42 protein-coding genes (2 of these 42 cut by a window edge) are annotated in these 57,671 nt (G+C 42.9%); 18 read left to right on the top strand and 24 right to left on the bottom strand.

What is annotated here, in order from left to right:
* From FQ083_RS00425 to recD, 3 genes are all read left to right on the top strand, one after another.
* A protein-coding gene (locus tag FQ083_RS00425; RefSeq protein ID WP_149408290.1) for an exodeoxyribonuclease V subunit gamma crosses the window boundary here: on the top strand, positions 1 to 508 show its final stretch. 3,959 nt of this gene lie to the left of the window's left edge; only the last 508 of its 4,467 coding nucleotides appear in the window; its start codon lies beyond the left edge, outside the window; it ends in the stop codon at positions 506 to 508.
* A gap of 64 nt (positions 509 to 572) precedes the next feature.
* Positions 573 to 5,030 (top strand): UvrD-helicase domain-containing protein, encoded by a 4,458-nt coding sequence (locus FQ083_RS00420; RefSeq protein ID WP_149408289.1) that lies wholly within the window; start codon positions 573 to 575, stop codon positions 5,028 to 5,030.
* 76 nt (positions 5,031 to 5,106) lie between these two features.
* Positions 5,107 to 7,302, top strand: a complete 2,196-nt coding sequence (gene recD / locus FQ083_RS00415) for an exodeoxyribonuclease V subunit alpha (protein ID WP_149408288.1) — start codon at positions 5,107 to 5,109, stop codon at positions 7,300 to 7,302.
* Positions 7,303 to 7,420: 118 nt separating this feature from the next.
* Here recD and FQ083_RS00410 read toward each other — a convergent pair whose 3' ends face one another.
* Both FQ083_RS00410 and FQ083_RS00405 read right to left on the bottom strand, forming a co-directional pair.
* Positions 7,421 to 7,984, bottom strand: coding sequence for a hypoxanthine-guanine phosphoribosyltransferase (locus FQ083_RS00410; RefSeq protein WP_011513626.1), 564 nt, complete (start codon positions 7,982 to 7,984; stop codon positions 7,421 to 7,423).
* 102 nt (positions 7,985 to 8,086) lie between these two features.
* Entirely contained in the window at positions 8,087 to 8,755 is a 669-nt protein-coding gene (locus FQ083_RS00405) for a hypothetical protein (protein ID WP_133104339.1), read from the bottom strand.
* 308 nt (positions 8,756 to 9,063) lie between these two features.
* Here FQ083_RS00405 and FQ083_RS00400 point away from each other — a divergent pair, with 308 nt between their 5' ends.
* The 3 genes from FQ083_RS00400 (at position 9,064) to FQ083_RS00390 (ending at position 12,198) form a co-directional block, all read left to right on the top strand.
* Positions 9,064 to 10,743, top strand: a complete 1,680-nt coding sequence (locus FQ083_RS00400; protein WP_011513628.1) for a carbon starvation protein A — start codon at positions 9,064 to 9,066, stop codon at positions 10,741 to 10,743.
* 111 nt (positions 10,744 to 10,854) lie between these two features.
* Positions 10,855 to 11,148, top strand: a complete 294-nt coding sequence (locus FQ083_RS00395) for a cory-CC-star protein (RefSeq protein ID WP_011513629.1) — start codon at positions 10,855 to 10,857, stop codon at positions 11,146 to 11,148.
* A 33-nt stretch (positions 11,149 to 11,181) separates the two neighbouring features.
* Entirely contained in the window at positions 11,182 to 12,198 is a 1,017-nt protein-coding gene (locus tag FQ083_RS00390) for an ArsA family ATPase (protein WP_149408287.1), read from the top strand.
* Positions 12,199 to 12,239: 41 nt separating this feature from the next.
* Here the strand turns inward: FQ083_RS00390 and FQ083_RS00385 are convergent, their stop codons facing one another.
* Both FQ083_RS00385 and FQ083_RS00380 read right to left on the bottom strand, forming a co-directional pair.
* The gene (locus tag FQ083_RS00385; protein ID WP_149408286.1) at positions 12,240 to 13,802 is read right to left on the bottom strand and encodes a DUF3482 domain-containing protein; all 1,563 of its coding nucleotides are present in this window, start codon (positions 13,800 to 13,802) and stop codon (positions 12,240 to 12,242) included.
* Between the two features lie 113 nt (positions 13,803 to 13,915).
* Positions 13,916 to 15,322, bottom strand: coding sequence for a DUF2868 domain-containing protein (locus tag FQ083_RS00380; RefSeq protein WP_149408285.1), 1,407 nt, complete (start codon positions 15,320 to 15,322; stop codon positions 13,916 to 13,918).
* A gap of 487 nt (positions 15,323 to 15,809) precedes the next feature.
* Here FQ083_RS00380 and FQ083_RS00375 point away from each other — a divergent pair, with 487 nt between their 5' ends.
* The gene (locus tag FQ083_RS00375; protein WP_149408284.1) at positions 15,810 to 17,291 is read left to right on the top strand and encodes a nucleobase:cation symporter-2 family protein; all 1,482 of its coding nucleotides are present in this window, start codon (positions 15,810 to 15,812) and stop codon (positions 17,289 to 17,291) included.
* Positions 17,292 to 17,546: 255 nt separating this feature from the next.
* Positions 17,547 to 18,338 (top strand): SDR family oxidoreductase, encoded by a 792-nt coding sequence (locus FQ083_RS00370; protein WP_149408283.1) that lies wholly within the window; start codon positions 17,547 to 17,549, stop codon positions 18,336 to 18,338.
* A 47-nt stretch (positions 18,339 to 18,385) separates the two neighbouring features.
* Here FQ083_RS00370 and FQ083_RS00365 read toward each other — a convergent pair whose 3' ends face one another.
* The 12 genes from FQ083_RS00365 to FQ083_RS00310 form a co-directional block, all read right to left on the bottom strand.
* On the bottom strand, positions 18,386 to 19,888 hold the full coding sequence (locus FQ083_RS00365; protein ID WP_149408282.1) for a bifunctional 2-methylcitrate dehydratase/aconitate hydratase: 1,503 nt from the start codon (positions 19,886 to 19,888) through the stop codon (positions 18,386 to 18,388).
* Between the two features lie 141 nt (positions 19,889 to 20,029).
* On the bottom strand, positions 20,030 to 20,620 hold the full coding sequence (locus tag FQ083_RS00360) for a GNAT family N-acetyltransferase (protein ID WP_011513636.1): 591 nt from the start codon (positions 20,618 to 20,620) through the stop codon (positions 20,030 to 20,032).
* Positions 20,621 to 20,703: 83 nt separating this feature from the next.
* The gene (locus tag FQ083_RS00355; RefSeq protein WP_149408281.1) at positions 20,704 to 22,557 is read right to left on the bottom strand and encodes an ABC transporter ATP-binding protein; all 1,854 of its coding nucleotides are present in this window, start codon (positions 22,555 to 22,557) and stop codon (positions 20,704 to 20,706) included.
* Between the two features lie 17 nt (positions 22,558 to 22,574).
* Positions 22,575 to 23,816 carry a 2-methylaconitate cis-trans isomerase PrpF gene (gene prpF / locus FQ083_RS00350; protein WP_149408280.1) on the bottom strand — a complete coding sequence of 414 codons (1,242 nt, stop codon included), beginning with the start codon at positions 23,814 to 23,816 and terminating at the stop codon, positions 22,575 to 22,577.
* 111 nt (positions 23,817 to 23,927) lie between these two features.
* Positions 23,928 to 25,721 carry a hypothetical protein gene (locus FQ083_RS00345; protein WP_149408279.1) on the bottom strand — a complete coding sequence of 598 codons (1,794 nt, stop codon included), beginning with the start codon at positions 25,719 to 25,721 and terminating at the stop codon, positions 23,928 to 23,930.
* Positions 25,722 to 25,781: 60 nt separating this feature from the next.
* Positions 25,782 to 26,021: a type II toxin-antitoxin system Phd/YefM family antitoxin gene (locus FQ083_RS00340; RefSeq protein ID WP_149408278.1), complete on the bottom strand. Its 240-nt coding sequence runs from the start codon at positions 26,019 to 26,021 to the stop codon at positions 25,782 to 25,784.
* Between the two features lie 122 nt (positions 26,022 to 26,143).
* Positions 26,144 to 28,777: a Fe/S-dependent 2-methylisocitrate dehydratase AcnD gene (gene acnD / locus FQ083_RS00335; RefSeq protein ID WP_223145214.1), complete on the bottom strand. Its 2,634-nt coding sequence runs from the start codon at positions 28,775 to 28,777 to the stop codon at positions 26,144 to 26,146.
* Between the two features lie 83 nt (positions 28,778 to 28,860).
* A complete protein-coding gene (locus FQ083_RS00330) occupies positions 28,861 to 29,592 on the bottom strand; it encodes a hypothetical protein (RefSeq protein ID WP_149408276.1) in 732 nt (243 codons plus the stop codon).
* 110 nt (positions 29,593 to 29,702) lie between these two features.
* A complete protein-coding gene (prpC, locus tag FQ083_RS00325; RefSeq protein WP_011513643.1) occupies positions 29,703 to 30,830 on the bottom strand; it encodes a 2-methylcitrate synthase in 1,128 nt (375 codons plus the stop codon).
* Positions 30,831 to 30,945: 115 nt separating this feature from the next.
* Complete coding sequence (gene prpB / locus FQ083_RS00320) at positions 30,946 to 31,836, bottom strand: methylisocitrate lyase (protein WP_149408275.1); 891 nt, start codon at positions 31,834 to 31,836, stop codon at positions 30,946 to 30,948.
* Positions 31,837 to 32,208: 372 nt separating this feature from the next.
* Positions 32,209 to 33,495, bottom strand: coding sequence for an NRAMP family divalent metal transporter (locus FQ083_RS00315; protein ID WP_149408274.1), 1,287 nt, complete (start codon positions 33,493 to 33,495; stop codon positions 32,209 to 32,211).
* Between the two features lie 294 nt (positions 33,496 to 33,789).
* Positions 33,790 to 34,815 carry a LysR family transcriptional regulator gene (locus FQ083_RS00310; RefSeq protein ID WP_149408273.1) on the bottom strand — a complete coding sequence of 342 codons (1,026 nt, stop codon included), beginning with the start codon at positions 34,813 to 34,815 and terminating at the stop codon, positions 33,790 to 33,792.
* Positions 34,816 to 35,040: 225 nt separating this feature from the next.
* Here FQ083_RS00310 and FQ083_RS00305 point away from each other — a divergent pair, with 225 nt between their 5' ends.
* A complete protein-coding gene (locus FQ083_RS00305; protein WP_149408272.1) occupies positions 35,041 to 36,078 on the top strand; it encodes a hypothetical protein in 1,038 nt (345 codons plus the stop codon).
* Between the two features lie 19 nt (positions 36,079 to 36,097).
* Here FQ083_RS00305 and FQ083_RS00300 read toward each other — a convergent pair whose 3' ends face one another.
* From FQ083_RS00300 to nirB, 5 genes are all read right to left on the bottom strand, one after another.
* Positions 36,098 to 36,439, bottom strand: coding sequence for a DUF3817 domain-containing protein (locus FQ083_RS00300; protein ID WP_149408271.1), 342 nt, complete (start codon positions 36,437 to 36,439; stop codon positions 36,098 to 36,100).
* Between the two features lie 175 nt (positions 36,440 to 36,614).
* Entirely contained in the window at positions 36,615 to 37,577 is a 963-nt protein-coding gene (locus FQ083_RS00295) for an acyltransferase (RefSeq protein ID WP_149408270.1), read from the bottom strand.
* A gap of 319 nt (positions 37,578 to 37,896) precedes the next feature.
* Complete coding sequence (locus tag FQ083_RS00290) at positions 37,897 to 38,559, bottom strand: hypothetical protein (RefSeq protein ID WP_149408269.1); 663 nt, start codon at positions 38,557 to 38,559, stop codon at positions 37,897 to 37,899.
* A 126-nt stretch (positions 38,560 to 38,685) separates the two neighbouring features.
* Positions 38,686 to 39,093, bottom strand: a complete 408-nt coding sequence (gene nirD, locus FQ083_RS00285; RefSeq protein WP_149408268.1) for a nitrite reductase small subunit NirD — start codon at positions 39,091 to 39,093, stop codon at positions 38,686 to 38,688.
* A 45-nt stretch (positions 39,094 to 39,138) separates the two neighbouring features.
* Positions 39,139 to 41,748: a nitrite reductase large subunit NirB gene (nirB, locus tag FQ083_RS00280; RefSeq protein ID WP_149408267.1), complete on the bottom strand. Its 2,610-nt coding sequence runs from the start codon at positions 41,746 to 41,748 to the stop codon at positions 39,139 to 39,141.
* Positions 41,749 to 42,307: 559 nt separating this feature from the next.
* Here nirB and FQ083_RS00275 point away from each other — a divergent pair.
* The 5 genes from FQ083_RS00275 (at position 42,308) to cobA (ending at position 51,749) form a co-directional block, all read left to right on the top strand.
* Positions 42,308 to 43,819 (top strand): NarK family nitrate/nitrite MFS transporter, encoded by a 1,512-nt coding sequence (locus FQ083_RS00275; protein ID WP_149408266.1) that lies wholly within the window; start codon positions 42,308 to 42,310, stop codon positions 43,817 to 43,819.
* 2 nt (positions 43,820 to 43,821) lie between these two features.
* Complete coding sequence (locus FQ083_RS00270; RefSeq protein ID WP_149408265.1) at positions 43,822 to 45,915, top strand: bifunctional protein-serine/threonine kinase/phosphatase; 2,094 nt, start codon at positions 43,822 to 43,824, stop codon at positions 45,913 to 45,915.
* Between the two features lie 76 nt (positions 45,916 to 45,991).
* Positions 45,992 to 47,452, top strand: a complete 1,461-nt coding sequence (locus FQ083_RS00265) for an NAD(P)/FAD-dependent oxidoreductase (protein ID WP_262880806.1) — start codon at positions 45,992 to 45,994, stop codon at positions 47,450 to 47,452.
* Positions 47,449 to 50,721 (top strand): molybdopterin-dependent oxidoreductase, encoded by a 3,273-nt coding sequence (locus FQ083_RS00260; RefSeq protein ID WP_149408264.1) that lies wholly within the window; start codon positions 47,449 to 47,451, stop codon positions 50,719 to 50,721. Before FQ083_RS00265 ends, FQ083_RS00260 begins: the two co-directional genes overlap by 4 nt.
* A 98-nt stretch (positions 50,722 to 50,819) precedes the next feature.
* Complete coding sequence (cobA, locus tag FQ083_RS00255; RefSeq protein ID WP_149408263.1) at positions 50,820 to 51,749, top strand: uroporphyrinogen-III C-methyltransferase; 930 nt, start codon at positions 50,820 to 50,822, stop codon at positions 51,747 to 51,749.
* A 58-nt stretch (positions 51,750 to 51,807) separates the two neighbouring features.
* Here the strand turns inward: cobA and FQ083_RS00250 are convergent, their stop codons facing one another.
* Positions 51,808 to 52,692 carry a LysR family transcriptional regulator gene (locus FQ083_RS00250; RefSeq protein WP_133104365.1) on the bottom strand — a complete coding sequence of 295 codons (885 nt, stop codon included), beginning with the start codon at positions 52,690 to 52,692 and terminating at the stop codon, positions 51,808 to 51,810.
* A 173-nt stretch (positions 52,693 to 52,865) separates the two neighbouring features.
* Between FQ083_RS00250 and FQ083_RS00245 the strand changes: the two genes are divergently transcribed.
* A complete protein-coding gene (locus FQ083_RS00245) occupies positions 52,866 to 54,005 on the top strand; it encodes an alkene reductase (RefSeq protein ID WP_149408262.1) in 1,140 nt (379 codons plus the stop codon).
* A 171-nt stretch (positions 54,006 to 54,176) separates the two neighbouring features.
* Positions 54,177 to 54,392, top strand: a complete 216-nt coding sequence (locus tag FQ083_RS00240; protein ID WP_083759467.1) for a hypothetical protein — start codon at positions 54,177 to 54,179, stop codon at positions 54,390 to 54,392.
* Between the two features lie 647 nt (positions 54,393 to 55,039).
* Here the strand turns inward: FQ083_RS00240 and FQ083_RS00235 are convergent.
* Entirely contained in the window at positions 55,040 to 55,975 is a 936-nt protein-coding gene (locus FQ083_RS00235) for a LysR family transcriptional regulator (RefSeq protein ID WP_149408261.1), read from the bottom strand.
* A gap of 98 nt (positions 55,976 to 56,073) precedes the next feature.
* On the opposite strand from FQ083_RS00235, the gene FQ083_RS00230 reads away from it, so the two are divergent.
* A complete protein-coding gene (locus FQ083_RS00230; protein ID WP_149408260.1) occupies positions 56,074 to 56,508 on the top strand; it encodes a DMT family transporter in 435 nt (144 codons plus the stop codon).
* Between the two features lie 8 nt (positions 56,509 to 56,516).
* Complete coding sequence (locus FQ083_RS00225) at positions 56,517 to 56,978, top strand: DMT family transporter (protein WP_149408782.1); 462 nt, start codon at positions 56,517 to 56,519, stop codon at positions 56,976 to 56,978.
* Between the two features lie 578 nt (positions 56,979 to 57,556).
* Here FQ083_RS00225 and FQ083_RS00220 read toward each other — a convergent pair.
* A protein-coding gene (locus FQ083_RS00220; protein WP_011513663.1) for a glutaminase crosses the window boundary here: on the bottom strand, positions 57,557 to 57,671 show its end. 806 nt of this gene lie beyond the right edge of the window; only the last 115 of its 921 coding nucleotides appear in the window; its start codon lies beyond the right edge, outside the window — the gene reads right to left on this strand; it ends in the stop codon at positions 57,557 to 57,559.

Below are 57,671 nucleotides of genomic sequence, written 5' to 3'. Positions count from 1 at the left end.
CAAATTTTGGTTGTCGCATTTGTATTGGCAAGTAGCCAGACGCACCACTACCGAACAAGTGGTATTAGATGATGGTGTGAGCATTTGGCGCTTTAATAAGCCTAATTCGCAAGTCAAAAAATATGACAAAGTAATGGCATTTAAACTAAGCCCGATTGTGTATGAAGATGCGGCGGCCGAGCTGATAAAATGGGCAATTTTTGCCAAGCTATCAGGTCAAGTACCTATTACACTCTTGCCAGAATATGCACTCAGTTATCTTGATAAGTGCCTAAAATCTGAAGAGAGTGAGAACGGTAGCTATTGGCCAAAACGAGCAGACTTCTCGGATTGGTTAAGACCTAGCTATCACACAGATACGATATATGATACTTGCTCGCAGCACGCCATTTGGCAGTACGTACTGCGTGACCAAGATGCGTTTAAAGCGCTATCAGCAGCGTTAACTACCTTAGCGAAGCCGCTATATGAGCCAATGTTTGCTGCACTAGATAGTCTAGATGGCTAGCTATTCCGAATGGTTGGTTTTTGCCCTTTGGTTTAATTGATAATAATAAAAAGTATAGGCTCCTATGACTAATTTTACCGATATAAGCGATATAGCTGATATATCTATACAGCCTTACTTATCCAATGAGTACCTAGATGAGTCACGTAACCGATTCGATACGCCTGAGAATGACGCTATGAGTGGATTTATAAATGAGCAGAAGGTGGATGTGATACCGGCGGTAGATGTTGCATTGATGGGTCGGCATCTTATTGAAGCCTCAGCTGGTACAGGCAAGACTTGGACACTCACAGGCATTATGCTACGACTGCTCATTGAAGCGCGCCGTGCGCCAGAGCAGATCATTGCCACTACCTTTACTCGAGCCGCTGCCGCTGAGATGCGTCAGCGTATTCATGATCGTTTGGTGGATTTTTATCAATTATTGCAGTGGGTCAATAGTTTAAGTGCTGACACCAGTAATAAGGAGGCTTTGTATCCTGAGGTGCTACAGGTAACACCTGAAAGTAATAAGGATAAACAAGCAGGTAAAGGTTCAAGCGTTGATTCAAATGCTGGGACAGGGACGGATGAGTTCAATCAAGACATTGCTGCTGATAAGCAAGCGGAGGCTGAGAAACGTAAACAAGTAAAAAAAGATCGTGAAAACTGGCTAGTTAATCAGGCTAAATATGCACGCTTAGACGCCGTTATGGACGATCCCATTAATCTGCATTTGACTGGGTTTTTACTTGATCATGTCCACAGCTATCCAATGGCGGAGGCCATTCGACGCACTGCGCTAGTACTAACCACGTTGGATAAGCTGTTTGTAGGCACACTCGACAGTTTGGCGCAAAAGTGGTTGATTGAATACAGTAGCGAGACCGGTCATCAGCAAGGTATGGCTATTATTGAAGACAGCAGTATTGAGCAGGTTACTGACAGCGTTATTCATGATGAGCTGAGGCAGTTCCAAAGCAGACTGTATCACGAGGAGCCTAAACTATATGCGCTAATGGATCAGCAAGGCAAGCTGACTGCAGTTAGCGATCATAAAAAATATGTGACTCGTTCGCTTAACTTTATTTCAGCGCCGATTGATGACGTTGTAGTAAAGAGTTTTTCTTTTGAGGGCTATGAGCTGCTTATAAATACTATCATTGAGCGCAGCGATGAGCTTGATGTTTTTTTTAAGCCTGACGGCGAGTATTATGAAGTTCCGAAAGGTCAGTTATTAAACAACAGAGACTCTTGGCCAAAAATCATCCAAACATTAGAGGATTCTGGCCCAACTGCTTATAAGTCTATATCAGACTCCAAAACTTATACAGGAAAGTTGATTGAGGCTTTTCAGAAAACGGATAATATAGGCAAGCAGTTCTATAAGCCAAAAGATGGTGAAAGAGTTAATTTAATATTTAACGAGTTGCAGGTCGTTCGTGATTTTAAACGGTATATCGAAGAAAGTAAAAAGCTAGATGAGTATATCACGGCTATCTTAGCCAACCTTAATCGCCATATCGTGCTTGCGGTACGTGACAGGCTACCAGTTATCTTAGAGGAGCGCGGTGAGACGACCTTTAGTTTACAAATGGTGCGCTTAAATCAAGCGTTAACGGGTCGGCAAGGAGAGAAACTGGCACGTTATATTCGTCACCATTATCCGGTTGCTCTGATTGATGAGTCGCAAGATATCAATGGTGAGCAAGCCATTATGATTGAAAGTATCTATCTGCCTAAAAGCAAGACTAAACAGTCAAATACTAGTAAAACCAGTCATGAGTTTCTGTTATTAGTGGGTGACCCAAAGCAGGCCATTTACGGGTTTCGTGGCGGTGATGTGGCCAACTACAACTATATGAAAGCCCAGTTTGAGAAAAGTAGCCTTTGGACGCTCGATATTAACCGCCGTTCAAATGCTGGTGTGATTGATGCACTAAATTGCTGGTTTGGCATGCCAACGGAAATGACTGCTGAGAATAAATTAGCACAGCTAGGTAGCAGTATTTATTATCAGCATATCAAAGCTTCTAAACCAGAAAACCAACTGTCTTGGTTTAATGAGCCGACTACTCAAAACAGTGCTTTAGTGACAGAAGTGCTTTCTGCTCAACCAGTGAGCTTGTTGCATCTACCTTATGATAAAGATAAAGAGCTTGAGTATGATGAGTTTGAAATCACCGCGCGTCATATTGCGACCTTGCTCATTAGTGGTCAGACCTTAAAAGGCAAACCGATTCAGCCTAGTGATATCGGTGTGCTGGCACGTACCAAAAAAGACTTAAAACGGGTTGAGGATGAGCTGGTTAAGCTTAATGTACCGACCTTGACTACTAGTGATGTCAGTATCTTTGAAACCATCATGGCGGAAGATGTGGCAGCATTGCTGAGTGCCATGCTATATCCATATCGTCATGACATGATCAATCGGGTGCTGACTAGCCATCTGTATGGCCTGAGTATCAAAGAAGTCAAAGCCATGATGACTGACCATGAGTCAGGAGTAACAGAGGGTAGTCACTTAAGTAGCGCTAGTACGAAAGCAGTTAACAATAAAAAAAGCTATCAAGATTTTATTACTTACCTAAAACAAGCGGCTCAAAACTGGCAGCACTTTGGTGTTTTGTCAGCATTACATTACTTATTAGATAAAAACCCCGTGCAGCCGCAAGGCGTTTGGCAAGCTCTGGCAACTCATCCAGAAGGTGATCGTCACATTATGGATTTGCGTCATATGATGGATGTCTTGGCGCAGTATGGTATCGGCATGGGTGAGCACGAACTATTGGCTTGGTTTAGACAAAATATATATGCTGCTCCCAATAGCGATTGGGCTAAGCAATACCCGTTACCGACAGAGTCTGGCGTGCAGCTTATGACCATTCACAAGTCCAAAGGGCTCGAATTCCCCATTGTCTATGTATTGGGCATGGGCGACGCTAGTCGGAAGGCGGGCAATAATGAAAAGTTTGGGCTGTATCTATACAACGCCCAGCAAGCTCCGTCGATTTTAATGCAGCAATCGGCAGAGAATCAATCAACAGGCAACCAGCGTCGTTTCTCACCCGTACAAGGCTCTGTGACCACAGAAAGTCACTACACTGATATTGAGACACAAGAGGGGTTTGATGAGCTGCGACGGCTTGGTTATGTGGCATTTACGCGTGCCAGTGAGCAGCTTTACGTGGTGTTGCGAGATCCTAACAACAAAACAGGTTTTGAATTAAAGCCAGCGTTCTATTGGTTGGAATCGCCAGAGGCAAAGTTTAATTTGCCTGATAGACTCAAAGGCAACATAGGCATAATTAGAGGGCATAATGTCAATGAGTTCTATAACAATGATAGTAATGGTGCTAATGCATTGGGCTTAGCAGGTAACGCAACGCTTGCCACTGCTAAATCTATAACTGAGACTATTGAGTACGCGCCTTTTGCAGAAGTTATGAAAACCAATTATTTTTATGGTTGGGCCAAGACCAGTTTTACAGCTTTAGCCCGTCAGCTAGATGAATCTACGCAGGCGCTGGCTGTGGTAGATGAACGTATGGATGATGCCATAGACATTGATATGACAGAGTCGGTAGTATCGTCCAGTAATAGTGATTTTTTTAAACCAATCAGTGAGTTGAGCCTCAAATCAGAGGATAACATCCGTTTTACTTTTGTCAAAGGCGCCAATGCCGGTACGTTTTTGCATGAAATATTTGAAAAAATTGATTTCAATAATAAATCGCAGTGGTCTCAGGTGATCGATAGAGCCGTTAGTAGTTATCAGCTACCTTTGGTTTATAGTAGTGCTGAACAGCAAAGTCGACTATTACAAGCAAAGAATAAAGAAGATGGTCGTATACCTGACTTAGATTCAATAGATGCTACAAAGCATGAGGCATTACTTAACTGGATTGAAGAGGTGCTACAGGCGCCGTTATTAGCGTCTAATCAACCGTTATGCTCTATTGATGCAAGTCAGCGGTTTGCTGAATTAGAGTTTAATATGGGGCTATCAGAGCGTTTTAAGGCGCAAGATATTAATAGCCTATTTCAGCAGTATCTCCCGAATGAAGCGGACAAACACGTCAATCTTATTCCACAAAACAAAGCGCATTTGTATCGTTATCTGCGGGGTGAAATCGATTTGGTGTATGAGCATGCTGGCAAGTATTACGTTGTCGATTACAAAAGTAATTTTTTAGGAAATAGCCTAAGCGATTATGACGAAAGCACACTCAAGCAAGCAATGTCAAAGGCAGGATATTGGTTACAGGCAGCAATTTATCAAGTCGCGTTACATCGTTTCCTTGCAATGAGAATTAGTGATTATGCAGGTAATGAAGATAAGTATCTTGGCGCTGTTGAATATGTCTTTTTACGGGGCGTATATGATTCAAATTCTCAAATAACTGCTGATCTATCGCAAGATGTCAGAGAAGCTGATAATAGTCACTCAATGCCCAACGACCGCTATGGATTAGTCACGTGGGATATTCCAATTGAGTTCATTAAGGCCCTAGATGCATTGTTTGGCCTGCCAGATTAGTGGGCCATAAATAGCGAATTAAATAAAAAACAACCATGATAGCGATTAACTGGATAAAAATAGAGACAAGCATACTATGAGTAATAATAACAATAAGAGCAGAGCGGGCGTTAGCTTACAAGAAAGCTGGGCTAGTAACATCAGTGATTATATATTGATGCGCCGTCAGCAAACGCACTTAGCGTATAACGTCACTGAGGCAAAGGCTAATGCTGATAGTAAGCAAATCGATAAGACGGAACAAAATGGCTTATTTACTGCTTTATTCGTTATGTTGGCCACTCATTTAGAAGAGGGACATACTGTACTCACCATTGAGGAAACTGAGCATGAAGTGCCGCTTAGCGGTCAAATCAATGGCGAGCTAATCACCCTATATGCCTGGCAGCAGCAACTATTAGAGATGCTAGCAACGCCAATTCTAGCACTGATTGACATTCAAACAGTTACTCAGCAAGAGGATGATTCTACAGCTGAGTTATCATTATTTATCCTGCTAGACATCATGTTTGGTAAGCGAGCTCAGCTATGGGCGCAGCTGGCACTCACCAATCGTGAAAAAGAGATACTCAGCAAACGCTTTGATGCGGTTGCTGCACTTTATCAGCTAGTGAAAAACACGAATCTAAATTCCTTCATTCAGCCCATTCATGAGCATACTTTGTTCGCTGACGCTAATTCTAACGTGAATAGTAAAAATAGCCTAAGCAAGAGTAATCAACCTATTGTGTATCAGCATATTAATAAACCAGAGGCTGATACACAAAATATTAAGATCACTTTTTGGTTACATCGAGCTTGGCAAGCAGAATTCAACTTAGCACAGCACATTAATACTATTTTGAACCAACAGATAACCCCTTTAGAGATAGCGATACCGGAAAACCTACATGAGCAGCAGGTAATGGCTATTAATGTCGCTAATAACAATGCCTTTAGCATTATTACTGGTGGTCCCGGTACAGGGAAGACCTATACGGTTGCTCAGTTAGTAATTGCTCTGCAACAAGCTACAGAGAGTGGGGGTGATGAGTATGGAAAAATTCGGTTCAGTACGGACAGTGCCAGCCTAGCCTTAGCAGCACCGACTGGTAAGGCTGCCCAGCGAATGCAAGAGTCTTTGCAAGCGGCTCTAGATGGAGCGAATGTAGAGCTACAACTGCAAGAAGCCAAGACCATTCATCGCTTATTAGGCATTGGTCGAACAGGTAGACCTCGTTACAATGCAAATCATCCACTCGGCGAAGATATTATCATTGTCGATGAGGCATCTATGTTGGGGGTGGAACTGGCTAATTACCTTGTGAGTGCGGTGAAACCAGGCGCAAGGCTTATATTGTTAGGAGATGCGAACCAGCTAGCCGCAGTAGATGCTGGGGCAGTATTGGCTGACTTATGCCGCATTCCATTGCTACAACCTATACATGCAAAGCTAACAGAGAGTCGCCGATTTAGCGCAGACTCAGGGATTGGGAAGCTTGCCAATCAAATTAATAAGACAGAGGCAGATACTCAAGCTATTTGGCAGTTGTTAAGGCAGGACAAGGCACTGAGTTTTCAATATGTAAATACGTTGCAAACAGAGACAGTTATAGATAATAAGATACAAAATAGCCTAAGCAATTATAAAATTATTTCAAACCTCACTCTAAATTATCATCAATACCTAAATAAAATTGGATCACTACTAAAGAATCCAATAGAAAAATCCGTGCCAGAATTAGTAAAAAGTACAATTACTTCATTAATGCAAACGTTTAATCAGTTTAGAGTCCTAAGTGCTGGTCATAATGGCGAGTGGGGTGATCACTACATTAATAATCATATCACTCAATGGCATCTTACTGAGCTAAAGCTACCTCTAGGTCAAAATACATGGTTTCATGGTCGTCCCGTTATGGTTTTACAAAACAACTATGAACTTGGATTGTTTAATGGCGATATCGGCTTTTGCTTGCATACAGGAGATGAGAAAAGCCGACTTGAGGTGTTCTTTGAGAATAAAGCACAGGGAATTGCTGTCAATCTGCTAAATGAAGACGTTATAGCCACAGCATATGCAATGACCATTCATAAATCGCAGGGGTCTGAGTTTGATCATGTGGCCATTACTTTTGATAATAGTCATGCAAGGCTTTTGAGCAAAGAGCTTATTTATACGGCGGTAACCCGTGCTAAAAAACAGGTGACCATATATAGTACAAAACATGCTTTCGAAAAAGCCGTTCAGACACCGACTGAGCGCCATACGGGTTTGGCACTGCAGTTTTAGTTAGTATTTATCGCATATATTATCAAAAAACACTCAAATACATATACTTATCAATAAGCAATAAAAAAGCACCCATTGGGCGCTTTTTTACTATGCTATCAAGTCAACCAAAAACTGATTAAATCTTGTCTTCTTTAATAGCGTAGATACCAGGCAGATGACGTAAGTAACCATGGAAATCCATACCACAGCCATAAACATAGCGATCTGCAACATTAATACCAACGAAATCAACATCGAAACCTTTAACTTTACGATCATGCTCTTTATTAAGGAGAACACATGATTCAATCGATAAAGGTTTTTCCTTGCTCAATTCTTCAACCACTGCTTTTAAGGTGATGCCTTCATCAAAAATATCATCGATCAATAAGACATGCTCGCCTTCAATGTTAACATCAGGCTTAAATTTCCAATCAAGCTCATTGGTTCCTTCGTTATCACGATAGCGCGATGCATGGATATAATGCATACGATGATAAAAAGTAAGGTGAGTCAGTAATTGACCGGCTGGGATAAGCCCGCCATTCATAACGACCATAACAATCGGATTTAGACCAGCATAGTGCAGATTAAGCTGTGCAGCTAAACGCTCATAAGCGGCAGCAACTTCTATACTGCTGATTAGGCATTCTGAGTTACGTAATGTTTTTTCAATTTCTTGATTGCTGATTTGGGTCATCGGACGTGCCTTTGGTAAAAAGTGCCGCTTATTTTAGCAAATTTTAGTGAATATGCCCAATGCCAACTGGCTTTTGAGGCAAAATTAATCAAATATTGGCACTTATTCTGGCTTTTCTACGATAAAAGGGCGGTAATAGTTCGCCAAGCGATTCAATGAGCTGTCTGGCAAATCAGGTAACAACTTATTAAGTGCCATATTCATGCCTTTATCGATAGCTGCTTTGGCAACAGGTACAGATTTGCGTTTAATCATACCCAATTTTAAGGTTTCAGCAAAACGGCTAATAAAGTGAGTTAAAGTTTCTTCGTTCATGGTTTCAAGTGCGGTTTTAAATGTCTTGGTATCCACATGTTCAGGAGTAATGGCTGCAAAACCTTTTTGAATGATGGCAGTATGTTGTTCTGTGAGCTTAAAACCCACACGTTTTAGACCGTCATTATCGATAAAGGTTGCTCGATCTCTTAGAAAATGGAAGCTTGGCAATACTTCCTCGTTATTTTCTTTACCCAGTAAAATATTAAGCAAGGTATCGGTCGCACGTTCAACAGTGACAACCACTTTACGCATGGACGCTTGACGTTCAGGATTTGGGATAATGTCAACCAGACCAACCAATAAATTATCAATAAGATCACGCGCAGTCTGATGCGTTAAAGCATCGCGATATGGGTAGTATGGTACTTCCTCATTCGATGCAACGATTTGCTCAGCTTCAACGATTAATGCTTTTAATTTATCTGAAGGTACAAATCCAAAATAATGCGCCATTGTGCTTCCTTTATTTGTTGTTTTCGAGGTTTAACTAGCGTTACATTCTTCGTTAAATCGGTTAGTATTTAAATGGGTTGCCAACCAAATATTCACCATATCATATACTGACTGATGACGTCTGCTAACTATAAAGTTCAGCCGTATTAATGGATGATGATATGACAAAATTTCTATCAACTGCTTAATTGCGTATGGTCAGGTGCTCTGAGTCACCTGCCGAAGACTAATTTAACATATTTTTTATATTCTAAATTAAAAAGCTTGAACTTATAAGGCTACCCATTACTTGTCTAAGGAGAGATAAGATGAATAGTGCAATCGTGCTATTGTTTGCTGTTGCCGCTATGCTTTGCGGTTATCTGTTTTACTCAAAATTTATCGCCACTAAAATTTTGGCATTGGATAATAGTATCCCCACGCCAGCACATACCATGAAGGATGGGGTAGATTATATTCCCACCAATAAATATGTGTTATGGGGACACCATTTTACTTCAGTCGCAGGGGCAGCACCGATTATTGGTCCTGCCATTGCGGTTATTTGGGGCTGGGTACCTGCTATCATTTGGGTGGTATTAGGTACTATTTTTATGGCGGGTGTCCACGACATGTCTGCCATTTGGGCTAGCATGCGCAATCGAGGTCAATCGATTGGCTCGATTGCCGGTACGGTCATGGGTACACGTGTACGCAGCTTGATGATGATTGTCATCTTTTTATTATTACTCATGGTAAATGCGGTATTCGGCGTCGCTATTGCTAATATGATGATAAAAACCCCATCCGCTGTGCTGCCTGTTTGGGGCGCTTTGATAGTCGCGTTTATCATCGGTCAGTGCATTTATCGCTATAAGATGAATCTGGTTTGGGTATCAATCATTGGGGTTACGGCTTTATATGGGCTTATCTATCTCGGTCCTATGTTCCCCATTGTGTTACCTGAGACATTCTTAGGCTTACCTGACAATGCTGTTTGGATTATTATTTTGTTTGTCTATGCGGCAATCGCGTCTTTGTTACCAGTCTGGATGCTGTTGCAGCCGCGCGATTACATCAATGGCTTGCAATTATTTGTCGGTCTGATTTTATTATATGCCGCCATCTTTATTGCGACTCCTAATATTGTCGCGCCAGCGATCAACACAGCATTGCCAATCGGCACACCATCTATGTTGCCTTTATTATTTGTGACCATTGCTTGTGGTGCAATCTCGGGCTTTCATGGTTTGGTAGCGACGGGTACGACGTCTAAGCAAATTGATAAAGAAGAAGATGTACGATTCGTTGGTTACTTCGGTGCTATGGGTGAGGGTATGCTAGCACTTGGCGCGATACTCGCGGCAACAGCAGGCTTTGCAACCCTTGGCGACTGGCAAGCCGTTTATCAAAAATTTGGCGACGGCTCTATTGGTGCCTTTATTGATGGCGGTGCGACTATCTTGAATGCTGGCGTCGGCATTGATATGGTTTTATCGCAGACGATGCTAACGGTAATGGCAGCCTTGTTCGCTGGTACCACGATGGATACTGGAGTACGTTTGCAACGTTATATCTTCCAAGAATTTGGTGAGATTTATAAACTGCCTGTTCTAAATAAAAGTGTGGTGGCCACATTGCTTGCCGTTGGTAGCTGTCTATTATTAGCATTCGGTGCTGGTGGCATCGATGGTGCTGGTGGTATGATTATTTGGCCGTTATTTGGCACGACAAATCAGCTCATGGCTGCACTAACCTTGATGATTGTAACCGTTATCTTATTACGTAAAGGCAGACCAGTATGGTATACCTTAGGACCATTGTCGTTCTTACTGGTCATGACGGTTTTTGCATTATTGATTCAGCTAAAAACCTTTTTCAATGACGGTAATTGGCTGCTTATTATTATGGATATCATTATCTTGATAGCCACAATCTTAGTGACGTTTGAGAGTTTATCAGTACTCCGTAAAGAATGGTCGATACACAGAGGCAAAAGCAACCTCTAAGCCATGTTAAATACTTACTGAATTACGATAAAAACGCTAGCAGCAATTGCTGGCGTTTTTTATCTCATATAGGCATGATAGATAATAAGCATACGCAAAATAAGGGTCATTATGGAAAAGGCAGATATCACAAAACCTATAAAAAATATTGAGCCATGGTGGCAACGGTTTGCGGCTGGGTTAAACGAGTTTTATCATGCGCCGTATCGCCAGACGATGGCACGCGCCGCGCGTGATGAGGAAGATTTTTTTATGCTACTCATGTTTGCGGAAAGCTTAGGCATCGATAATCCTGCTAGCTTTTATACATTAGAGTTGCAGCCTTTGTTTTTAGAAAACTTCCATGAATGGCATACACGCATGGGCATGGATAGATGCCCTTTTGACCATGTAGGTTGCTGCTAGTTTCCTTTGAATTAATTAAAACGAGATAAAAGTATGGCATTACATCCATTGCCTGCATTGCTAGAGCAATTAATGACACAGCCGATTATATTTATCGGTGGAAAGGGCGGTGTCGGTAAAACTACCACTGCCGCTGCACTTGCCAGCTATTATGCCAATCAAGGCAAAAAGACACTGATTGTCTCGACCGATCCAGCACACAGCTTGGGCGATGTGTTAAACGTCGCGCTAAAAAATCAAAAAACAGTTGTAACCCCTTATTTGGACGCTATTGAACTAAACCCTGACATCATCGTTGATGAGCATTTTGCCCAAGTTGAACGCACCATTACTTCCTATGCAAACCCAGACATGATGCCAAAAATTCGCGAGCATCTACGGCTATCAAAATCAGCACCTGGTGCACAAGAAGCCGCGATGCTCGAATCCATGTGTCACCATCTAGTCGAAGCAGCAGATGCCGGCTATGAGCACGTTATTTTTGATACCGCACCGACGGGACATACACTGCGTTTATTAATGCTGCCTGAGATGATGGGGGCATGGACGGATGGATTGCTAGCGCAGCAGCGAAGGCAAGCAAAACTGCGCTCAGTGGCAAATCATTTGGGCAGTCATGAACAAGACAATAATAAAAACGACTTAGCCAATCCGTTTGCCGAAAAAAAGAGTGATCGCTGGGAGCAAGCAGTATCCGTACTAGAAAAACGCAAACAGCTGTTTCGTCAGGCAGGGTTGCTGCTTCATGACCGTACACAAACCGCCATTGTATTAGTGATGACGGCTGACGTATTGCCACTGGCTGAAACAAAGCGAGCGATAGAGCAGTTAGAAGACAGTAAGCTTATGCCAGCCGCAATCGTTATCAATCAGTTGATAGCTCTGACCCAGTCCGATACGTTTTGGCGTCGTCGTGCTGAGCGCCAACAGCAATTAATGCAAGATATTGAGCAAAGCTTTCCCAATTATCCGCTATACCCAATATATCTACAGCAAACCGACGTACGCGGTACTGATGCCTTAAGTGCATTAGTAATCCCAGCATCATAAAGCCCGTCAGTAAGAGATATTATCTTTAACATGTTTATGCATTATGGCTGACCCTGATACGACGACAGCTTACTTGCCAGCGACCATGCCATATCTGCGCGTAATAACTGCGCCTGCTCAGACTTGCCACTACTGAGTGATGACCACTGCGGTTTGCCACGAGCTTTTTTTAGCTCACTGGGCAGTTTGTGCGTTGCCCATGGCGTTATAGCATTATTATTCCCAGCGTCAGTATCGCCAATTGACGCCTCACCCTTATATATCAGCTGCGTAGCATCTGTTGCTGCATGCCCACGGTGACGTAGGGCAGTGAGCAAATCTATCGCTCGCGTTGCCAACAAGGTCAATGTTGCAGGGTCGATATATAACCGCTTAACCCCTGATATTTTATCGGCGATACTGCCAGTATTGGATAGCAATCCACCTGCGATGCCACCGATGGCAGCACCCAACCCCAAGGTTGTACCAAGAGCCGCCGCATCAATACCCAATCCTAGTAACGCACCTGCAGCCGCGCCTGATGTGGTGCGAATGCCATAACTTTTGAGAAGCTCGGGGTCGAACGGGTCTTGCTGATAGGCCTGTAGCTCAAGTGGCGTTGCCGCTACCTCATTGTCATAAAATTTATATAAACTCAGCAAATTATGCTGCATTGCGCGTTCGCTCTGTCTAACCGCTTCTTGCATTTGCTGTAATACTGGCATGGGATCATCATCTTCGCCAATCTCTCGTACAAATGCTGCGACGTTTAACAAGAAATCTGCAATGATAATATTGGCTTCATCATATAACTGTGCCCAGTTTTCAGTGCGGCGCGCCATTAACTGCTCAAGCATTTCAGAATGGGTAAGCATAGTCGCAAGATTCTGCCATAAACGCATCTCATCGTTAAATTCAAATGCCACTGAATCAAAGCGCGTCGAGATATGTAAGTTACGTCTTGCCAGCATAGTCTGCCAGTCATCAATATTGGCATCCTGAGCATCAGTGAAATTAAATACCGGCATAACAGGAATCGCGGCCCAAGATAAAATAGCCAGCTCATCTCTATATTTACCGAGTACCGGCTCACGTGCATCGACGACATAAATGGCCATATCACTTGCCAGCAGCTGCCGAATCACTTTGGCTTCTTGGCTATAGTCCTCATTGCTACTTAGCGCATCACTACTTTGAGCAATATCAGCTGCCAAAAACTGTTGCAGGCGCTCAATACCATCACGGCGACTGGCAGTATTATCTTCAAGCCAATCCATCAGCCCTGATGCGTCCTCCAAACCTGGCGTGTCATATAGAGCCACCAATATTTCACCCGTTTGACTATCCGTCAGTTGGGCACGCTCTACATGACGGGTAGTTGCGGCTTCATTTTTTACTTCACCGAAGTAAACGTCACGCAATAGAGTACGTAATATAGAAGTCTTACCCGTATTGGTATGACCAACGACCGCAAGCTTTAATGCCTCACCACTAGCGATGGTTTTTTTAGCTGTCCTGTAGCTAGTCTCTGGTTCACTTGATGACTGTGTGGCTAATCCAGACGATGATGCTTGAGGATTGACCTCATGCGCATTATTTCCTTGATTATTATTGTCATTATTCATAATAGAATCTTATATTGATTGGTAGTATCCAAAAACATCATAGCTTTTATTGTAGAACAAATTGATCTATCTTTCGGTATGAGTTCAATAATCCATCGTCTAAAAAAAGATTTTCAGTTATTGATCAAACCGATTTTTCGAGCAGATAGGGCGGTTTGCCATTGCTGATAACGAACATGTTGCTTTTCTAAATTCGAGTCTGAACCAGCATTTAAAACATCATTGCCCGTATTATGGTGCTCTGTCAGACTCAGGCTATTGTCCTCTAACAGTTGTACAATCAGTCCATGTTTGGCGTGATTGGCGATCTGATCAAGTTTACGCAAGGTACCACGGTCAGGCAGCGCTTTAAAATGAATACCAAGCAATACCTGTACCGGATTTGCATCTAGGTAAGCCTTTAGCCGTGCCATATCTTCACGGTCATCAAGAATACCAAAATTCTCAATATCAGTCGTATCAGTAATGCCTGTATCGAAACCCGACTGCCACCATTGGTTTTGCTCCGCTGGATACTCTAATAGCGCAACCAGTTTTTTGCCAGCACTGACTTGGGCTTTTGGGGCGATAGGCGCGGGGGCTTCTTTAAAGTCATCAGCATCCACCACATGACGCTGCCAAAAGTTCAAAATCTTTTGATAATAGGGCAGCTTGATATCCAAACGCATCTTTTTACAACGGAACATCAAGGCACAAAATGCCCATGCAATTGCGCGTGGGACAATCCCGTACATCAGTAAACTACCAACCAACAAGCCTGCCCATTGCCGTGCGACAGACAAAGGCATAGCATCAGTCACTAATCGGCTCTGTACGATAGCCGTACTGTCCGGAACATCGAATCCAACCATACTTGGTAACCATCCAAGTACTTGCGTCAAAGTAATTAGCGCCTGATCTGACAGCAGCGTTGACTCCCAGCTAAAGCTGTATTGACGCACAATCAACAGAAAAATAATCGCAAGCAGCATACCAGTCAGTGTGGCAAGCCATAACTGATGACTAAATCTGCCCAAATACCAACGCATACCGCTGTGTTGCAGCTGCCGCTCATATAAATTCACCGCTGCCTGAGTTACATCATCTTTACCACGTATCAAATAACTGGGGCTGACAAAGCTGGCAAACCAGTTTGAAGACTGCTTGCCTTGATTGATAAGCGTCATGACTAGCCAGCCCAGAAGCATAAGACTATGAAAACCCAATAAGCATACCAAGACGTAAAAGAAGTTCACTACATTGGTCTGTAGTAAAGTGAATAAGCCCAAAAATCCTGAGAGACACCAAATCACGCTCATAACAACCATGATGCCTTTGATGCGACCATCAATCTTACCAAGCACGCCTGCCAGCGCGCCATTGCTGTCTATTCGTGACGCTCGTCGATGCAGTTTTTGCAGTGGCGAGCCTTCTTCATTTTGCAGCTTTTCAGTAATGAGTAGCGGGTCAGTGGCAAAGACATGCTGCTGCGTCTCAAGAGTACGTACCAGCTCAGTCAATTGGTCTTGGGGCGATAGCATGGTCTGATGTCCGTATAATCAATGGTGAAATGAAATATCAAAATGTAATGTGTTGAAAATTATAATCGTTAAAGCGTATTTGTTGATGCAATTATTACTTTATTTCTGAAGGGTATAGATGTCAATTTTAACGATATTTATGTTGCTAACAAAAAACCTGACCATATGGTCAATAATAACTGGCAGTTATTATAAATAAGCGGTATGCTAAAAACACATTAGAATCCTGATTTAAATGTTTTATCAAATATTCATCCCTATTCTAATGTCAAATTCAGATTATACACAGCGCTATCTTCCACTATAAACAAAAGTGGCGTTATAGCTGACCAATAATAAAGATTGATGAATAAAAGGGCGATACGCCTTTTTAGCAATGATAGGTAGAGTATTTGGTTTTATAACAATCTTGAGTCCCACTCTAGGAGTTGTCGAAGAACAAGCCTAGAACATATCAACAACAGAACACGAAGGACGGCTATTTAATATGGATATTAAATCTACTTCTCAATCGGCAGTTGCCCGCCCAGAAGATGAAAACTTGGGTATTGGTGCCAATATTGCTTATGGCTTTCAACACGTACTGACCATGTACGGTGGTATTATTGCGGTTCCATTAATTGTGGGACAGGCAGCTGGATTATTACCCGCTGAAATTGGCTTATTAATTGCCGCCTCATTATTTATCGGTGGTCTTGCGACTTTATTGCAAACGATTGGTGTGCCATTCTTTGGCTGTCAGCTGCCACTCGTACAAGGTGTATCGTTTGCGAGTGTGGCAACCGTGGTTGCGATTGTGACAACGGGGGGCGGACTACCTTCTGTGTTTGGTGCTGTCATTGCCGCCTCTGCTTTGGGCTTTTTGATCACGCCTATTTTCTCCCAAATTATCAAATTCTTCCCGCCATTAGTGACTGGCACCGTCATTACTACTATTGGTTTGACCTTGATGCCAGTCGCTGCCCGCTGGGCAATGGGCGGCAACAGCAACTTACCTACCTTTGGTAGTATGACCAATATTGGTCTTGCTGGCTTCACGCTAGCGATGGTGTTATTACTAAGCAAGCTTGGTAATGCTGCGATCAGTCGCCTATCGATTCTACTGGCGATGGTCATTGGTACTTTTGCTGCTTGGGCATTAGGCTTGGTTGATTTCTCTGGTATTACGACAGGCTCTATTTTTGCTTTCCCATCGCCGTTCCATTTTGGTATGCCGACTTTTGAGATTGCGGCAATTATCTCTATGTTTATCGTGGTATTGGTTATTTTGGTTGAAACGTCAGCAGATATTTTGGCAGTTGGTGATATTATTGAGACAGATATCGATTCAAAACGTTTGGGTAATGGACTACGAGCTGATATGGCAGCCAGTATGATTGCCCCTATATTTGGCTCATTTACTCAAAGTGCTTTCGCACAAAACGTAGGTCTAGTTGCCGTAACGGGTGTTAAAAGCCGTTTTGTAGTCGCTTATGCCGGTATTATTCTGGTTATTTTGGGCTTGATGCCGATTATGGGTCGTGTTATCGCTACCGTTCCTACCGCCGTACTTGGCGGCGCCGGTATCGTATTGTTTGGTACGGTTGCAGCCAGTGGTATTCGTACGCTTGCGCAGGTCAGTTACACCAATAATATGAATCTAATCATCGTTGCGACCTCCATCGGTTTTGGTATGCTACCGATTGCCGCTCCAGCGTTTTATGATCAATTTCCAGACTGGTTTGCCACAATTTTCCATTCAGGTATCAGCTCTGCTGCCATCATGGCCATTGCCCTAAACTTGTTGTTTAACCACTTAAAAATAGGAAATTCAGATCAACAGTCCGTATTTGTTGCTGGTACAGAAGACCGCTCGGTACGTCCTGTGGTGATGATTGATCTATATGAAGGTGATTATTTTACTGAAGGAAAATTGTTTGATTGCGACGGTAAAGAGATACCTATATCAAAAGAACCAGCGCATCACTAGAAGCTACAATCAGAGGCTAGAAAAAGCTGGACAATTAAAGCAAACGTATAAAAAGCTGCCATAACAGGTAGCTTTTTTTGTGTATAACCTGTTTTATCAAAATAATAAGGCTGCAAAAATTCATCACATGATCAGCGCTCAAGATACGTGACACACTCCCCCTATGGTAAATAGGTTTACATTGAATCAATATAGTAGAAGTAGTTTTAATATTGCGTTATAACCCCTATAAATACTCACAAGGATGAACGCCTTATGAATACTAAAAATTATTTTATCATCGGTGGTACAGGCGGTATCGGTAAAGCCATGGTTGAACAATTGGTACACACTGCAGCCAATGAACACGCCAGCACCCTTACGAATAACGATATGCACACCGATACTGACATCCGTGTCTTTGCCACATACCATAAAAGCGTGCCTGATTTTGAAGCAGAAAATCTGTATTGGATAGCGATGGATATCTGTGACGAGCAAAGTATCAAACAAGCAGCTGATGCGATTAAGCAGCAAACCACACATATAGATTGGGTGATTAACTGTGCTGGATTGCTGCATACCAAAATGCGTCAGCCAGAAAAATCACTACAACAGATTGAAAGTGAGTTTTTTTTACAGAATATGCAGGTTAATGCTTTGGCAAGCTTGCTCATTGCCAAGCACATCAAGCCGCTATTGGCGAAAGCTGAACGAAGCGCAGATAAGCCGGCGATTTTTGCGACGATATCGGCAAGGGTAGGTAGTATCAGTGACAATCAACTCGGCGGTTGGTACAGCTACCGCATGAGTAAGGCGGCGCTTAATATGGGTATGAAAAACCTGAGTATTGAATGGAGTCGATCGCTTAAAAACGTCTGCGTGGTAGTGATGCAGCCCGGCACTGTTAACACCCAGCTATCAGCTCCGTTTCAGGGCAACGTAGCTGACGGGCAGTTATTTTCGCCAGCCTATAGTGCTGAATGCTTGCTTGAGGTACTCAGTAAGATGGGTGCTGCCCAATCAGGGAGTTTTGTGGATTGGGCAGGGGAATCTATACCGTGGTAGGTTTTAGAATGAGCCTTATTTCATTAGAAATTGACGAATTAAAGCGATCAATAGGCGACAAATAAATCCATAAATTCGTTTACTGGCGTCTGCTCTAACCGTTGTTGGTCGCTACACAATGCAAAAATCTCTGTACAGCGACTGTCGATAAACCGTGTCGCAAGACTGGCACGGAACTTAGCTTCCAGTATTGGTAAGCCTTCAGTACGGCGGCGTTTATGACCGATAGGGTATTCAATCGCTACCTTATCGGTACTACTGCCATCTTTAAAGAATACCTGTATCGCATTGGCAATCGAGCGCTTGCTTGGATCATGATAGTCTTTTGAATAACCGGCATCTTCTTCAACGACCATCTTATGACGCAGACCATCAATCAAAATATGATGCTCGGCATGATAATCATCTTCATAGTTTTCAGCCATCAAATCACCAGTGAGTAAAGCCACGGCAACCATATATTGCAAACAATGATCGCGATCAGCAGGATTGGCCAGCGTCCCTTCCTTTGAGATGATCCGAATAGCAGACTCATGAGTCGTTAAGATGATTTTTTCAATGTCTTCCATGCGGTCATCAATACGTGGATGCAAGATAACGGCCGCCTCACAAGCCGTTTGCGCATGGAACTCGGCAGGGAAGCTTATCTTAAATAAGACATTCTCCATCACATAGCTGCCAAACTCGCGCTGGAAGGTAAAGCACCGCTCGTTTTCAGGCTTAAGCGCCAAATCCTTATTAGTATGACTAAAGAGCACATCATAAAAGCCCCATTGCGGCGCTGTCAATGCAGATGGAATGCCCATCTCGCCGCGGCGCGTGATATCAACCAAACGTACGGCTCGACTGGTCGCATCCCCTGCAGCCCATGACTTGCGACTACCAGCATTGGGTGCATGACGATAGGTACGTAGCGCTTGACCATCGACGATAGCTTGAGAGATGGCAGCCATGATACGCTCATGTGGCAGTTTATAAAGTTTGGCAACAACAGCGGTCGACGCCAACTTCACTAAAAATACATGATCAAGACCCACACGATTAAAGGAATTGTCTAATGCCAACACCCCTTGAATCTCGTGCGCCATAATCATGGCTTCTAGCACTTCTTTCATAATAAGAGGTGCATGCCCCTGACTGACGTTTTGCTGGCTGATATAATCTGCTACTGCCAAAATCGCCCCTAAATTGTCAGAGGGGTGACCCCATTCGGCAGCGAGCCATGTATCATTATAATCAAGCCAGCGCACGATACAGCCAATGTCAAAAGCAGCTTTAATAGGGTCTAGTCGATAGGAGGTGCCGGGGACACGCGCGCCATTAGGAGTAATTTGATCGGCGCAATCAGAACCTAAATGCTTGGTACATTCAGGGAAACGTAATGCCAGTAGTCCGCAGCCAAGCGTATCCATCAGGCAGTAGCGAGCAGTATTCCAAGCATCAGCGCTATTGGGTGAGTCGTTATCTATAGAGTAATTGAGTACATAATCGGCGATTTTTTCAATCTCGCTATCATACGCCGGTCGTACATTGCTTTCCACAGTGGACATAATCGTTACCTCTTCCTTGAGTCAGATATATAAGTGACTTATCAATCCTATTACGAATCAATAAACCTGCTATCAAAAATAGCATACTCACAATCGAACCACAGTGAAGTAGTGTAAGACTTGCCTTGAGTGGAAAAAACTTTAGACCATCAAATACAGTAAACCAATAATAAATAACACTGCTAATATCAATAGCAAAAAGCTAAGAATACTGCTTGTTGTACCTGAGCTTTCTCTTTTTACTTTGACCTTTTTAATAATAGGTAGCACCATGATGACATGCTCAATACCGTCTTCAAGATAATGCTCGCCTTCAGGGATAAACCCAAGAGATTGGTAAAAGTTTAGTAGATAAGTCTGGGCTGAGATGATGATAGGTTTTTTACCGTATTTTTTACGGCAATATTTGATAGCCTCTAGCATCATTTGACGGGCGACACCATCACCGCGATGTGCTGCTAAAACCAGCACTCTACCAATCGATGGGATAGGGCCTGATGGGGTGACGGCAGATTTTTTGGTATTAAAAACAGGCGGGATGATGCGGCAATAGCCAATCAGCTGCTCGTTTTGGTGCGCGACCAGATGTAAGCAATCAAAATCGACCTCATCCATATCTTGATAGGGACAGTTTTGCTCTACCACAAACACTTGCGAGCGCGCTTTTAAAATATGATACAGATCAACGGAGGTTAATTCATCAAAGGTTTTTATCGAAATTTCACAAGTCATAATCACACAGCTTCTAACGATTTAAAGGATGATCAAAAATAGGATGCAGCAAAGAGTGAGCATTATAACGATTTCGTACCGCATTAACTATTCAAGGTTTGACTGATTTTATCTAAGTTCAGACTATCTGACATGGCGCTGAATATTTCAAAATACTTGCCGCCTTTATGGTAAAGCTCTTCATGAGTGCCGGTCTCGACCACGCGCCCGTCTTCTATCACTACTAAGTCATCAGCATCAATGATTTGGGCAATATTGTGCGACACCATAATCACAGTACGGTCTTTCTTAATAAGATCTAAGCTTTTTTTGACCTGTTGACTGGCAATAGCGTCTAGGCTGGCCGTTGGTTCATCCAAAAACACAATAGGCGGATCCTTTAAGAACATCCTTGCCAGCGCAATACGTTGCTGCTGTCCACCTGATAGGGATTTTGCGGTACTCTCATAGCCTTTGGATAACGACATGATTTGCTCATGAATAGAGGCTTTTTTTGCTGCAATCACAATATCATCGTCACTAGCACTCATATCACCATAACGGATATTTTCGCCAATCGTACCCGAAAATATATGATTGCTTTGTAGTACCAGCCCGATATTTTGACGCAACTCATGAGTGTCACAGTCGGCTAAATTATGCCCATCTAAATATATCTTGCCGCTATCTGGTGCATAAAACTTTACCAATAGGCTAATAATCGTACTCTTTCCTGCACCGGAGAGGCCCACCAGTGCAGTAATACGATTGGGTTTGATGGTAAAGCTGACATCTTTTAGTGCTTGTGTACCATTAGGATAGGTAAAATCAACGTTCTTTAGCTCAATGTGACCTTTTAAATCTTTACTGCTTCTGCCAGTGATGTTCTCAACTTGGCTTTCATCTTCTAAAATCTCAAAAAAACCTTCGGCATAGGTCAGGGCGTTATTAATCTGATCATAGATACGATGCAATTGACGGATAGGAGCGGCGACGTTTTGGAACAGCATGACATGAAACAAAATCATGCCAATCGTCATCTCGCCTTGTAACACAAAATAAGCCGTGAGAAGAATGATAACCACCACACCAATCTGCTCGATAAAGGTCTTTACGGCATCATAAATAAAACCAATGCTACGAATACGCAGCTGATTATCGGTCATGTCTTTTTGAATCTGTAAATGCTTCTCCGCCTCGATAGATTCACGGACAAACGATTTTACGACACTGATAGAATTAATCAGCGAGATAACCATCCCGCTTTTGGCTTCTCTATAGCCACGCATCTGCCGGCGAAAACCTTGCAAACGCCTCGCTTGTTTTTGACTGATGAAAAAGTAAATGGGAATGATAATCAGACCAACCAAGCCTATCCAAAAGTTGGTCGAAAACATGATAATCAGTGAAACGATGGCGCTGGCAAACAGTGGGAGCATATCGATAAAGAAGTTTTGTACCAAGCTTGTAAGACTACTAACGCCATAATCAATACGGGTTTGCAATTTACCGCTGTCGTTTTCACTACTGGTATAAAACGCCATGCGATAGGTCAAGATACGTTCAATGATTTTTTGTGATAAATCACGAGAGAGATTGATACGAATTTTTTCACCAAAGAAGCGCTGCCCAAAAGATATGAATATCGACAATATCTCTTTGGTCAAGAGCACCGCACTAATAATCCCTAGCATACGTAGACCAGCCTGCCATGGATCTGCAAGCGTAGCAATTTCGGTCAAGGTATCGACGGTATAACGCAGCACAAAGGCATTAACTTGCGCGGTAAAGGAGCCAAGCACCGTTAAGATTAGCGTAGCGATAATTAAGGTTTTGTAAGGCGCGGCAAATACCGCCAGTTTTTTTAGAATATCCCACAACAGCGCCCGCCGTTCTTTTTTCTCGACCGGCGGCTTTTTATCTAACTGCACATGGCTTGACTGGGGGCGAGTTGGCATAAAAACCTATTTAAAGTTTAAAAGGCATCCGCTGGTACAAAAACGTCACCTATCATGATACGACGTGCTGAGCGACTCATCGAGACTTTTTTGGCTTGCCAGCGTCCATCGATCAGTTCGGTTTTTCCGCCGACGAGCAAGGTGCCAGAGGGATGACCAAAACGAACTTCACCTAACTCGCTACCGCCTGCTGCTTCATTAACCAATGTCCCTTGCGTCGTCGCTGCCGCAGCAATAGCAACCGCGGCCGTACCCATCATCGCATGATGCAATTGACCCATACTCATCGCCCGTACGACCAAATCAATATCTGCTGCATCAACGGCTTTGCCACTTGAGGCGCTGTAACTTTGCGCAGGAGCTACCCATGCGATTTTTGGAATATGCTGGCTGGTCTGTGCTTCAGAAACGTCTTTAAATAATCCCATCGCCACACCGCCTGTGGCACGGATTTTCTCAAGCTTGGCAAGTAGCTCACCATCGCTATTAATGTCGCCTTGCAATTCAGTACCGGTAAAGCCTAAATCTTCTGCTTTCATAAAAATAGTTGGAATACCGGCACTGATAAAGGTTGCTTTGACACTATCAATATTTAGACCACAGCCTGAGACATCGAAGTCATCGATTAGATTGTTTGTCGGGAACATGTCACTAGATGAATCAACTGGATCGATGAACTCAATTTTGACTTCAGCGGCTGGGAAGGTCACACCGTCTAATTCAAAGTCACCGGTTTCTTGCACTTGTACCTTGCCTTGCTCATCTTGATACACAGGCACGTGAGCGATAATGGTTTTACTGATATTCTCTTGCCAAATATGCACTTCACAGATGCCAGTATTCGCACTATTGGCGATCTTATCAGCATCGATCAGACCCATATTAATCGCACAAGCGCCAACCGCTGCAGTTAAGTTGCCACAGTTACCCGCCCAATCAATCATAGGCTTGGCAATATTGACTTGTCCAAACAAATAGTTGACATCGTGGTCTGCTTTATCAGATTCAGACAATATTACTGTCTTAGAGGTGCTAGAGCTGCCATTTCCTAAACCGTCGATTTGCTTACCATAAGGATCAGGGCTACCGATGACACGCAATAGGAAATTATCCCGCGACTTGCCAGCGACTTGGCATCGCTCAGGTAAATCAGACAGTTTAAAAAAAGTGCCTTTGGAGGTACCACCGCGCATATAGGTAGCAGGAACGGATAGTTGGGGGGCGAAAGAGGGTTTTGATTGAGCGCTCGTTTGAGTCATTATGGGAAATCCTTATAGCTTAATAATATTATTGAAAATACAAACAATCGACTATTCATTAGCTATCAAATAAATTAGTCTTTGTTGATGGAAATAGATATAGATTGAGTTTTAGCGATCTGGCTGAGTGTTCCATTTATCTACCATATCTGAAATTGTCCACAAACTTGTAGTCACACTTTTTAATAAGCATAGGGCTTGGAAGATATGCAATTGATTTGAATCAATACCAACCAAATCATATGCTTCAGATATTTTACTTGAAGGTAAGTGTGCATCAGCGTGTCTCAATTCATATACGCCCACTAATGGTGCTGTTATTTTACGCACTTGTTCTAAATCATATTTTTTAGCTAGAAAATTTTCTAGTGATTTTAATGAACCTAGTTTTTGTCCTTTTGGAGGTTGAACAATTTCCTGTAATTTATTAGTATCAATATTATCAGCAGTTACTCTTGCAACGTCTTTTGCTAATGCAAAAAAACCTGATTGGTCTAAAGACCTAAAACGATGTATCCTTCGAAAAATTGAATCTAACTCTATATGTTCTTTAAATAGCCTAAAGTTGAAGTTTTTTTCAGTTGACTCACTTAATTTGTTATAGCCTTCTAAAATAAAACTTTCTGGCGCTTTAGTAGACGCAGGATTAGCAGAAACTTGAGAAGCATGAAGCTCTTTTGATATGCCCCCATCAGGCGATATATTATACCCTTGCCATATTATTCTTTGCCATTCAGGTAAATAAGCAATGTCTTTTGCATAGACAGTAATCAAACCAAGCTCGTTGACTCCAAAATGAATGTTATAGCCATATTCATGACAACATGAGACTGTTCCAGTATTTTCTGTATAAAAGCCTAGGTAACCTCCACGCCTATTGTATAGTGTGTCAATAACGTCAGGTTTGAACCATAACCATTTACCACCTTTAAGCAAATCATCGCTATTTTTTTTTGAACCATCCACATCGGTAATAAAGAAAGTAGATGAAGATAGTTCATCCTCTCTTATACGTACACTATGTTTGCCAGGGTAAATTATTTGATCTGTCCAATATTCTGAAAGATATCTGTATAGCTTTTTGCCTTGATGTTTGTAGCTGTAACTATCTGATATTAAATTATCATCCGTTGGGATAGATGATATATCAGGTACATCTTCATCTAAATGAGCATCAGTTCTACTCATATGGAATACAGCTGTTGAGCTACCATAGTGTTCACCTCCTTCATGAATAGGAATTACATGTCCTTTCCAAGTTCCTACAGGAGTTTTCTTTTCTTCCTTATTAGACCAGTTAACCAGATTTGGTACTGAGGTAATATAATCGCGTTCATAATGAGCACTAATTAATAAAGCCATACCCCTAGCACAAAGATAATCTTTAAGAAATTCAGCTTTTATTTCTAATAAGATAGGTTGCCTGTCTGAATTTCTTTCAATTCTTGCAACTTCTATATATCCATCTTTTGGAGATAACCATTTATCATTCTCTGAAATTAAATCAAAAGTTAAAACTAAGTCCTGATTTAGATGCCAAATTGAGACTCTATCTTCAGCATAGCTATCTTGTTCTAAGACTAAATGAATTCCAGTAATATCTTTATCTGTAGCAAGGGTCAAAGGTTTTTGATCTGCTTGATAATAAGAAGAGTTGTGTATGTATCCCTTTTGAATACTTGACAATCCAAAATCGTCCCAACCGTAATTATCTACAATATCTTGCACATTCTCTGTAGGCACAGCAATCGAACCAACACTAAATATCTCTCTTGTATATTTTTCATAACCAAATTTTATAGGATTTTTAAAATGTTTAGCAGCTCTTAACGGAATCCATACTGAGTTATCAAATTTTTTTCTAATATTTTCAGGCATTTCAAGCCAGTTTTGATCAATATTCATTCAACACTCTTTAAATAGTTGCGCAATTTATTTATAAATAAAATATTGAGATATATAATATTATTCTATTTCAGTCCAACCGTTTTTACACTGCTCAATAGACTTAGCCAAATGCACTGCATTAGCAGGCGTTCCTAATAAGTAAAGCGTTTCCATCAAACTGTTGTAATGAGCAAGCGACATCACAGCCACATCGCTATCATTTTTACGACTTATAAAAACCACATCATCGTCATTATTCACTGTATTCAAAACCTTCTTAAAGTCTTTGTTGGCTTCTGAAAAACTTACTGTTTTCATAGTTTCTTCCTTAATCAAGTCTAGGCTGCGGCGATCATAAAACTTTTAGTACTATCTATAAAAAAGCCGATACCATATAAATATACAGCATCGGCTCACTTATTATTTCACACTCATGACACTTACGCGATATCTAACGTGCCATCGATAAACTCTTTGGCAAAGCGCTGTAGCATCCCGCCTGCGTTATACATTTTAACCTCATCAGCGGTATCTAAACGGCAAATGATAGGGGTTTCAGTCGTGCTACCATCAGCACGGTTAATCACCAGCGTCATCATGCCGCCAGCAGAAACTTCGCCTGTGACATCAAAGACTTCTGTGCCGTCTATATTTAGTGTGTTCCGAGTCGTACCTTTTTCAAACTGCAAAGGTAGTGCACCCATACCAACTAAGTTTTGACGATGGATACGCTCAAAATCTTCAGCAACGACGACTTCAACACCTGCTAAACGCACACCTTTGGCAGCCCAATCACGGCTTGAGCCTTGACCATAGCCGTCACCTGCGATAATGATCAGCGGCTGTTCACGGTTCATATAGGTTTCGATTGCTTCCCACATGCGCATGACTTGTCCTTGTGGCTCAACCCTAGCAAGCGAACCTTGTATTACTTCACCTTTTTCATCACGTACCATTTCATTCAATAGCTTTGGATTGGCAAAGGTTGCACGCTGAGCCGTTAAATGGTCGCCGCGATGGGTGGCATAAGAGTTATAGTCCTCGCTTGGCAGACCCATAGTATCAAGGTACTCGCCAGCTGCTGAGTCGCCCAAAATCGCATTAGACGGTGATAAATGGTCAGTGGTAATATTGTCACCTAATACCGCTAGCGGACGCATACCTTTTAGCTTATTCATCGCTGCCATTTTGCCTTCCCAATAGGGTGGACGACGAATATAAGTGGTCTGATCACGCCAGTTATAAAGTGGGCTTAATGCTTTACCCGTGTCTTTTTTGGCTTCATCAAACATCGGGATATACACAGCATTGAACTGCTCAGGCTTCACGGCTTTGGCAACGATGGCATCGACTTCGTCATCATCAAACCAGATGTCTTTTAGATAAACATCATTGCCATCCGTGTCTTTGCCCAATGAATCTTTTTCAATATCAAAACGGATATTACCGGCGATAGCATAAGCGATGACCAGTGGCGGTGATGCTAAGAACGCTTGCTTGGCATACGGGTGGATACGACCATCAAAGTTACGGTTACCCGATAATACCGCAGTGGTGAACAGATCGTTATCGATGATTTCTTTTTCGATATCAGGATCAAGCGCGCCACTCATACCATTACAAGTGGTACAAGCAAAGCCAACCACGTCAAAGCCGATTTCTTGTAGCTCAGGCATCAGACCCGCTTCTTCTAGGTACATTTTGACCGTTTTCGAACCTGGCGCTAAAGACGATTTCACCCAAGGCTTACGCAATAAGCCTTTTTTATTAGCATTACGCGCAACCAAACCTGCAGCAACCATATTGCGCGGGTTAGAAGTATTGGTACAGCTGGTAATTGCGGCGATAATCACGGCACCATCTGGCATCAAACCATCTTTTGGTTCAGGTAATTTATCACCTTCGCCATGAGCAATACCTTTCGCAACCAAGTCTGTGGTTGATACGCGCGCATGCGGACGTGAAGGGCCTGCCATATTACGTACCACAGCGGATAAATCAAACTCAAGCACACGTGCGTATTCTGCATTTTCCATGCCATCAGCCCATAGGCCTGTCTGCTTGGCATACTGCTCAACCAATTTAATTTGTGCTTCGCTACGACCAGTTAGGCGTAGATAGTCGATGGTTTGCTCATCGATATAGAACATAGCCGCCGTTGCGCCATATTCTGGTGTCATGTTTGAGATAGATGCACGGTCACCAACGCTTAATTGGCGCGCACCTTCACCGAAGAATTCAATATAAGTAGACACCACGCCTGCATCACGCAAGAACTCGGTCATAGCCAATACCAAATCGGTACCAGTAATGCCTCTTTGTAATTTACCCGTTAGCTTAACACCAACATAATCTGGGAGGCGCATGTATGATGGGTTACCCAACATCACACTTTCCGCTTCAAGCCCGCCAACACCAATTGAGATAACGCCTAAAGCATCAACCATCGGCGTGTGGCTATCGGTACCGACCAAGGTATCGGCAAACGCCACTTGTTCACCGGCTTTATTTTGCACCACTTGTACAACCGGTGACATTTTTTCTAGGTTGATTTGGTGCATGATGCCGTTACCAGGCGGTACCACGTTGACATTATCAAAGGCATACTGACACCAGTTGATAAAGTGAAAACGGTCATCATTACGGCGCTCTTCGATAGCACGGTTTTTCTCAAAAGCGTTTTCTTCAAAACCTGCATGCTCAACGGCCAATGAATGGTCAACAATTAATTGTGTTGGGACGATTGGATTCACTTTTGATGGGTCACCGCCTTGTTCTGCGATGGCGTCACGTAGACCTGCCAAATCAACAAACGCGGTTTGACCTAGGATGTCATGACAAACGACGCGAGCAGGGTACCAAGGAAAATCTAAATCTTGCTTGCCTTCGATATGTTGCTTGAGCGCTGCGGTTAAATCTTCTGATGGGCAGCGGCGTACCAAGTTTTCACACAATACTTTTGAGCAGAACGGTAGCTTGTCATACGCGCCAGCTTCGATGTTTTCGATGGCTTCACGGGTATCAAAGTAATATAAATCTGTGCCAGGTAATGGCTTTTTAAAGGGTTCATTCATCGGTTGTACAAGGGCGTTGTCCATAAGTCACCTTTAGCTGTTGGCTGGTTAAATGTGGGTTGAAAATGCAAAAAATAATTAGGTTAAGTATAAGAAAACTCTACAGAATTAATGAGTCCACTATCAATATTGATATTAGTAAAACTTTTAGGTCTGTAAACAGGTTTGCTGTCCTTAACATCTACGGGCAAAATTTCATGAAGACCTATACTTGATAACTTTGGGACTTCATAATTATTAGGATTTAGGCTTAATAGTATATTTGTACCTCGTAAACCAAATAAAAATAACCCAACCTCGTCATTCATATTTATTGGCATTATTAATTGTTCGGTAGAATTATTAGGAACGCCTTCTTTATTCTCCAAAAGATACATTCCCATTTTGTATGAAAAAGGTTCTTTGCCTAAGGCGATTGCTACAGCATAAGGTGCTGGATAACCTTTTATCGAATCAGAAAAACCCATTCCAATATGAAAATTACAATCAATACTTAAATTTATTGCAGTTTTTAATAACCATCTCTCAAATAATATTCCATTAATCGGTCTCTCAGTTTTCCCTTTTCCAAAACAATTAATGGCGTATTTTGCTTCCGAATCTAAAATTGAAAAGTCATTATTATGTTTTTTGCATAGAATTTTACGGGTTAGCGAGTTAATTCCAACTTTTTTAATATTTTCACACCAATCAAATCCTTCTACAAAAACTATTCCGTCAGGGAAAAGAGATTTTGAAACCAAGTGTTCAGCTGTAATCTCCCCTTGACAGTCACTAAAACATGCAGCCCAACATTTATTTTTATTATTTTGCATAGAACTATTTCCGAAAAAAATAGCCAAGTCGAGCGACTTTAAATAATAAAAACCTCTCGTCTTGGCAAGATAATAAACACGCTTTTGATATTTTTATTTTTGCAGGCAGATTAACGCGCGCTCATCTCTGGTACTGGGCGCAGCTCTTCGCCAGTATATTCCGCACTTGGGCGAATGATACGGTTGTTAGCACGTTGCTCAAACACGTGTGCGGCCCAGCCTGTTAGACGCGAGCAAACAAAGATTGGCGTGAACAGCTTGGTTGGAATACCCATAAAGTGATAGGCAGACGCATGGAAAAAATCAGCATTACAGAACAACTTCTTCTCGCGCCACATGACTTCTTCACAGCGTACTGATACTGGGTATAGCACTTCATCACCAACATCGGCTGCTAGCTTCTCAGCCCAGCCCTTAATAACGACGTTACGTGGGTCTGATTCGCTATAGATAGCATGACCAAAGCCCATGATTTTGTCTTTACGCGCTAGCATTGCCATCATCTCAGACTCTGCTTGATCAGGAGAGGTAAATCCTTCAATCATATCCATCGCCGCTTCGTTGGCGCCGCCATGCAAGTGACCGCGTAATGAGCCAATCGCGCCAGTGATACAAGAATGAATGTCAGACAGGGTAGAGGCACACACACGAGCCGTAAAGGTTGAAGCGTTAAACTCGTGCTCTGCATAAAGAATCAGTGATACGTTCATTACCTTAGTATGTAGCTCGTTTGGTTTTTCACCTTTAAGCAGATGTAAGAAATGACCGCCAATCGTATCATCGTCGGTTTCAGTTTCGATACGCACATTGTCGTGGGTAAAGCGATACCAGTAATTGATGATTGATGGGAAAACCGCCAGCATACGATCCGTTTTATCATTCTCTTGTGAGAAGTCAGTTTCCATCTCAAGGTTACCAAGCATCGAGCAACCGGTACGTAATACGTCCATCGGATGGGCATCTGCAGGAATACGCTCAAGCACATCTTTTAATGCTTGTGGTAAGCCACGTAAACCTTTCAATTTAGTTTGATAAGCATCAAGCTCACTTTGGGTAGGTAAGTTGCCGTATAGCAACATATAAGCCACTTCCTCAAAGATGCATTTGTCAGCAAGCTCTGATACGTCATAACCGCGATAAGTCAGACCAGAGCCTGATTTTCCAACGGTAGACAAAGCGGTCTTACCTGCTACTTGACCACGTAAACCTGCGCCTGAAAGTTCTTTCTGTGCTGCCATGATAAATTCCTTTTGTTGGTAGCTTGTGTTGGATAAAATATAAAGGTACTGCAAATATCAAATACTGCGTTGACATCCTCATTGATATGAAAATCAACGCTTTTAACCGCTAAAACTACTTATTATCTGCAAACAGTTTGTCTAGCGTTTGTTCAAACTCATGATAGTTTAAGAAGTCATACAGCTCCATACGGGTTTGCATGGTGTCAACAACTTTGTCTTGTGTGCCATCAGTCAATAGATGCTGATATACGTTTAATGCCGCTTTGTTCATCGCACGGAAGGCTGATAATGGATAAAGCACCATATCAACACCCACCGCATATAACTGCTCGGTGGTATATAGATCGGTCTGACCAAATTCGGTCATATTAGCTAGGACTGGAATATCAAGCACGTCGGTAAACTTACGGTACATCTCAATATCAGTGAGTGCTTCGGCAAAAATCATATCCGCGCCAGCTTCTTGAAAAGCAACCGCGCGCTCAACCGCTGCATCAAGACCTTCGACAGATAGGGCGTCGGTACGTGCCATCACCACAAAATCTTTGTCCGTCTTGGCATCAATTGCCGCTTTTAGGCGATCGACCATTTCTGAGATACTAACGATTTCTTTATTTGGACGATGACCACAACGCTTTTGCGCCACTTGGTCTTCGATATGAACCGCCGCCACACCGGCTTTTTCCATTTTACGAATGGTTTGAGCAATATTAAATGCACCACCAAAACCGGTGTCAATATCAACCAATAATGGCGTATCAACCGCATCGGTAATACGGCGCGCATCTTCTAAGACGTTATCAAGGCTAGTCATACCCAAGTCTGGCAAGCCAAATGAGGCATTGGCCACGCCAGCACCAGAGAGATATAAGGCTTGATGACCAACTTGAGTTGCCATCATTGCTGTATAAGCGTTAATCGCGCCAGCAATCTGTAGCGGTTGATTATTATCATTTTTTTGTTTCATTGCACTGCGAAAGCGAGCGCCAGCTGATAGGGTCATGTCGTGGTCCTTACGTGGAGGGAAGATCTTGTCGTTATCATTCGCGATTCAATCGTTGTGCTTGATTATAACCAATTATTCAGGACTGCAAAGCGGGATTTTCATTCAACTGTTAATATAAATTAAATTCATAAATTAAATATATTAATACTATTTATTTTATGGATAATACTATCCATTAATTAGAGGTTTGTATCCATTAGTATTCATAACGTATCAAACGCTGAATTTCTTCTTATTAGATATTTACATCTGGTTACAATTATATCTATCAGCGTTTTATCATTGTCTACAAAAAAGCCCTCTTAGTCTGGATAAAAGGGCTTTTACTCTATTAAGTCTATCGTAGCCTAAATTGACGTACGGTTATATTTAACCAATAAGACCTGCAAGGCTAGCTAGGAATAACAAGGTAAAGCCACCTAAGAATACAAGCCCTGCAATCGAATAGGCGTTCATACCGGCTGATAGCTTTTTATGGTTTTTCACGAGCGAATAGTTTAACCAACCAAAGATAGGCGCGGATATAAAGGCAGATATCATAGCGAACTTCAGCATAGCGCCTAATTGTCCGGCAAAGAAGCTAATAATCAAAAGACCGCCACCAATAGCATAAGTGGTCCAAAAGGCGATTTGTTTTTTATTAATCTCGTCTTCACCTTTTAGTAAGCGCCAGCATTCGGCATTGGCACGTCCATAGCCATCCGCACAGGTAATAGTGGTGCCAAACATACACATAAAGGCGACAAAGGCGACCAGTAGTCTTGACCATTCACCGATAGTGGCGGTATACATATTGATAAGCTGATCAATATAAGCGACACCTGCGGTTTGAATCTCTTGACCTGAGCCGTATTGTACGAAAACGCCCAACGCTAAAAAGAACAAGGCTAAAATAGCGGAAACTAAGAAACCGACATTAAAATCCAGTAAGCCCTGACGGTGAGTGGTATTGTCCGCTTTTCTCTTGGCTGACGTCCACATCGAGGTGATGGCAGCGAACTCAAGTGGTGCTGGCATCCAACCCATAAGAGCCACAATAAACCCTAAAGTCGCCAAGTTCCAAGGAGAGGCAGGGACAAAATCCGCCACCATAACCGTCGGCTTACCAGCAGCAATCATCACCGCTAACACGGTTGCGGATACGAGCGCAATCATAATCCACTTAGTCACGCCGTCAAGCAATTTATAATGACCAGCAATCAGAAAAAACCAACATACCGCAACGATGATGACAGCTAAGGCAATACTTGATAGCCCTACAGATGCGGGAAGCATAAAGCCCAATATCACTGCCGCAAGCAATGTCACAGCCCCCGTACTAATCACCGCCGATAAAATAGATAGGATAAAATAAATCCAGAGATAGGCTTTTGAGCGTTTGGCATAGCCTGCGATTAAGCTCTCGCCAGTGTCGTAGACATAATCGGTGGCAAAGCGGAAGAACGGATACTTAAAGACGTTGGCTAATATAATCATAATCGCCAGCTGCCAGCCATATAACGCGCCAGCCTGTGTCGATGAAATCAGATGCGAGCCGCCAATAGCAGCAGTCGCCATCAGAATACCGGGACCAAAGATTCGCCAGCTAAAGCCTTCTTGCTGCGCGGAGAGAGTATCGCCTGTGGCGCTTGGGTTATTGAGTGGTTGTGTGGTCATGCTTACCTCGAAATGGTTAAAACGGCAAATCATCACTTACCTGTGTCAGTTTGCCAATGATCATGAGCGCATCGCTTAATACTATTCATTAGCACTGTTTCTTAAAACGATTTGTATTGTATCGACTTTAGCACACCAATCTGGTTTAGTAGAATGATTATTTATATAATTATTACTTATTTTTTGCATAGCCATTCCTGATAGTTAGCATAACTAAATATAAATATCAAGATTTATCAATGGCTATTTTTTCGGGCTTCTTTATACCACAATTATGACTCAATATCTGATAATTTAGCGCTGAGATTCAAATTTTTGCTGGCGGTAAGTAATGCCACGCTGCTCATAGACATGATAAGTCGCACGCAATAAGTCAGGAATATGAGGATGCACAAAATCCTTAAGTGTATGCAGATAAATAGGTGAGGTGACGTTTTCGTGAATGAGACGCTGATAGCTGATCTGCTCCGTACGCACCGTTTTTAAGCTGGCAGGGACTAAGGTGATGCCTTCGCCCGCCGCTACTAACCCGAGTGCCACTTGCAAGTCACTGACGGTGGTGGTCATAAATGGAGAGATGCCGTACTGTGCAAATAAATATAGTAAAGGCTCTGTTATCTGCTCAACAGTAGAGGCTTGATTATGGCTCGTATTATTTTTCTTATTCTGCCCCAAGGTTTTAGGAATCCCTGTGCCTGACACCGTTTCTGGTGTTGTAGATACAGGTAAGTGGGTTTGATGATAGAGAATCAGGCGGTTATTGGCCAAATCGATCAAGCGTTGCTCGCGCACATTGGCAAGCGGATGGGCTTTGGGGAGGGCAACGACATAGCGCTCGTGGCGTAACAGTATTTGCTGTATCCATGGGTCTTGATGGGCAAAGCGTCCAAAACCAATATCGATATCACCAGATTTGAGCGCATCCATTTGCTGATAGGAGCTAATGTCCTTTAGATTGACGTCAATCTCAGGATTGGACTGCTTCAATCTGGCAATAATCTCAGGTAGCAACCCATACAGTATAGAGGGTACAAAACCGATATTTAATGCGCTGCTAGGGGCAGATAAGCGCTGGGTCATACCAACAACCGTATCAACTTCTGTCAGTATGGTACTAATTTTATCGTAAAAGAACGTGCCAGCTTCTGTTAAATGTAGCGGTCTATGATAACGGTCAACCAGCATCACGCCCATGTCTGTCTCAAGTTGCTTGAGCAAACGGCTTAGACTGGGCTGTGACAATCCTATTTTGGTAGCGGCTGCACTAAAGCTCCGAAGCTCGGCAACGGCAATAAACGCATTGAGCTGCTTTAAATCCATGTTTTATGCTCATTTATCTGTAATATCATGTCGATTGATGAAGCGGATACTACTGTATTTTATATCAATAACAGCAAAACTATAAAATTATGCTTGAAGCATCTGAGTTGACACTCTATATTGTTTATTAACGATAGCGTTACACTTTAGCAAACTAAAAAACTTTTCCCTTCATTCTAGCAGTCATCTACGGTTTCGTGGCATAAACTGGTTTGGTATCACTTCATGAGCGACAAAAAAGACAAGCAAAGCGCCGATTTAGAGGCAAACTTAGCAAAAATCGCTAATACGAAGCCACGACTGCGTAATCGTAAACATAATATCTATGAGCGTTATATCACTCGTGTTGAAAGCGTAGAAACTATTGAAAGTACTATTGAAAATACAGAAAATGATCCCGAGCCAACTGTCACCACTGATGCTTATGATGAGACTGATGTTGGTCTTAGTGCAAGTCTATTGGACAGTTCTGTTCAGCCGCACATATTACAACCGCTCAAAAACGCTGACAAGCTGTCATCCTATGAGCCACTAAGTGCAGCAGAACTAGAGTTATTTGGCAGCCAAGAGCAAGATAGTGTGGAAAATACAGCAGGGTTACAGATATCTGATAACGCGAGCACATCGGTAAGCTTGGACTTCTCTGATGAAGATGAGAAGGTTATACACCCTTTAATGACAACTGAGGCGACTGATAACGCAGCTTCTACAGTTAAAAACGAAGATACTGAGGTAAATGATAGCGCTTATATTGATGAACCTATCAGCACTGCATCTTTGATAACCTTACCCATCAAAAAATCGAAAAAAAAGAAAGCAGTAAAATCAATACAAAAGCAGAAGAGTAGTAAAAAGCCGCTCATTATCGGTATGGTGCTTGGCTCACTCATGATTTCTGGTGCTGTATTCACGTTAATTGCGACTGGTTTCTTGTCCACCGGTACTACGTCTACAGCGTTAAATGAAGCTGGCATGCCTATTAATGAAAACGCGACTCAGACAAGTCCGGTCACCAAACAAACAGCTACTGACACTGAAATGAACACCACTGAGAAAAATGTTGTGGTACAGGCTAATACGCCACCTGCTGTCATTGAAGTGCCCAGTGACTCTGACTCTGCCAAATCATCAATACCCAAGCCTGAAACGAACGCAATGAACAATGAGGCAGCTGCTAGTACGTCAACATCCAAGCCTGCCATCACATACGAAGATTTTAGAGAAGAGTCACAAAACACGCTATATCGTGAAACCAATGATTAGCGTCATAAAAACTCTTGTCTTAAATAACTTTCTTGCTTTTCTTTAGGCTCTTTTTTAACCAATGGTCAAATATGAACGGACCAAATGGTAAGAACGAGCCAAGCACGCCGGCAGGGATCGCCCATATAGGCATTTTTATTTTGACGGCTGTGCCCATGAGTACAACAATATAGGCGATGAATAAGCCGCCGTGAGCCATACCGATATATTTTACCCCTTCTGGAATGTCCATCATGTACTTTAGTGGCATAGCGATGCAGAGCAACAGTAAAAACGAGGTGCCTTCTAGATAACCTATCATCGTAAGCGTTTTTAATGCTGTATTTTGTTCTGTTGTAAGATTAGAGGCGGGTTCAAACATTGGCTGAGCCTGTGGCACTGTATTTTCCTTTTGTCATCGACATATAAGGTATGATCGTTTAACGAGGTAAGCAATAATAGCAGCCGTAGGTTGCTACTATTGTCTTTAGTAAAAAAACCAATAGAACGGTCAATATATGTGCAAATAAAACAGATTAAGTTAAAAAGCTTGCTAGCTAAGCATCAAGGGCAGGGGGCTTACTTTCAAATTCCGCAAGCATCTTAGTAATGAGCTGGTCTTTTTGCTGCCAAACTTGCTCAACCCAATCAAACATTTCTGCTTTTATCGCCTCATCAGTCTCATAGCCGCCATTTTGAACACTGGCAAATAAGTCATCAGGCATCTTAATATGTCTGACATCGACGCCCAAACGCTTGATATTGCCTTTCCATAAGTCGCCATATGTCGGCACACCATCAGGATAGACGATGGTCATATCTAAAATACCATCGATGTCTTCGCCAAGCGCACTAATCGCTAGCGACAAGCCGCCCGCTCTTGGTTTAAGCAAATGCGTATAGGGCGACTGCTGCTTATCCCGTTTTACAGTGGTAAAACGTGTGCCTTCTAGATAATTTAACAGTGTAAAAGGCTTGTCTTTCAGCAATGCACAAGCGCGTTTTGCTTCTTCGATATCTTTGCCTTTTAAGGCAGGATTTTTCGCAATCGCCTCTTTAGAGTGTCGACGCATCATTGGAAAATCGAGAAAATAGAAAGCTTGACCAATAACTGGAATATATATCAGCTCAAACTTAGTAAAAAATCGCGTCAATGGCAAACGCTTTTCACTAATATATTGCACGATACTGGTATCAACCCATGATTGGTGATTGCTTACCAGTAAATACTTGCCCTTGGTATGGATATCGTCAGGTAGGCTGATACGCCAGTCTTTATCCGGCAGAATGTTATCGATCATCGCGTTATTGCTGTTAATCCAATAATTGGTCACATCAATGACCGCTTTATCAGCAATCGCTGCACCAGTCACAGCTTTGGCTGCACCCATAATCCATACAGGAGGACCTGCCAACATACTATTAAAAGTAATAACGCCTGTTGCTGTGGTCAGCGAAGCGATTTTGCCAAGTTTAGGATTGCGTTCATGTAGTTTTTGAACGAATGATTTAAATCGCATGTTAAATCCTCTTAACCTTACATATTATAAGTGGTTAGTAACGTAGTGGCATAATACTAGCAGAAATTGATAGGCGTGTTTACGTAATTGGTTTGGCTTTACATTTCACCGTTAGTCGTGGATATAGCTAATAGACGTCAATCGTATTTGATTTATTTTTATATCAAACTAGGTTTATAATGTACCGTTAATATTTAGAGGGTTTACAGTCGATGATCGAAACGAACACTCTTGAGCTCACGACAAGCCAAAAACAATAAAAAATCCAGTGCTAAATACTTAACACTGGATCAATAAGACCAATCACTCAAAGTACCAATCAGCCTTGTAGCTGGTCAATCATACCTTGGTATTTGTCTTTTTTCTCAGCAATCTTACTACGCTCTTCTTCTGCATTGTCTACCGATTCTTCAGAGTCTGCCACTTTCTTATCAAAAGCTTCTAACTCGGCAGTTTTGGCATCCAAAAGTCTGTTAAGCATAATAGCAACCGCTTTTTCAGAAACGTCAAGCGTCATATTAGAAGCTTCAGACGTAAAATCCTCTTTAAGCTTAGCAGCCCATTGATAGATATTAGCTATCGTCGCACTATGCTTGTCCTCATGCTTGTCTTCATTTTCAGAATCAGACTTATCCTCTTCGTCAGATTTCGCTTCTTTTTTGTCAGAAATAAAGTCATCTTTGAGCTTAGAAGCCCATTGATAGATATTAGCTATCGTCGTACTGTGCTTATCTTCTTTGTCAGAATTGTCATCTTGATCGTCTTTATTGGACTCATCATCCTTGCCAGACTTAGTTTCTTCATCAACCTCATAGTCTTTGTCAGCATTGTAATCTTCAAAATCACCGTCTTCATAAACGACAGTATCACCTTTTACTACTTCTACGCCTGTTACCGCATCATTTGAAGGCGTTGTCGCTGCACTCTCAAGAGACTCTAAGGCATTTTTAATGTTATCGTTATTAGTAGACTTGTCAGACATGATTTATGATCCTTTTAATGGCATTAAGTGAAATATATTTACCGCCAATATTATGCCAGTACAATTATTTATTCAGTATCTTAATGTAAATTACATGTTTCAATTTGCTAAAAAGACGGCTACACCTTAAACAACTTCCATTTCTAATAGTGTTGTAGATGACGCTTCTAACTGATCATATTTTATCACCACATTATTACCTTCAAGACTGGTATCAAGCTCAACATGATAAGTAGCAAGCGTGACACTTGTATCATCCAAGCATTGACCGGTGGCAAGGTTAAATCTCTGCTTATAAATAGGTGAGGCCACATACAGTACTGCTTCATCAATGCCAGCATCGTTGATAACAGTAGTGCTTCCAATTAACCCTCTAGATAATACATTGGTTTGACTAAAGGGGTCATAGTTATCAAGCGCAAACAGCTTAGCGTCCTTAGTGCGAAAAATTGCCACTTGTTTACCCTCTATCAGTGCGCAAACACCAGTCTCAGGGAGTATGTCTTCTAATCTGCAAACGGTATACTGGTTCATTGGGTGATCCTTATTCGTATATGATCGGAAAGTGTTAGACGTTGATTAAGCCAGCTCGGTCACTAAGATTTTAGCTTTTTCACTATCGGTCGCAGGGCGGATCTGCTCGCGCTCGGTGACAAAGACCACATTGTCATCTCCTTGCTCACTATTGACGAAATGACGGAAGCGTTTGAGCTTTTCGCTATCGGTGATGGTGGCTTTCCACTCACACACATAGTTGTCGATTAGCAGTTGCATTTGTGCTTCTAGCTCGTCAGCGATGCCTAAACTGTCTTCAATAATGACCGCTTGTAGATACGCCAATCCGCCATCTAAGCTCTCACGCCATTTTGAGGTACGCTGGAGTTTATCTGCTGTTTTGATATAAAACATGATAATACGGTCGATGTATTTGATGACCGTGTCGCTATCAAGATCGGTGGCAAACAGCTCGCCATGACGCGGGGTCATACCACCATTACCACAGACAAATAAATTCCAACCATTTTCGGTGGCGATAATGCCAAAGTCTTTGCTTTGTGCCTCTGCACACTCGCGCGTACATCCCGACACGCCCATTTTTATCTTATGCGGTGAACGTACGCCTTTATAACGGTCTTCTAATCTTAGGGCTAAGCCGACACTGTCATCGACACCATAGCGACACCAGTTATTACCCACACACGATTTAACAGTACGCAACGACTTACCATAAGCATGACCGGTCTCAAAGCCAGCTTGCACCAACTGTGTCCAGATATCAGGGAGTTGGTCTAAACGTGCGCCAAATAAATCCACGCGTTGACCACCTGTGATTTTGGTATACAGATTAAATTCTTTAGCGACTTGTCCAAGTATGATCAGCTTATCAGCGGTGATTTCACCACCCGGCACACGAGGTACGACCGAATAGGTGCCATCTTTTTGTATATTGCCCAGATAATAATCATTGCTGTCTTGCAACGGTGTCAGTTCAGGCTTGAGCACATAATCATTCCAGCATGAGGCCAAGATGGAGGCGACCGTAGGTTTGCAAATCTCACAGCCATGACCGTTACCATGCTCATCCAACAGAGCATCAAAGGTTCTAATACCATGAACACGAATCAAGCTATAGAGCTCTTGACGGGTATAGGCAAAGTGCTCACATAAGTCGTTATTGACCTCAAACCCAAGGGTCGTTAACTGATAGCTTAAAGTATCTTTCACCATAGGCGCACAGCCACCACAGCCTGTACCTGCGCTGGTACAAGATTTCAATTCTGCAATGGAGTACGCACCGTTCTCAACCGCCGCGCAAATAGCCCCTTTGGTGACGTTGTAGCATGAGCAAATCGTGGCGCTATCTGGTAAATTTTCTATACCCATCGTTGGTTTTTCAACGTTAGGTAAAATCAGGCTTTCAGGATGGGCAGGTAGGTCAATGTCGTTGAGATATAACTGTAATAGATTATTATAGTCTTCGGTATCACCAACCAATACCGCACCAAGCAAGCGCTTATTATCAGACGTTGTGACCAGTTTCTTATAGATACCTGTCGCAGGATTTTGATATAAATAGCTCAAACTGTCTGCGCTTTTGCCATGGGCGTCGCCAATACTACCCACATCCACGCCCATGAGTTTGAGCTTGGTGCTCATATCAGCGCCCGTAAAGGTTTGTGTTTGATCGCCTGAAATTTGCGCCGCACAAATACTCGCCATGCTATAGCCAGGCGCCACTAAGCCAAATATTTGGTTATCCCACACCGCGCATTCGCCGATAGCGTAGACATGCGCGGCATTGGTGCGGCACTGCTCATCAATTAAAATACCACCTCGTGCACCTATCTCAATACCGCATTCAGGATTGTTTTTGATAATGCCATCTTGCGGACGAATACCGGCACTAAAGACGATCATATCGGTGTCAAGCGAGGTATCATCGGTGAATTGCATGGTCAGCTGGCATGGATTCTCACTAAAGGTGCTCAGGTTTTTATGTATCGCGTCGCTATTATCAATAATGGCTTGGGTATTCTTACCAGTCAATACTTTGACGCCAAGCGCCTCAATTTTTCGTTTTAAAATATCGCCGCCAGCCGCATCAAGCTGTACGCCCATCAATTGCGGAGCAAACTCTACCACATAAGTCTCTAGTCCTAAGGTGACCAGTGCTTTTGCTGCTTCAAGCCCGAGTAACCCTCCACCCACAACCACGCCTCTTTTTACTTTTGGTTGCTCAGCGATGGCAAGAATGTCATCCAAATCAGCAATGGTGCGATATACATGACAGTGTGCATGCTCACGCCCTGGAATCGGTGGTACAAATGGATAGGAGCCTGTCGCCAGCACCAGCTCACCATATTCAATCCGCTCGCCAGCTTCAGTGATGATGTATTGATTGGTGGTGTCAATATCTACAATACGCTGGTTCAGGTGCAATTGAATCTGGGCAGATGCATAGGCGCTTAAATCAACCAAGTTGAGCTTACTAACATCTTTATGCTCAAAGTAGCTCGATAAATATACCCGATCGTAAGCGGGACGGTCTTCTTCAGCAAACACATGAATATCAAACTGCTCATGTAACCCTTTTTCTATGGCTCGCTCAATAAAATGATGTCCAACCATACCGTTACCAATCACCACCAACTTAGCTTTACCTGCCTTACTCACTATAGTGATACTCATGTAATTATCCTTAGTCATGGGTTTGTCTAAATAGTGCTTACAGTAATTACATCTTCAATAACTGTGCCAAGCACCGTTATATAGCGCCATATCTTTAAGCGAAAGTCTCATCACTACAGACGAAAAACCTGACGATGCCAGTGTATTTCCTAGGCGGCGTGGTATGTATGAGGATATAAATAGCAATGATGAATAAAAAAGTCTTCTCTCATTAAAAGTGAGGATATAAAAAATGGATGCACCAAAATAGATAAAACCATGCACCAATTTGATTGTATTTATGGCAGTCAAGGTTTTTCATTCATCTCGATAAAATTAGCGTTTGTATATGGTTATTAAATTATAAATGACCTTGTAATAGCTGCTTGGAAGTCACCTATAGCAAAGCATGAACGCTTTTATCAAAGCCGAGGTTTTATCTGTATAACGAAGCTGATAGCGGCAGCTGGCACAGCCATTGCACCCCCTTAAATGCTCTAACTGATCATTCTGTTTAACATAATTTGTTCTTATAACTTTTTATGTTGGCCCTAAAGTTTGCCATTTAAGGAAATCGCTTATGTCGTCATCGCCACCATCGAACCCCGCTGTGCCAACTAAAAACAAGCTTAATATCTTATCTTTTACAGGTAAGAATAAAATTCTCCATCTTGGTTGGATGGCTTTTTTTCTGACCTTTTTTGTGTGGTTTAACCACGCGCCTTTTTTATCCGCGATTGGGGAGACGCTTAACCTTACTAAAGATCAAATCAAAACCTTACTGATACTAAACGTCGCCTTGACGATTCCAGCTCGAGTCATTATCGGTATGCTAACCGATCGTTTTGGCCCGCGCCTCGTCTATACCGCTATTTTGGCGATTGGCGCCATTCCCTGTTTTACTTTTGCCTTTGCGCAAGACTACAACACACTAGCGTTGTCTCGGTTCTTACTGGGTTTTGTGGGTGCAGGGTTTGTGGTGGGTATTCGTCTAATGAGTGATTGGTTCCCTGCAAATGAGCTGGGTACGGCTGAAGGTATTTATGGCGGTTGGGGCAATTTTGGTTCCGCTGCTGCTGCCTTGCTATTACCGACAGTGGCTATCATCGCTGCCGCTATAGTTGGTGGTGATGAGGGCTGGCGTTATGCGACGGCTACTTCAGGGGTGGTCATGATGCTTTATAGTGTGATTTTTTATAAGATGGTGCGAGACACGCCAAAGGGTGCGACGTATTTTAAACCCAAAAAATCTGGTGCCATGATGGTGACTTCAGCAGGTGACTTTTGGTTGATGATGGCGTTTAAGCTGCCAATGTATTTGGCCTTGGCTCTTTTGGGATGGAAATTATCGCCCGCTGGCGTCAGCTTGCTTAGTCAGGACAGCGTGACTATCGTCTATATCGGACTGGTCGTTTTATATATTTATGAATTTGTGAGTAGTTATCGCTTTAATAAAGAGATATTTACTACGCCAGTTCCAAAAGCACATCAGTATGATTTTAAACAAGTCGGTATCTTAAATATTCTCTACTTTGCTACTTTTGGCTCAGAGCTGGCGGTGGTGTCTATGTTGCCGCTTTTTTATCAAGAGACATTTAGCCTATCGATTGTGATGGCAGGGGTATTGGCATCAAGCTATGCGTTTATGAATTTGATGTCACGTCCGGGCGGCGGTTGGCTCAGTGACAAGTATGGACGCAAGATCACGCTGCTGATTTTGACTGCGGGTTTAGCCGTCGGTTATTTATTGATGGGAATCGTTGATTCAACATGGCCGATTGCGTTGGCATTGTTAATCACGATGTTTTGCTCATTCTTTGTACAGGCAGGCGAGGGCGCAGTGTTTGCGGTCATTCCACTCATTAAGCGCAGTATGACTGGACAATTCGCTGGCATGACTGGTGCTTATGGCAATGTTGGTTCGGTCGTTTATTTAACCGTACTGAGTCTCGTCTCCTATCAGGTATTTTTCTTTGTGATCGCCGCCACAGCAGTGGTTGGCTTCTTAGCACTATTCTTTTTAAAAGAGCCTGAAGGCGTTATCATCGAAGAGATGCCAGATGGCAGTTTTGCCCAAATTAAAGTGAGCTAAGTATGAAAAAGGGCAGCACACAAGACTTTAAGACCACTGACAAAACCAGTCACCATAGTGCGGATAATGCACTATGGTTGCTTGATTTTTATACCATGCAAGGGCGCAAGTCCGAAAATCAAGACAGCTTGCTGATAACAACATGCTTGCCGTATGGACAGTCCACAGCAACCACCAACGGCAGCGTTCAGTGTCCTCATGCGCCTTTATTGGTGCTGATGGCGGATGGTGTCAGTGCCTGTCAGTTCCCTAAACAAGCCAGTCAATTGGTCGTCAATACCATCACGCATCACCTTACTTTAGCGCTTGAAAATCTCGTGAGGACAGAGTATGAGTCGACATCAGAAAATGAGTCACAAGCCAATGGTCAAAAGGCACCGATAAGCTTTGATGATAATCAAATTGCCATATTGATTAAGGAGGCGGTAAACAAAACCAATGATGTGCTCTATTTCCCGCAAGTTTACGAGCGAGTACCACCGCTGTTATCGACCTTATCAGGTCTACTGTGTATCGGTGACCGTATCCATCTGTTTCATACGGGCGATTCACGTATTTACCGTATAGGTATGGATAGCATGGCGGTGCTCACTAAAGATCACCGCATCCATCGTGGGCAAGATAAAGGTGCGCTGTCGGCTGCTGTTGGCGCTGATACAAGAATTCAGTTACAGCAATCGGTATTTACATTGCATCAAAACGAGTGCTTAGCGCTAATGACTGATGGCGTCTATGAATCTATTACCGCCTCAGAGCTTCAGTTTGAACTGTGTGCCGCCGCAAGCGCGCTAGTCCAATCGACGACTATGATTGATCAAAGTGCTGTTGACCAACAGAGAAGTGATGTTGGTGTCGGTGAAAGCTTAGGTGTCGGTGAAAGCTTAGATATCAGTAAAAGCTTATGCGAGCAAGCGTTTAGCGAAGGCAGTTACGACAACTTAAGTATGATGATGCTCGGTATGAATACGCCAATGCTCCATAAGCAAACGTTTAAGGCACAAATTTACAAGACAGATGACAATGCTAGCTCTCACGATATTCATCGTTATCAGTTGCCAACGGGTTTGGAGATTGGTGCGCAGATTGACGGTTTTACTGTCAAGAACATTATAGCCCGTACTGCTCGTAGTGAAGTGTATTTGGTAGAAGATAGCAACCATCATGCCTTTGTCATAAAGTCGCCAAGCCTTGATACGATTACCGATGGGTACTATCTGCGCGAGTTTTTAAAAGAGCGAAAAATAGGATTGAGCGTATCTAAGCACAGCCGTGCTGGTGAGCCTGCTTACAATCAAGCGGACCCTAATGATTTGTCGAGCGATAACAGCCTTATAAGCATCAAAACCAATCAAAGCGCGAGCTCAGCGCTGAGTTCTTCAGGATTGCTACGTTATTACCCCGTACCAGCGAGTAGTACTTATTTATACCATCTAACCGAATATATTGAGGGCGAGAGCCTCAGAGATTTTATGGATCGCCATGCCCCTTGCGACATATGGCAGACATATGATTTGTTAACCAAAATAGGCATGGCGGTTCGGGTGATGCATCGCAACTATCTATTGCATCAAGACATCAAGCCGGAAAACATCCTATTGACCACCTCAGGCGCGGTCAAATTGATTGATTTTGGTTCGGCCAGCTCTTTAATACTCAAAGACAGCACTCGACCACCGAACGGCGATTTGCACTACGCTGCACCAGAATATTACAGCGATGCACCAAAAGGAGTTTATTCTGATTTATTTTCCATAGCCGTAATCGGTTATGAGCTACTAACCAATGAGTTGCCGTTTAGTTCGCAAGATTTGATGAGTTCGCATCAAGCAAGTCATACGTTGACGCTGCCTGCTCAATCATTACGTCAGCACCGCGTACCCACTGCTAGCCAGCAAGCGTTAATGCGTGCGCTGCATTCCAACACCCAAGCTAGATACCAAGCAATTGGTGAGTTTTTACAAGATTTTAACCCCGACAACACTAGCAATATCCGCGACCCTGAGCCGCTTATCATACGCCATCCATTACTGGTATGGCACAGCATTTGCTTCATTCAGTTTGTCATCATCTTATCATTGCTGGCTTATTTTCTATAAGTTTGCTTCAACAAAAACATGATATGACACGCCATTTATTTAATGCTGCACGTTGCGGCTAAGGGATGCTCTTCTTATGTCGCCTTTTGTACCACACCTTAATGCACAGTCAACAGTAGTCAATAGCCAAAATCCTAAAATAGCGTCAACGCTACCTTCGAGTGCTGGTATCGTCATTATTGGTGCTGGCATGGCAGGCAGCCGTTTTGCTATTGAGTTGGCTCGTGCCCAACAGCAAAACAGACTGGAAAACCCTCACATTCATCTGCCAATTACACTTATTAGTAAAGAACCACAAGTCGGCTACAACCGAATTATGCTATCGCCTGTACTGTCAGGAGATTCTATATTTGAAGATACTTATCTATACGAGCAATCAGAGTATCAACAGCTGGGTATCACCGTATTGGCTGGAATTTCGGTTGACACAATAGACATCAAACAGCAGTCCATTGAGCTGAGCAATGGACAAACGATCGCTTATAGCAAGCTGGTTATTGCGACGGGCTCCAGTGCTCGAATTATTCCTTTTCCTAATTACGATGCTAAAGGCGTGCACGTGTTTCGAGAAGTAGCTGATGTAAATGCACTAACCGCATATGCACATCAAGGGAAAAAAGGTCTGGTGATTGGGGGCGGGGTATTAGGGTTAGAGGCCGCGTGCGCTTTGGCTACTCAAGGAGCAGATATGACGGTTGTTCATGTGGATAGCTATGTACTGAACCGACAGCTTGATTTGCCCGCCGCTGAGCTATTGCAAGCAGAGCTCAGTTGTCGAAATGTCGGACTTGAGGTATCAGCGATCACTGAATGTATAGCGGTCAACAACCAGCATGAAGTATGCGGATTGTTGCTAAAAGATGGGCGCACGTTGCCAGCAGATTTCGTGGTCATGGCAGTGGGCGTGGTACCTAATATCACATTGGCAAAAGACAGCGGGCTGACGGTCAACCGTGGCATCATCGTCGATAATTATATGCACACCAGCGCTGCCAACGTATACGCTATTGGCGAATGTGTGGAGCTAGACGGTGAGCTGTTCGGTATGGTGGCGCCCGTCAATCAGCAAGTTGATACCTTAGTTTCTGTCCTAAAAGATGCGAGGATATCAAACGATGGCTTAGCATCCAGAAATAATTGGCACCCTTTTACTAGCAAACCGCTGTCTTTAAAGCTAAAAGTATCTGGCATCAGTGCCTTTTCAGCAGGGCAAGTCGACTTTGATGACGAGGAAGCGGCGGCTATCGAAACCATCACTTATCAGCAAACCAGTATAAATCACTATCACTGCCTCTATCTTAGAAACAATAAACTGATCGGCGCTGTACTCTACGGTGAGGTCAATGAGGGCAGTTTCTATAGCCAGCTGATCAACAGTAATAGTGATATCGCGTCTATAAAAGCGGATTTAATATTTGGCGAGGCTTACTGTGATTTGGAGAAAATAACGACAGATAGTGAGGCTAACGGAGACATGGATATCGATAGCGATCTGGATTTATTAAGCGCAGCAGACATAGTAGGAGCGGCGTCATGAGTGAAGTGATCTTGAGTAATAAACCAAATGCTAGTCAAGAATTAGAAAGTGGTATACGCCGATCTGATCACAAATCTAATGACATGATCAATCCTTCAAAAACGGCTCTTATTGCCACTTATACTGAAGAAACGACGTCCACCATACGTACCACTTGTCCTTACTGCGGGGTAGGGTGTGGCGTCCTAGCCAGTGTCGATGCGACAGGGGTAGTGAGTGTCAAAGGAGATCCTGAACATCCTGCTAACTTTGGTAAATTGTGCTCAAAGGGCGGTGCATTGGCGCAAACCTTAGGCAGTGAGCGACGCTTAACTGAGCCTTACTATCAAAACAAGCAAGCGGTAATGCAACAACATCGACCTACGCAATTGGGTAATGATTTTAACGCTATCGACATATCTGATGAGCCCCTTATAAAGCCTACCGATTGGAATAACGTCTTAGATGATATTGCCACGCGCTTAAACGACACTATTGCTAAGCATGGTCGCGACAGTATTATGTTTTATGTCTCAGGACAGCTGCTCACTGAGGATTATTACGTCGCCAATAAGTTTATCAAAGGCTTTATCGGTAATAATAATATTGATTCCAACTCACGCCTATGTATGTCTTCCGCAGTAGCAGGGCACAAACGTGCCTTTGGCGCTGATTTGGTGCCTGGTAATTACGAGGATTTAGAGTCCTGCGATTTATTGGTGCTGGTGGGCTCAAACATGGCATGGTGTCACCCTATTTTGTTTGGACGTTTTTTAGCTGCCAAAAAAATTGATCCCAGTAAAAAGCTTATTGTCATTGATCCGCGTCGTACGGATTCCTGTGAGTTCGCAGATTTGCACTTACCAATAGCAGCGGGCACCGATACGCATTTATATAATGGGTTGTTGCACTATCTTAAGCAGCAAGGTTGTTGCGATGAGCGTTATCTCAAGCAATGTAATGATGTCGATCTCGCTTTGGAGGCTGCAAAAACGTGGAGCATCGACAAAGTCGCTCAAGCATGCAAAATTAGCGCTGACCTCATACGCCAGTTTTATCAGCTAGTCGCTGCCAATGACAAGACAGTGACCGCGTTTAGTATGGGCGTTAACCAATCAAAGAATGGCACCGACAAGGTCAATGCCATTATCAATAGTCATCTGTACACCGGACGCGTAGGAAAAGTAGGCGCCAGTCCGTTTTCACTCACTGGTCAGCCAAACGCTATGGGTGGCCGTGAAGTCGGGGCGCTGGCTAATTTGCTGGCGGCACATTTAGATTTGAGTAATGGTATTCATCGTCAACTGGTGGCTGACTTTTGGCAGGCACCGCAGTCTATTACGCCAGAGGTGGGCATCCAAGCTTGTGATGCTGCCGACGCTATCTTAAATGGGCGTATCAAAGCCATTTGGATTATGGCGACCAATCCAGTCGTGAGCTTACCTGAAGCGGATAAATTTCGCCGTGCATTAGCGGCTTGTGACTTGGTCATTGTCTCTGACTGCTCGGTAGACAGTGATACGGTTAAGTGCGCAGATATTGTATTACCTGCCCAAGGTTGGGGTGAAAAGTCAGGCACAGTCACCAATTCTGAGCGACGAATATCAAGACAACGTGCTGTAAAGCCTGCACTCGGTCTTGCCAAACCTGATTGGTGGATACTCTCGCAAGTGGCGAGGAGTATGGGGCTATCAGGGTTTGATTATGACCATCCTAGTGAGATATTTAATGAGTACGTGGCGCTCACTGCTTTTAAGAACAACCCTAGTCAATCAGCTTCGAAAAATAATCAACCGCGCTATCTCAATTTGGCTAAAGACCTACCAATGCCAATCCTAAACCGTGCTGACTATGAGGTAATGCCCCCTTTTCAGTGGGGCGGTGCGCGTATTACACCTGCTCAAGTAAAACTCATTGCTATTACGCCTTCAGATAGTGCTAGCCTGCCTAATTTTCATCACTTCCATCCACATCAACGTCGGCAGAAGTCGAATAAGAGCGATGTTAAGAATAGAGATAAGCGGCATAACACTGACTGCAACCCATCAACCGTGAATCTACGCCTGATTACGGGCAGAATACGAGATCAGTGGCATACCATGACACGCACAGGGCTGGCGCCACAGCTCAATCAACATGAATCTGTGCCGACGCTGACTATCCATCCTAATGAAGCCAAACAACTCGGTGTTGAAAAGGGCGACTATGTGCAGCTACATCCTCGCTATGAGCAGAGCCTGCCGAATAGTGAGGCGACAACTATTGATACTAATAATTTTAGTACAGATACAGATAATATAGAGCAAACAGTTTTAGCGCAAATCGTCATCAGCGATAGTATGCGTGTTGGTGATGCCTTTATGCCCATGCACTGGAGTAATGCCTTTGCTAGCTTTGCACGAGTAGGAACACTCATCCCGATTGTGGTCGATCCACATTCAGGGCAGCCTGAGCTAAAAAACTCAGCGATTCGCATGAGCGCCGTGCCTATGCAGACACTTGGCAAGATTATGGTGCATCCTGATTTGCAGGACACCATATTAGTGCACTTGCGTGCGATGACTGCTCATTTTAAGAAGGAAGCAATAGCGGGTGAGTCGCAAACAGCGTCTACAAACTTTGAGTTAAATGGTGCAGATTCTTCTCTCTCACTACCAGCGCTGACATGGAGTATCAGCAGGCAAGCCAATAGTGTGCTCATCACTCTTGCCAGCCCAGTCGAGCGCACAGCTAAGCAGTTGCTTGACCCTAAATTTTGGCAGCAGTTTATCGATGACTATCAAAAGTCTGTATCAGACAAGTGGTTGACTGGCAATGCCGAAGATACTCTGACGGTTAATAGCGCTTTCACCTTGAGCAAACCAGAGAAGCAACTACGCTTTATCTCGACTCAGTCGGAGGTGAGGAACAAAGCATTAAATTATATATTGCCAAGTGATTCAGACTCCGCCGTACCTAGTGATCAGCTGATATTAGCTATTTATTTTGCACCGAAAGTGATGTATTTGCCTAGTACACATTGGCTTGACAGCTGCTTTGCCAGTACCGCTGCCATACCAGTACAGCAGCGCTATAAATGGCTGCTGGCAGGTCGTCCAGCTACCGGCTATATCGATCCAGGTCCGTTGGTGTGCTCTTGCAGGGCAGTCGGAGAAAACATCATTATCAACGCAATCACCAAGCAACAGTGCCATAGCGTGCAAGCAGTGGGCAAAGCGTGCCGCGCTGGTACTAATTGCGGCTCGTGTGTGGGTCAAATCAATGCACTTATTGAGGAGTATGCGTCATAACTGTCTTATAACCGCCTTATGAAATACAACCAATTGATCAATATGGCATAGGGCTTGCACCGTATATTGCACTAACAGCATCATTAGGAGTCACTGTCATGACGGATTCATCTACCTTTATCGCAACACTACCTCCAAACGATTTATCTAATAAAAAGTGTGTCGTCAATGCGCTAAATACGCCATTAAACAGAGCAGCTGCAAAAGTAGGCACTGTGCATTTAGTCGGTGCAGGCTCTGGTGATCCTGAGCTGCTCACACTAAAAGCTTTGCGAATCATGCAGCGCGCTGATGTGGTGCTTTACGATAGCCTAGTCTCAGAGGATATATTGGATATGTGCGAGCCGACAGCAGAGAAGATATTCGTCGGTAAACGCCGAGCCAATCATGCGCTGCCGCAAGAAAGCATCAATGAGCTGTTGGTCAAGCACGCGCTGGCAGGTAAAACAGTTGTAAGACTCAAAGGCGGCGACCCTTTTATCTTTGGGCGCGGCGGCGAGGAGCTTCAAGAAGTGGTGCGCCATGGTATCTTTTTTGAATCTATCCCTGGTATTACTGCCGCCAGTGCCGCTGCTAGTAGTACAGGTATTCCATTGACGCATCGAGACCATGCGCAGGCAGTGAAGTTTGTAACGGCATATAAGAAATCAGGAGCGCCAAATAATAACTATGACGAGCATTTAGATAGCACCCAAACCGTCGTTTTTTATATGGGATTGCATCAGCTAGATGAATTGACCGAAGGGTTAATAGCAGCGGGACGAGATAGCGCGACGCCTTTTGCGGTGATTAGCCATGCCAGCTTGCCCACGCAGCAACTGCTCATCGGCACGCTTGGTAGTATCGCTAAGCAGCAAGCTGAAGCGAAATTACCAACCCCAGCATTACTGATTATGGGCGATGTGGTGACGCTATATCATGAATTTGCAGACTACAACCTTGGTACATTTGGTAAGCGTGCAGTCTGCAATATTAAGCAATCCATCACTGATAAACATCTTATACCTACTTTTGAGAGTGTTGCATAAAATATAGGGTTAGTCTAAATGCTCAATAAGATGACTTTAAGACACGCTAATCCTTTAACTATAAATTTCGTAATTGCTTAATTAACCAGCGATGTATACCACTGTCACTGGTACGTGGATGCCATGCTGCAATTACCTTAAAGGTAGGCGGTAATGCTTCGATTTTAATCTTTTTAACTTTATTATTTGGTAGTAGTCGTGCAGGATAAAAGGCAATCATATCGGTGGTATGTAGGATATCTGGCACTGCTGAAAAGCTAGGCACTGACATCACAATATGGCGTTTAAGCCCTTTCTCTGCAAACCATTGATCATGCGATCCGCGCAAATTGGCCCGCGAAGGCGATACCACCAGCTGCGGGTGTGCGGCAACTTGAGCCAGTGTGAATATCTCTGTTACAAAGGTATTTTTATAACCCGTCACACATAAATGCTGCTCTTCAAATAGCGTCACATACGATAAATTATCAGGGATAAACTCTGGAAAAGTAATCAGCAAATCAAGTTCGCCTGCCGCAATAAGCTGATTGATATTGTCTGAGGCAAAATCTCTCACTATCAGCCTTAAATTAGGCGCTTCACGGCGTGTGATACTAAACAACTGCGGCAATAATGCCTGCGTCGCATAGTCGGTTGCACTAATCGTAAAGACGCCTTTGTAGGTTTGCGGCGTAAACACTTCTGGCTCTAACAATACTTCCAACTGCTTTAATATCTCGTCAATCGGTTGCTGCATCGCTAGTGCTTTTGGTGTTGCCACCATGCTATTGCCTTGACGAATAAACAAACGATCATCAAACAAATCCCGTAGCTTACGCAACTGCTCGCTAATCGCTTGTTGTGTCAGTCCCATTTTGCGCGCAACTTGCGAGAGGTTTTGTAGATCAAGCAGCGCCTGCAATACCCTAAGCTGCTTGATATCTAGCCGGTTCATACCATTCATAACACTCACCATTAATAATTGTACCATAAACAAGAAAGGCTTGTTTCTAATTGTACCCATAAAACTCTATGCTGACCAACATTGCTTAAGTAATCATTAGATTGGTTATTAAGCATCAAAACAGACTAAATACATTCAATAATAAGCCATCAGCTGCTTTAAAAGAGACATTTATGACACAAACCATTCTAAATACAAATACACTATTTTCCTCTGTACAACTTGGACCTTATACCCTTAAAAACCGTATCGTAATGCCGCCATTGACACGCTCTCGTAGCACACAGCCTGACAATATTCCTAATGACTTAATGGCCAGCTACTATGCACAGCGTGCGACAGCAGGTTTTATGGTGACTGAAGGTACACAGATTGAGCCACGAGGCCAAGGTTATGCATGGACGCCCGGGATTCATTCACCAGCCCAAGTTGAAGGCTGGAAAAAAGTCACGCAGGCAGTACACGCTAAAGGCAGTATTATTTTTGCGCAGCTGTGGCACGTTGGCCGCGTGTCTCATACCAGCTTACAGCCGCAAGGTGCTCAGCCTGTAGGCCCATCAGCGATTGCTGCTGACAATGTAAAAGTATTTATTGAAACAGGCCCAGGTACAGGCGCATTGGCCGATCCAAGTGAGCCACGCGCACTGAGCACAGAAGAAGTGGGTGAACTGGTCGCTATGTATGCGGCAGCCGCACGCAACGCATTAGAAGCGGGTTTTGATGGGGTAGAGCTACATTGTGCCAATGGCTATTTGGTGAACCAGTTCATATCTGAGCATAGTAATACACGTGATGATCAATATGGTGGTTCGTTGACCAATCGTCTGCGTTTTTTAAAAGAAGTGGTCGCTGCCGTCAGTGATGTGGTTGGTGCTGATCGTTTAGGCGTACGTTTTGCGCCTTTATTTGCCAGCACGGATGAGACTCGTGTGTATCTAGGGCTAGTAGAAGCGGATCCTCATCATACCTATATTGAAGCGATTAAGGTGCTTGAGCAGGCGGGTATTGCTTACTTGTCCATTGCAGAGGCTGATTGGGATAATGCGCCTGATTTGCCAGAGCCTTTTTACCAAGCTGTCAGAGCTGAGTTTTCAGGACGTATTATTTATGCGGGTAAGTATACTGTGCAGAAGTCGGTTGATATATTATCTAAAGGTTATGGGGATTTATTTGCTTTTGGTCGTCCTTTTATTGCTAATCCCGATTTACCTGAACGCATAGCCAATGATTGGCCACTCAATGAGGCAGATCCTGTCACGATGTATGGTGGCACTGCCATTGGCTACAGTGATTATCCTCGCTATCAGGAATAGCAAAGCAGCTGAGCAGTGAATGAGATAAGGCCATTAATACTAATGGCCTTATTTTTATTTATAAATTTGGGATTTATTGGATATTCACAAACAGTCAATCATCAAGCGACAATTATTGTTTTTGTCGCTTAAATATTTTTCTTTTATCATTTTATCAATAGGTAGCAGGCAATGAATCAGAATACTAAAGACAGACTGATACGTATATTAGTAGGATATGTCGGACTTTATCCGACGCTCTTAATCGTATTAACGTTATTAAAGCCTGTGACTCATGGTTTAAGTCTGCCAGTGGTGGTATTGATTGAAACCATAATACTCGTACCGTTGACGCAGATGGTGTCATTTCCACTAGCAGGCTGGCTCATTGAGCGCTTAAGAAGATAACAAGCGTTGCTCTTTGCCTAGTTTGGATATGGGTTTTTAAGAGTATTGATTGAGATGATAAATGATTGATGGCACGGGTAAGTTTGTAAACCAGATAATTGAGTTGGTTGGATTTCAGCCGGATATTAAAAACAGCACTCTATAATAAGGAGGAGAATAAATGGTTCATAAACCTTAATATCTGACTTAGACTGAGTACAACAATTCCCATTTATTATAGAGTGTGTATGAGAGCAGATAAGTATTCGAAGGCTTGATTCTGCGCTTATCAAGAATTTCTCTATGATCACCCGAAAGGTCAGCAGATTTTCGAGCGCAAATGAACAAAAGCGTAAAACAAAGTAAAATGAGCATCCATCAATCTTGTACTTTCTACAATAATGAATGAGAGTAGCTTTGAAGCTGATTTCGAATGCTAGAATTGCTTAGGGATACAGTTTAATATCTAATAAACATACCTAACTCGGAGTCTATTTTAAGTGGTCTATTAATAGGTTTGAAGGATGAAATAACTGGTTCCCTTGGGGTGTTTCTCAACAATGAATAACCTAAGTTAGGAAAGCTCCTGAATAGGTACAATTACATATTCCTATTGCACCTTTTCCTCATAAGGTGCATGGATACTTATTGCTTTAAATTCTTGTTTTTTAATTGAGTTGCCAATAAAGAGGGTGACCATAAACTTTGGCAAAATAATCAATTAATGTTCTAACATTTAGAGAGACATGACGAGTATGAGGATAAATAGCTGCGACATGTTGAGGTGTGGTTTTGACGGCCGTACTATAATTAGGCAGTAGCTTGATAAGCTCACCACTCTTTAAATGCTCACCGATGAGCCAATCTGGAAAAAGCACAATTCCCATACCTTTGAGTGCAGATACCAATAAAGATTCTGCATTATTGGACATCAATAAAGCGGGTGCTAAGAATGGCGTCCAATCCTCACTTTCTGTTTTAAAAAGCCAACGATTGGGTCCTGTTGAGCCTTTATATAGTAAACATTTATGATGTGTCAGATCTGCTGGCACGTGCAATTTACCATGCGTGCTTATGTATGATGGAGAGGCGGCAAGATGATAGGTTTGCTCGCCAAAAATACGCGCATGAAAGGCGGAGTCATGTAACGTGCCAATTCTAAAAATAACGTCTGTTGCATAATGATACGGATCAATAAAGTCATCCGTTAAACTCAAATCTATCTGTAATTTAGGATACTGAGCACTAAGCTGTGGCAGCCAAGGTGCGATATGTCGTTGTCCAAAAAATACAGGAGCGTTGATTCTAATTAAACCACCCGGTTCTAATGTCCTGTCTTGAAGCTCCTGCTGTGCTGCACTCATGCTCTCGGTCATGGATTTTGCATAGCGCATAAATACGCGACCTGCCTCAGTAGGAGTAACAGCGCGTGTATTACGGTAAAAAAGCTGCTGTCCCAGTGAGTCCTCTAACTGTTTGATAATACGTGACACTTTAGAAGCCGAAACGCCTTCTTTTCGAGCCACTACAGAAAAACTCTGAGCGTCAAAAACCTCTATAAAAAATAATAGTGTTTGTATGTTGATGGTATCTACCGTATTCATTTGTGCAACTTATGCAAAGGTCATTTTCGTATTATAGCGTTTTTTAATGGGTATACATTGCTGTAAGCTGCAGCGTATTGCTCATTAAGGATTTTTTCATGCAAATTTTATTGATACTCATTGTTGTGTTAGGCGGCATGGGGTTGTCTGTTGAAGCAGGATTACTTGGGCCTTTAGGGAGTCAAGTAGGCGAGCTGTGGGCAACATTGAGCATTTTTGGTGTTGGCGCTGCTTTAACATTCTTTTTGATGCTGTTTTTTAGTCCGCGAGACAGCCCTTCCTTTTTCTCACAGCCGCCTTTATTACTGGTTGGTGGTATTTTAGGGCCTGTTTATGTTGTGGTATTAACCGTGGTGACGCCTGTTATTGGCATTGCGCTGACGATGGTTGGGATATTGGCTGGGCAAGTATTTCAGAGTTTAATCATAGATCATTATGGTTTATTCGAAACCGTGGAACGAAAAATAGACAGCAAACGAATTATCGCTTTATTTTTCATTATTGCCGCACTTGTTTTTATGGCAAAAGGATAACCTAAATGATGCTTATTTTAATGATTGTATTAGCAATAATTGGCGGCGCAGCTTTGAGCGTTCAAGCGGCATTAAATGGTCGCCTTGGCGGCAATGTTGGCGTATTTAAAAGTGCCTTTTTAACCTTTTCTGTGGGTGCGGTTGTGACCGCTTTGCTCATTTTATTTTTTGAGCCAAATCATACCATTACTTTGATGGATGTCCCTAAGTGGCAGCTACTTGGCGCATTGTGTGGTGTTCCTTACATTGTCATTATGGTGGTTGCGGTCCAGCGTATTGGGACTGCTGTGGCAACGGTGGCAGTTATTTTTGGTCAGCTGAGTATGAGTGTATTAATTGATAATTTTGGTTGGTTAGGTAATGAGGCGATTAGCCTTTCAGGCAGTCGAATAGGTGCTTTGGTTTGTTTGGCAATTGCGCTTTATTTTATTTATGCTAGCAGCAAGTCTGAACCTAAAGAGGCTCAGTAGTGAGCTATGCTGAAGAAATTGTAGAAACTAATATGGGAGGTTTTAATCAGACAGCTCAATCATAATGACCCATGCTGTTGATTTTATAGTCATTAAGTTCATATTTAACACTAGCAGTTCGATGCTTGTATAGCGCACCGTTGAACTAATCGCAGATCATTATGGTATTCCAATTAATTAGATTTTGTTAATGCTAGTGCTTACATTTAGCTAAAAATACTGGTAAAAATCCAAGCCTTAAGGCACTAGTTCATGGATTCAAACGCGCCCTAGGCAACCTATCTTAAATATTTCTGAACCTCTCTTTTAGATACGGCTCAATTAAGTCTAGAAGCATAGGAAATTTATAAATACCAAGTCAAAATGTATAGGAAAAAGGATTTTCTATACACGTTTGGAAGACACAAAAGACGATATAGATATACCCTAAGGGATATCAATGGACGCAAACATGGATCAGAGTATCCGTTTACCGATCCCTAAAATAGAATCACTACAATCAGGATGTAATACCATCCGAAAAAGCGACATTATTCGCTGGATTGATAATCAATTAAAAAAGCATTAAGTGATCGCTCTCAATTCGAAAAAACTGACCAGCCCGTTTTCTGTACCAGCAGCTCTAATGCCTTTGACCCAAGTTTGGAATTTCCTACGTGATCAAGCCCTGGTGACCAGACTGCGATTGAGCCT

Origin of the sequence: Psychrobacter sp. ANT_H59, assembly GCF_008369225.1 — a bacterium.
Taxonomy (GTDB): domain Bacteria; phylum Pseudomonadota; class Gammaproteobacteria; order Pseudomonadales; family Moraxellaceae; genus Psychrobacter; species Psychrobacter cryohalolentis.
Note: the sequence above shows the minus strand (reverse complement) of the source record. Positions and strands in the feature narration are given on the sequence as shown.

What these genes read in the sequence shown, in the direction of transcription:
- FQ083_RS00390 (WP_149408287.1), top strand. Translation starts at nt 11,182, where the DNA reads ATGGCATTACATCCATTGCCTGCATTGCTAGAGCAATTAATGACACAG.
- FQ083_RS00365 (WP_149408282.1), bottom strand. Translation starts at nt 19,888, where the DNA reads ATGTCCACTGTGGAAAGCAATGTACGACCGGCGTATGATAGCGAGATT.
- FQ083_RS00395 (WP_011513629.1), top strand. Translation starts at nt 10,855, where the DNA reads ATGGAAAAGGCAGATATCACAAAACCTATAAAAAATATTGAGCCATGG.
- FQ083_RS00230 (WP_149408260.1), top strand. Translation starts at nt 56,074, where the DNA reads ATGCAAATTTTATTGATACTCATTGTTGTGTTAGGCGGCATGGGGTTG.
- FQ083_RS00245 (WP_149408262.1), top strand. Translation starts at nt 52,866, where the DNA reads ATGACACAAACCATTCTAAATACAAATACACTATTTTCCTCTGTACAA.
- cobA (WP_149408263.1), top strand. Translation starts at nt 50,820, where the DNA reads ATGACGGATTCATCTACCTTTATCGCAACACTACCTCCAAACGATTTA.
- FQ083_RS00355 (WP_149408281.1), bottom strand. Translation starts at nt 22,557, where the DNA reads ATGCCAACTCGCCCCCAGTCAAGCCATGTGCAGTTAGATAAAAAGCCG.
- FQ083_RS00225 (WP_149408782.1), top strand. Translation starts at nt 56,517, where the DNA reads ATGCTTATTTTAATGATTGTATTAGCAATAATTGGCGGCGCAGCTTTG.
- FQ083_RS00405 (WP_133104339.1), bottom strand. Translation starts at nt 8,755, where the DNA reads ATGGCGCATTATTTTGGATTTGTACCTTCAGATAAATTAAAAGCATTA.
- FQ083_RS00375 (WP_149408284.1), top strand. Translation starts at nt 15,810, where the DNA reads ATGGATATTAAATCTACTTCTCAATCGGCAGTTGCCCGCCCAGAAGAT.
- FQ083_RS00235 (WP_149408261.1), bottom strand. Translation starts at nt 55,975, where the DNA reads ATGAATACGGTAGATACCATCAACATACAAACACTATTATTTTTTATA.
- FQ083_RS00420 (WP_149408289.1), top strand. Translation starts at nt 573, where the DNA reads ATGACTAATTTTACCGATATAAGCGATATAGCTGATATATCTATACAG.
- FQ083_RS00300 (WP_149408271.1), bottom strand. Translation starts at nt 36,439, where the DNA reads ATGTTTGAACCCGCCTCTAATCTTACAACAGAACAAAATACAGCATTA.
- FQ083_RS00265 (WP_262880806.1), top strand. Translation starts at nt 45,992, where the DNA reads ATGTCGCCTTTTGTACCACACCTTAATGCACAGTCAACAGTAGTCAAT.
- FQ083_RS00295 (WP_149408270.1), bottom strand. Translation starts at nt 37,577, where the DNA reads ATGCGATTTAAATCATTCGTTCAAAAACTACATGAACGCAATCCTAAA.
- FQ083_RS00400 (WP_011513628.1), top strand. Translation starts at nt 9,064, where the DNA reads ATGAATAGTGCAATCGTGCTATTGTTTGCTGTTGCCGCTATGCTTTGC.
- nirB (WP_149408267.1), bottom strand. Translation starts at nt 41,748, where the DNA reads ATGAGTATCACTATAGTGAGTAAGGCAGGTAAAGCTAAGTTGGTGGTG.
- recD (WP_149408288.1), top strand. Translation starts at nt 5,107, where the DNA reads ATGAGTAATAATAACAATAAGAGCAGAGCGGGCGTTAGCTTACAAGAA.
- FQ083_RS00380 (WP_149408285.1), bottom strand. Translation starts at nt 15,322, where the DNA reads ATGCTATCGCCCCAAGACCAATTGACTGAGCTGGTACGTACTCTTGAG.
- FQ083_RS00305 (WP_149408272.1), top strand. Translation starts at nt 35,041, where the DNA reads ATGAGCGACAAAAAAGACAAGCAAAGCGCCGATTTAGAGGCAAACTTA.
- FQ083_RS00345 (WP_149408279.1), bottom strand. Translation starts at nt 25,721, where the DNA reads ATGAATATTGATCAAAACTGGCTTGAAATGCCTGAAAATATTAGAAAA.
- FQ083_RS00240 (WP_083759467.1), top strand. Translation starts at nt 54,177, where the DNA reads ATGAATCAGAATACTAAAGACAGACTGATACGTATATTAGTAGGATAT.
- FQ083_RS00410 (WP_011513626.1), bottom strand. Translation starts at nt 7,984, where the DNA reads ATGACCCAAATCAGCAATCAAGAAATTGAAAAAACATTACGTAACTCA.
- FQ083_RS00385 (WP_149408286.1), bottom strand. Translation starts at nt 13,802, where the DNA reads ATGAATAATGACAATAATAATCAAGGAAATAATGCGCATGAGGTCAAT.
- prpF (WP_149408280.1), bottom strand. Translation starts at nt 23,816, where the DNA reads ATGACTCAAACGAGCGCTCAATCAAAACCCTCTTTCGCCCCCCAACTA.
- FQ083_RS00315 (WP_149408274.1), bottom strand. Translation starts at nt 33,495, where the DNA reads ATGACCACACAACCACTCAATAACCCAAGCGCCACAGGCGATACTCTC.
- FQ083_RS00310 (WP_149408273.1), bottom strand. Translation starts at nt 34,815, where the DNA reads ATGGATTTAAAGCAGCTCAATGCGTTTATTGCCGTTGCCGAGCTTCGG.
- acnD (WP_223145214.1), bottom strand. Translation starts at nt 28,777, where the DNA reads ATGAATGAACCCTTTAAAAAGCCATTACCTGGCACAGATTTATATTAC.
- FQ083_RS00290 (WP_149408269.1), bottom strand. Translation starts at nt 38,559, where the DNA reads ATGTCTGACAAGTCTACTAATAACGATAACATTAAAAATGCCTTAGAG.
- FQ083_RS00370 (WP_149408283.1), top strand. Translation starts at nt 17,547, where the DNA reads ATGAATACTAAAAATTATTTTATCATCGGTGGTACAGGCGGTATCGGT.
- prpC (WP_011513643.1), bottom strand. Translation starts at nt 30,830, where the DNA reads ATGGCAGCACAGAAAGAACTTTCAGGCGCAGGTTTACGTGGTCAAGTA.
- prpB (WP_149408275.1), bottom strand. Translation starts at nt 31,836, where the DNA reads ATGACCCTATCAGCTGGCGCTCGCTTTCGCAGTGCAATGAAACAAAAA.
- FQ083_RS00275 (WP_149408266.1), top strand. Translation starts at nt 42,308, where the DNA reads ATGTCGTCATCGCCACCATCGAACCCCGCTGTGCCAACTAAAAACAAG.
- FQ083_RS00360 (WP_011513636.1), bottom strand. Translation starts at nt 20,620, where the DNA reads ATGACTTGTGAAATTTCGATAAAAACCTTTGATGAATTAACCTCCGTT.
- nirD (WP_149408268.1), bottom strand. Translation starts at nt 39,093, where the DNA reads ATGAACCAGTATACCGTTTGCAGATTAGAAGACATACTCCCTGAGACT.
- FQ083_RS00270 (WP_149408265.1), top strand. Translation starts at nt 43,822, where the DNA reads ATGAAAAAGGGCAGCACACAAGACTTTAAGACCACTGACAAAACCAGT.
- FQ083_RS00250 (WP_133104365.1), bottom strand. Translation starts at nt 52,692, where the DNA reads ATGAATGGTATGAACCGGCTAGATATCAAGCAGCTTAGGGTATTGCAG.
- FQ083_RS00330 (WP_149408276.1), bottom strand. Translation starts at nt 29,592, where the DNA reads ATGCAAAATAATAAAAATAAATGTTGGGCTGCATGTTTTAGTGACTGT.
- FQ083_RS00260 (WP_149408264.1), top strand. Translation starts at nt 47,449, where the DNA reads ATGAGTGAAGTGATCTTGAGTAATAAACCAAATGCTAGTCAAGAATTA.
- FQ083_RS00340 (WP_149408278.1), bottom strand. Translation starts at nt 26,021, where the DNA reads ATGAAAACAGTAAGTTTTTCAGAAGCCAACAAAGACTTTAAGAAGGTT.